The sequence below is a fragment of the Shewanella holmiensis genome (genome assembly GCF_025370255.1).
Taxonomy (GTDB): domain Bacteria; phylum Pseudomonadota; class Gammaproteobacteria; order Enterobacterales; family Shewanellaceae; genus Shewanella; species Shewanella holmiensis.
Genome location: NZ_JAMTCD010000005.1, coordinates 57,672 through 115,342, shown reverse-complemented (window position 1 = coordinate 115,342; position 57,671 = coordinate 57,672). Strand labels below are relative to the sequence as shown.

The window sequence follows — 57,671 nt, the reverse complement described above, 5'->3', positions numbered from 1 at the left end:
CTAAGCTAAGCAGTGCTACATTTTGCGCTTGAAACATTAATGAAGAGGCATTTATTTCATTAGAAAGGTTTTCAATCGGCTCTCTGCTGGCTTTTATTTGTGCTATTCGCGAGTTGGATAATTGCTCATTCGCTTTTTGGCCGGCGTTGAACTTCAGTTTCTGTTGCTTTAACGCCAGTTCGAATTGGCCTTGTTGCTCATAATAATCACTCAGTATTTGATGAAACTCGATGAGGTCAAAATATTGTGCGCTATTTTCGGCTTGTTTAATGATTTCGGTCATTAGACTTAAAGCTTCCGAATCTTTATGTTGAGCAAAATATATTTGCGACAATGTTCGTTTGGCGCGCATTGCTTTTAAATCATCAAACGTGTCGATAAAGTGCCGCAAGCTTTTATTTATCGCCATTTCAGCTGCATCTAAATTACCTAAATGTAATTCTATATAAGCCGTTTGAGCGTTAAAGCTAGCTTGGTTATGTTGATTCTCCGCTTCAGGGCTAATTTGCTTAGATTGGTTTAAGTATTGTTCTGCGGTGGCTAAATCGCCCAATGAGAGTGATATTCTGGCCAGATAAAATGCTGTTACAATAGCTATTGCGCCATTTGTTTGCGGATCGTTTAGGATTTCCTTAGCGTATTCCAGTGCGGTTTCTTCATCACCTGATGAATAAAGTAAGTTGCTCATAATCATTTTTAAATAAGGTGCAGGCACCATATACCAAAAAGGCAGTTGTTGTTTTGCAATTGGGTACAACTCTTTGGCAACTTTTATACTTTCTGATGCTTGGGTAAAGTTGCCATTTATATTTTCTTGCAAAGAGCGAGTGACTATACCTAATAGCAATGCTTGAGGTTGATTATATTGCTTGGCTAGCTTGATGGCTTCTTCGTTGATTAAGGTTGATAAAGCGTATTTGCCTAAAAAATCATAAGCACTGGCCTCACAGACTAAAAAGTATGGTTTAGCCTGATCCATACGCATAATCTTAGTATTATCAGCACCTTGTTTAGCTATTTCAACGGCATGTTCATTTTGACCAGAATCGATAAAATTAAAACAGCTGACTAATTGTAATTTTAAATACAAGGTATCTGAAAATGAATTGTGTTGATGACTGACTTCAAGCTGCTCAATCAAGGTTTTAGCGCGATTGGGATATTGAGGCGATAACCAAGCGATGTAATCAAGTTTTTGGTTAGTCGTTTTGGCTTCAAAATCTTGCTGTGACATCTCAGAGGTTGCAGATATCGCTGGTGCTATGTTTGTTGTCAGTAATATGGCGGTAAAAAATATCGTCATCAAGGGCGACATTAGGCGATAAATACGTGAAGGTACTGACAGCAAAAGCATGGTCACCTAAATAGGTTTGGGAGTAAACGGATCAATAGTGTTGAGTATACCTATTTTGATGCAAATTATGCAGAAAATAATCAATCTACTAGCGTTAGGGTGCCGATTATTGCTATCAAAAACATATTCATTCAATCATTATTCATTAGAATTGGTCATTCATATTATTCAACTTGATAAAAAGGGGGTTGACACTGAAGCGTTGGCGAGGTAATTATTAACCCAAGAGAAATTCAATCACAGAATAGATATTTAAAAATAATGAATAGAATTTATGCACTACTAGGCCTCCTTCTCCTCATTCGCAAATATTGCGCGGAGCCTTTTGTGTTACATGTGAATTAAGAATCTCACCCATCACAAACCCCGCGCATTATGTCGCGGGGTTTTTTGTTTATACACATTTGAAAATTTAGCTATTGCTGGTTTGAATAAAAAAGCAAAGGCAAAAGTGGAGTAAAATCGATGTCAGATAGAGTAATAATTTTTGATACTACGCTACGAGATGGTGAACAGGCATTAGCGGCCAGTTTGACAGTGAAAGAAAAACTTCAAATCGCCTTAGCATTAGAACGTCTTGGTGTTGATGTCATGGAAGTGGGTTTTCCTGTGTCTTCACCGGGTGATTTCAAATCCGTGCAAACTATCGCTCAAACGATAAAAAATAGCCGTGTATGTGCTTTGGCTCGAGCGTTAGAAAAAGACATTGATGCCGCAGCCCAAGCGTTATCGGTAGCAGACCAATTCCGTATTCATACCTTTATTTCTACTTCAACGATTCATGTTGAGAGTAAATTAAAACGCAGCTTTGATGATGTATTAGCGATGGCCGTGCATGCGGTTAAATATGCTCGTCGTTTTACTGATGATGTTGAATTTTCTTGTGAAGATGCTGGACGCACACCAATTGATAACTTATGCCGTATGGTAGAGGCTGCGATTACCGCTGGTGCTCGAACCATCAATATTCCTGATACCGTCGGGTATACCATTCCAAGTGAGTTTGGTGGGATTATTCAAACCTTGTTTAACCGTGTACCAAATATCGATCAAGCGGTGATCTCAGTTCACTGTCATGATGATTTAGGCTTATCTGTTGCTAACTCAATTACCGCCGTTGAAATGGGTGCCCGTCAAGTGGAATGTACCATCAATGGTATTGGCGAGCGTGCCGGTAACTGTTCACTTGAAGAAATCGCGATGATCTTATCAACCCGTAAAGGCTTGTTGGATTTAGATTGTGGTATTAACGCCAAAGAAATTCACCGCACTTCAAGTTTAGTCAGTCAGTTATGTAATATGCCCATTCAAGCTAATAAAGCGATTGTGGGTACCAATGCATTTTCTCATTCATCGGGTATTCACCAAGATGGTATGTTAAAAGCGAAGAATACCTATGAAATTATGACGCCAGAGAGTATTGGCTTGAACCGTAATAATTTAAATATGACCTCGCGTTCAGGTCGTCATGTGATCAAACATCGCATGGAAGAAATGGGTTATTTGGTCACTGATTACGACATGGATAGCTTATACGATCAATTCTTAAAATTAGCTGATAAAAAAGGCCAAGTGTTTGATTATGATTTAGAAGCATTAGTTTTCATGGAGTCACAAGCACAGGACGATGATAACTATGAATTGCAGCACATGATGGTGCATTCAGACTCTACGGAAGGGGTTGCGACCGCCACAGTGCGTATTGTGGTTGATGGCGAACAAAGAACTGAGGCTGCAACGGGTAATGGACCTGTTGACGCGGCATATAATGCCATTGCCCGCGCAACTGGACGTGATATTAACATTACCAGTTATAAATTAGGTGCTAAAGGCGAAGGTCAAAATGCATTAGGCCAAGTGGATATTACCGCTAAATATAATGGCCAGAATTTCCATGGTGTTGGTTTGGCAACCGATGTGGTTGAGTCATCAGCACAAGCCTTAATCCACGTAATGAACTTAACGTATCGTGCAGATAAAGTGGCTGATTTTAAACAACAGATTCATAAAAATAGGGAGTTAGGTGGCGTATGAGTTATCAAATAGCAGTATTGTCGGGTGATGGTATCGGTCCAGAAGTGATGGCTGAAGCACGTAAGGTGCTAGCTGAAGTGGAAACGCGCTTCAAACTGGATATCAACTACACCGAATATGACGTAGGCGGCATTGCAATTGATAATCATGGTTGCCCATTACCAGATGCCACCCTAAAGGGGTGTGAAGCCGCAGATGCGATTTTATTCGGCAGTGTGGGTGGTCCTAAATGGGAGCATTTACCGCCTAACGATCAACCCGAGCGTGGTGCGTTATTACCACTTCGTGGTCACTTTGAACTGTTTTGTAATTTACGACCAGCTAAATTACATGATGGTTTAGAGCATATGTCTCCGTTACGCAGTGATATTTCTGCCCGTGGTTTCGATGTTTTGTGTGTGCGCGAGTTAACCGGTGGCATTTACTTTGGTAAGCCAAAGGGTCGTCAGGGTGAAGGCGATGATGAAGAAGCCTTCGACACCATGCGTTATAGCCGTCGAGAGATAACCCGAATTGCCCGAATTGCTTTTGAAGCTGCGCGCGGTCGTAAAAACAAGGTCACTTCAGTCGATAAAGCTAACGTGTTGGCTTGTTCGGTTTTATGGCGTCAAGTGGTAGAAGAAGTGGCTAAAGACTTCCCTGATGTCACCTTAGAGCACATCTATATCGATAACGCGACCATGCAATTGCTACGTCGCCCAGATGAGTTTGATGTCATGCTTTGTTCAAACTTATTTGGTGATATTTTATCCGATGAAATTGCCATGCTAACAGGCTCAATGGGCTTGTTGTCTTCAGCAAGCATGAATAGCACCGGGTTTGGTCTATTTGAGCCTGCGGGTGGCAGTGCGCCTGATATTGCCGGAAAAGGCATTGCCAACCCTGTTGCACAAATTTTGTCAGCAGCCTTAATGCTACGTCATAGCTTAAAGCAAGAAGAGGCTGCAAGCGCGATAGAACGTGCGGTCACCCAGGCTTTATCAGCGGGCTATTTAACCGGCGAGCTATTAAGTGCAGACAAACGCAGCCAAGCAAAATCGACCAAACAAATGGGTGATTTTATCGCTAATGCCATTAAGGAAGGTGTCTAATGACGCAAACTAGCGCAAAAACATTATACGAAAAAGTATGGGACGCACACATTGTTGCGACTCCAGAGGCAGAAGCTCCCATTATTTATGTGGATCGTCACTTGGTGCATGAAGTGACTTCTCCTCAAGCATTTAGTGGCTTAAAAGTAGCTGGGCGTAAATTACGCGCGCCTGAAAAAACGTTTGCCACCATGGATCACAATACCTCTACTAAGAGTGCCAGCCTCGATGCCCTAAGCCCAATGGCGCGCACTCAGGTTGAAACCTTAGCGCAAAACTGTAAAGAATTTGGTGTGCGTTTATATGACATTCACCATCCAAACCAAGGTATTGTGCATGTTATGGGGCCTGAGTTAGGGATAACCTTACCGGGTACTGTAATCGTTTGCGGAGACTCGCATACTGCCACGCACGGTGCGTTCGGCGCCTTAGCATTTGGGATAGGCACCTCTGAAGTTGAACATGTACTGGCGACACAAACCTTACGTCAATTAAAAGCCAAAACCATGAAAGTGGAAGTACGTGGGCAGGTGACCGATGGCGTTACGGCTAAAGATATCGTGTTGGCGATTATTGGTAAGTTAGGCATGGACGGCGGCACAGGCTATGTCGTTGAGTTTTGTGGCGAAGCCATTGAAGCATTATCAATGGAAGGGCGCATGACACTCTGTAACATGGCTATCGAAATGGGCGCTAAAGCCGGCATGGTTGCACCAGATGAAACCACATTTAGCTATTTGAAAGGGCGTGAATTTGCACCTAAAGGCACGACATGGGATCAAGCTGTGGCTGCGTGGTCTGGATTAAAAACTGATGCAGATGCTAAGTTTGATGCTCAAGTGGTGCTTGAAGCAAAAGACATAGCGCCACAATTAACCTGGGGAACTAACCCTGGTCAAGTCGTCGCTATCGATGGTGTTGTGCCAAACCCAGATGATGAAACTAACAGTACAGAGCGTAACAGCATCATTAAAGCGCTGGAGTACATCGGCTTAACTGCGGGCACCAAAATGACCGATGTTACCATCAATAAGGTGTTTATTGGTTCATGCACCAATTCACGTATTGAAGATTTACGCTCAGCCGCAGCGCATGCTAAAAACCGCAAAGTGGCTGCAGGAGTTACCGCAATTGTGGTACCGGGTTCTGGTCAGGTTAAGTTGCAAGCTGAAGCTGAAGGCTTAGATAAAATCTTCCTTGAGGCTGGTTTTGAATGGCGTTTACCAGGTTGTTCAATGTGTTTAGCTATGAACGATGACCGTTTAGAAGCGGGTGATCGCTGCGCATCAACCAGTAACCGTAACTTTGAGGGTCGACAAGGCCGTGGTAGCCGTACGCATCTAGTGAGCCCTGCAATGGCAGCTGCGGCAGCGATAGCAGGCCACTTTGTTGATATTCGCAAACCATACTAAACCGAAAAAGGAAATAAACATGCAAGCATTTACTGCCCATACCGGTTTAGCCGTGACCATAGATAGTGCCAATATTGATACCGATCAGATCATTCCAAAACAGTTCTTGTCCAAAGTGACACGTGACGGTTTTGGTGTGCATTTGTTTCATGATTGGCGCTATTTAGATGATGCAGGTGATCAACCTAATCCTGAGTTTGTATTAAATCAGCCGCGTTATAAAGGTGCATCTATTTTATTGGCTCAAGAAAACTTTGGTTGCGGATCAAGTCGTGAACATGCTCCGTGGGCATTAGCCGATTTTGGCTTACGGGTCATTATTGCCCCTACCTTCGCAGATATTTTTTATGGTAATGCTATTAATAATGGCCTATTACCAGTGAAGTTAGCTGCTGAGCAAGTGCAACAATTAATGGATGAAGTGGCGGCTAAAGAAGGCGCGGAAATTACCGTTGATTTGCAAGCTTTAAAAGTTACCTCACCTTCAGGCGCGGTGTTCAGTTTTAACCTTGTTGAGTCAGCACGCCATAAGTTACTTAATGGACTTGATGCGATAGGCTTGACCTTGTCGTTTGAGCAAAGCATTACGGATTACGAAGCGAAAATTCCCGCTTGGTACGTTTAAGTTGCCGTTTAGTCGATTAAACTTTAAAAACCTTCTGTACTAGAAGGTTTTTTATTTTTAGTTCCGTTTTAAAGGCTGTAACCTTTGGCTTTGGCTTTGGCTTTGGTGGCGTGGGGATTAGCCGTCAATTCAAATGCTTTTTTATAAAAAATAACTTTAAACCAGCTAGAAGCCCATAGTGTCTCAATTTAATGCATCTTGTTGGATGGGGGAGACATCATCCTCAATCATGCACAACAATTTACAGCGCGTGAGGTGTTTGTCACTTATCCTTAATGGGGTGAGCATGACACATTTGCAGTCTATGAGATTTATCAATAAGGTGCTTGATATAGGTTATTTTCCTGTCATTTAAATGAAACTAATGCCGCTTAATTGTAAGAGAATCATGCTATTTTTTTATGCTTTATAGCGCATGTGAATAATCAGAATTGGAGTAACAATAGGCTAACTGATGGATAAAAAAGATTTAAAATTATTAGATATTTTGCAAAAACAAGGCCGTATTTCCATTGCTGATCTCGCAGACAAAATGAACATGTCTGATACACCCTGTTTACGCAGGGTTAAAAAGCTTGAGCAGGATAAGGTGATAACTGGGTATCAAGCACAGTTAGATCCGCAAAAGCTGGATCTGAATGTGAGTGCTTTTTTGTATATTCGCCTCAACGATTGCTCAAGCAGTTTTACCGACATATTTGAGCAAGAGATGATCAAACTAGAGCATATTATGGAGTGTGTGGTGGTGTCTGGTGAGTATGATTATATGCTAAAAATCGTTGCTACTGACTTACTCAGTTTAGAGCGTTTGGTGAAACAGAATATCAGTAATTTAGATAATGTCGCGCAAGTGAGCTCTACGGTGGTATTAAAACCCGTATTTAGCCGTACGACGTTACCATTAGAATAACCTTCTACAATATTCAAAGATGCGGCTAAAAAATATCAGCAATCATTTTCTGATGGCTGAGCCGTATTGTTTTCACGCACAAAAAAGCCGCCATGTTATTTAAGATATCAGGCGGCTTTTTGTACTGGGTGAGCGTTGACGTTAAGCGCCAGCTTCCATGGATGCAATGAATTTATTCGATTCAGCAATCGACTTATTCATTTCTTTTATTAAGCTGGATATGTCGGTTTGTAAGTTGCTAAATTCCCCTTTAATGGCACCAATAGCCTGCGCATTAAGGTTATGTTTTAGGTACAACATATTGTCTTTCATCGCGGTTAAAATCGGCGGCATTTTGGCTTCAGCGCGACGCATGCTTTTAACTAAAGACTGGTAAGAGCGTTGAGTTTCTTTTAACTTTGTTGTGCTATTACGACGTAAACTGGCTTTGCTAATTTCATCGATTTCAGACTGCCATTCTTCAAATAAGGCTTCAGCCACATCTTCTACTTTGTTAATGCGATTGCTGACATCATCAGCTGCTGATTGCGCTGACTCGTATTCATCTTTAGCTTTGTTGAAGGCCTTCTCTAAATCGCCACCATCAAATGCCAGTAATGCCTGCATTTCTTCTAATGCTGAGCTAAATTGTTGCTGGGCTTCTTCCTGTGACTCTTTAGCGTCTTGAACTCGGTCAACCATGATGTCGCGTTTGTGATAACCCACTTTTTCCATTGCACCATAATAGGCACTTTGGCATCCGCTTAACGATAACGTGCTGATAGCAAGAGTGGCAGCAAGGCCAATTTTAATAAAATTAAATGTATTCATTTTGTGAGTCTCATTTAAGTGTTAAGCGGGAGATTTAAATTTTGCCGCGTCGATAATGCTCCATAGGTGAAAAATAGCACCAATGATGGGAGGGATAATTAACACCCAAAAGAAATAGCACACGCCAACAATACAAAAGAAAGCGATAGCGGCCAAAATACGACCTTGTAATAATTGCCCAAGACCTGGGAAAAATAAGCTAGCGACAGCGGCTAATACGTTGCCAGCCGATCCTTGTTGCGACATAAATTCGTTCCTTTGGTTTATATTTGATTTGTTATAACATTGTACGAAGTTGAAATGTGATTACAATGAATATCTTACCTATCGTTTGTGAATAAGGATTTTTATGGCCAGTCGTAGCATTATGCCATCCCTCAAAGGTTTTTTTGTTGGGACTTGGAAGTTCTTATTACATTTAAAGCAACGGCTTAACGAAGACCAAATCAATATACGTGCTGGGCACTTAACCTATGTCACCTTATTATCATTAGTCCCTATGGTTGCCGTGACCATGTCTATGTTGTCTGCTTTTCCTGTGTTTAAAGGGATTAGAGGGCACATTGAAAGCTTCATTTATGAAAACTTTCTACCCGCAGCTGGGGACACAGTGCAGGTGTATATCAATGAGTTTGTCAGTAATGCTTCAAAGGGTACGTTTGTTGGTATTGTGGCTTTGGTATTTGTGGCGATTATGCTGATTTCCGCTATTGATAAAGCGCTAAATAGTATCTGGCGTGTGACTGAAAAGCGCTCTTATGTGGTGTCGTTTTCGATGTACTGGATGGTGCTAACCTTAGGTCCTGTACTTATAGGCGCAAGTATTTTGGCGTCGTCTTATGTGTTGTCGTTACAACTACTAACAGATACTGAGCTATCAGGCATATTACCCTGGATAATGTCGCGTTTGCCTATGATGTTTTCGGTAGCGTCAATTTTGTTGTTATATATGATTGTACCGAATAAAAAAGTGCGCTTTTGGCATGCGCTATTAGGTGCAATCGTAGCGGCTTTGTTATTTGAAGCGGGTAAAAGAGGTTTTGCTTTTTATGTCACCCAGTTCCCTAGTTATGAAGCGATTTACGGTGCCTTAGCTGTCATTCCCATTTTATTTGTATGGGTATATTTATCTTGGGTGATTGTACTTTTAGGTGCGGTCATCACGGCTTCGTTACCAGAATATTTAGATCAACATGTTGCCGAACTATTGCATAAAATTAGAATGGAAGCTGGACATGATACGCCGCAAAAACCACCTTTAGGAACCATAGTGACACAAGCGGATCATGAAGCCCCACAGCAAGCGCCGACAGCTGAGGCTGTCGTCTCTGCTGAGCCAGTAAAAGATCAAGTTAAGCCTATTGAGTCGCTATCTTGAGTTTAATGTTTATCCGTCATGTTATGGTAGAGGTTGCTAATGGCATTGCGTTGTCAGTGTCGCAATACGGGCGAGTAGGGGCCAAACCTGTGTTGTATTTACATGGCGGGCCAGGTGCAGGTTGCCATGCCAGTGATGTGACATTATTTGAACATCTCGACTTACATATTTTTTTTATTGACCAAAGAGGCTGTGGCCGCTCACTGGGTGCTGATCTTGCCGATAATACCTTGCCAGAATTAGTCGAAGATATTGAACGCGTAAGACAATACTTTGCGATTGAACAATGGGCGATTGTCGGCGGCTCATATGGCGCCACTTTAGGATGGTTATACAGTGGGCTGTACCCTAACAGGGTTAGTGAACAGGTTTATTGGGGAATGTTCTTAGCCAATGAGGCTGCTTGTGATTGGTTGTATGGTCCTAAAGGTGCGGCGGTGTTTTTTCCTGACGATTACCATGACTTTCAACTCGCTGCAAAGACTGGTGCTATTTTATCTGAGCCTATGTCTACTGAAGATATATTACTTGGATACTCGCAGCGCTTTAACGCAGATAACCCACATCGGCAGCTAGCGGCATCATCCTGGAATCAATGGGAACAAAAGCTCGCTTCACCGAATCAAATTACCCTAGTGGATTCGTCTTCAGCATCGGTTACCTTGGCCGTAATTGAGCACCATCATGCCATACATCATTACTTTTCAGCCGCTGATTTATTTCAACAGATTAACGGTAAAATTATTGCTAAAACCCATTTGATTCAAGGTGAGTTAGATTGGGTGTGTCCAGCTCATCTACTGCATGATTTTTTACAGCAATCGCAACATCATCATCTTATGGTTGAGGAAGTTAAATCGGGATATCACAGTTTAAATGATGCTAAGATGTTAATCCGCGTAATGCAAAGTATAGCGAATATAAGTTAAGGAAAAAAATGAGAAAATTATTACTGTTAAGTGGTTTGTTAGTGCTTTCAGCTTGTAGTGCAACCGGAACAGAAACCAAGCCTGCGGTAGATAATGCCGTCCCTAGCACGGTCGATATGTCAGCTATGACCAATGAGCAAGCAGCCGAAACATTATATACTTCATTGATTAAAGCTAACTATTTGGTCACCAAAGTCGGGCCTTCTCGTGTGGCGGTGCAGTTGGGTGACCATCAATTTGTGTTGCAACCTAGCATGAATGCTGACGGAATTGACCGTATTTTAGCCAATCGTTTTTATGCGGTTCATCCTCAGTTACAGGGCAGTAAAGAATTGTTAGTGATGATTGGTCAACTCAATCAAAAGTTAAATTTTGCGAAGTTTTTCATTCGTGAAAATGGCGCCGTTATTCAGGTACAAAGCAGTGCGACTTTCGTGAATGTGATGAGCCTTGAAGAAATTCGTCGTTTCTTAATTTGGACCGATGAAGGCTTACGTCAGGTAGGCACTTCTATGCCTGAGGGTACAGAAAACCTGATTAAAGCGATACCGGTTATGCAACATCCTCAAGGGGTTTAGTGTCAAGATGATCGGCTTAATACAACGTGTTAAACAGGCAAAAGTGACCGTGGCGGATGAAACAACGGGTGAAATCAATCAAGGGCTATTGGTTTTACTCGGTGTAGAACGTGAAGATGACATCGAAAAAATGCAAAAGTTAGCCAATAAAATCATTAAATATCGTGTGTTTAGTGATAATGATGGCAAGATGAACCTCAATGTGTCGCAGGTAGGTGGCAAATTATTGGTGGTATCACAGTTCACTTTAGCCGCCGATACGGGGAGAGGATTGCGCCCAAGCTTTTCAGGTGCAGCCACACCTGAGCAAGCCAATACCTTGTATGAAGCCTTTGTGGCTTATTGTCGTGAACTTGGTGTCGAAACCCAAACCGGACGTTTTGGCGCGGATATGCAAGTGTCATTAATTAATGATGGCCCAGTAACATTTAATCTGCAGGTCTAACCATGAAAATGCATCAAGTGCTAATTGACCAACTTGTTGCGACCTGGCATCAAACCATTCCACTTAGTCAGTTTATGCAAGTTAATGTGGTATCGTTTGCCGTAAAAAACGATACCAATATTAATGCTTCAACCCCATCTTTGGATGCGGTATTCATCCCACATCAATTGATAACGACCGCACCACTATCACCCAATATTAACCTGCATAACACCATGTTTGCTGGGAGTATTTACACCCTAATGACATTAACGGGATGGGGAATGGTGTGGTTACAGCAAAAACTTGCGGCGGTTAACGGTGATATTGTGTTGGCTGATGCGCAAATAAAATATCATGCCCCAGTGCGTACTCAACCGACTGCAAAAGTCATCTGGCCCGATGTGGCATTGACGCCACTATTGCAGGGGCGGCGTGTTAAAGCCGAGTTGACAGTTGAGCTATGGTGCGATGAGCTGCTATGTGCCAGCTTCAAAGGCTTATACGTGTCGTTACCTGTGCAAGTTAAATAATCTCAGCCTGAGGTAAAGTGATTTTATATTCGATTTTATCGAATCTTTGTGTCGATTTATTCCACTATTATTCCATTTATTAGTAGGTAAACTGTGTTCATGCCATTAAATCCGCTATTAAATGTGGTTGGGCAATGCTGATAACGTTTTACCAAGCTAAGGAATAATTATGAAAAAAGTATTAATGTTGAAATCGAGTATTTTAGGCGAACATTCACAATCATCAGCATTGTTAGATGATCTGGCGATGTTATGGAAAGACAAAGGGGCACAGATCACGACGCGTGATTTAGCTGCTGACCCTATTCCCTTACTCGATGGCGAATTAGCCAATGGTTTACGCGGTGGAGATGGGCTAAATGATCGTCAAAAGGCTGCATTATCCCTATCAGATAAACTTGTTGCTGAGCTAAAAGAAAACGACACGATTGTGCTAGCTGCGCCTATGTACAACTTTATGATCCCAACTCAGCTAAAAGCCTGGATTGATTTTATTGCACGTGCAGGGGTAACTTTTACCTATACAGATAAAGGTCCAGAAGGGTTATTAAACGGTAAAAAAGCTGTCATTGTAACTTCTCGTGGCGGAATGCATAAAGATGCGGGTAGCGATCACTTAGTGCCTTATTTAACCACCGTATTGGCTTTTATTGGCATCAAAGATGTTGAAGTGATTTACGCTGAAGGCTTAAATATGGGGCCAGACTATGCAGCAACCGCGATGGCAAATGCTAAACAAGCTTTGGGTCAACTGGCATAGTCACTTGTTCTCATCTTGAGTTTACGTCCAAGTATTAACACTTATCAAAGCGCTTTTTTTAATAAGCTGTCTTGGGTTAGTTTACCTTTGATGGCGTTGGTGCACGAATGGCTTTTTTAACAAAATGACCCGTTTGATTTGGCACAACAATATATGATTTATGAGTAAAAATTTGTTCAATGTTTTATTGGGCGCAGCAGTCACCCCCTTTAATTAATTACTTTAGCTTATTAATGCCTACCTTTGACTATAATCGAAGGTAGGCGTTTTTTTGCGTAATTAATTACCTTAGTTTGCGGTAATTAATCCATATTAAACAGTTTGCTCCATATAACGGTGTTGCACGTACTTACAATAAGTCAGTCACTGGTGTTTATCAGCATAGATTACAATTTAAACAGTAATTATATGAATGTTATTGTTTTCATCTCTTAATTCTAGTCGAAGTTAAATATGTTCGGCAGTAGTAGGTGAGCTAGATGCAAAAAAGGCAAATGTTGTGGGCCGCAGGGTTCATATTAACTGCGGTATTTTTAGTCCCTTTATTGATGGTTATCTCACAACAAATCTCAAAAGGGAGTGGTGAAGCTCAGTACGGCATCAATGGTGAAAAACTCATGCCGCTTTCATTTGAATGGCAAGATGTGACGGCTAACTTACAGACATTTCCAGCTAATAGACCGCAGTTTACTTATTTATTTGCAGGTTTTTTATCCTGTTCAGAAATTTGCCCGATACGAATACAACAACTACATCAACTTGAAAGTACCATCTTAAAAGGTAGTGATTTCAACAACATAGATATCGCGTTTATGTTTATTACTATAGATCCTGAAAATGACACCCTTGCAATTCGCCAACAGGTTATTGATGAGCGCTCGCCAAGATTTAAAAGTGCTATGCTTGAGGAGTCTGAGCTTTTAAGTTTGTCACGGCATTTATCTGAGAATATTCAATCTTATTCACCTTCAAATAATCATGTCGGTAACCTATATTTAATCAATCCAAATGGCTTCGTGGCACGTATATATACAGCTAGACAACTTTCGACAGACAAGATGTTGGCCGAATTAAAACACTACATCGAATCGAGCAAAGGTAATAACAATGACTGATAAACAAGCGACTAATTTACTGTTAAAGAAAGATGCCTATATTTATCGACTCTTATTGCTGCAAGTGCCGTTATTAATTGTCAGCGGGTTCTTTGGGGCGCAGATGCTGACCTTTGCAACCGTATCCGCAGTTGCTCTGGCCTTACTAGTACAAGCTAGTTATAGCGTACTCAAAGGGACGCCCTTATTTGGTATTGTTGCCGCCGTGTTGATGATGACGGTATCGGCAATTTTAGTACAAAGCCAAATGGGCATGATTGAAATGCATTTTCATATCTTTGCGACTATGGGTATTTTTCTGATTTATCAACGTTGGCAACCTTTGTTGGCCTCGTTATTAACCGTTGCGGTACATCATGTATTGTTTACCTATATTCAGCTATCTGGTGGCAGCCTATTCGACACGCCAATTATGATTTTTGCGGGTGAGTGTTCATGGGGCATTATGCTAGTTCATGCCTTATTTGCTGCTGCAGAAACCTTAATTCTTATCCAAATGTCACTCTTTATGCGCGCAGACTCATCGGCAAACCTACGCATAGCCAACGCCATTCAACATATCTCGGCAAACAAAGATTTGTCGATAAGACTGGCTCCAGCTGACTCCCAGGCTGAAGGTGCATTCAATTTAATGTTAGAGGAATTAAGTCAGCTTTTTAGTGATTATCGGGATATTGCCACTAAGATGGGCAGTACCTCAGATCAACTCTTAACGCTAAGCGAGCATACACAAGAAGCGATGACACACCAGCAACATCAAGCGCAGTCGATATCGCAAACTGCCCAGAATGTGATTCAGTATTTTCAGCAGGTTACTGAAAATAGTCAGCAATCTGCGCTGCAAGCGCAATCGGCAGCCTCTTCTAGCATGCAAGATAGGCAAAGTGCTTTGTCGATCATGAAAGATATGCAGCTATTGGAAACCAACACCGCCGAAGTGACAACGTCATTAACTGATTTAACCAAAGATGTGTCTGCAATTACCACACTATTACAGGCTATTCGAAGTATCTCAGAGCAAACCAACTTACTGGCATTGAATGCCGCCATTGAGGCCGCAAGAGCGGGTGAAAGTGGTCGAGGTTTTGCTGTTGTGGCGGATGAAGTTCGTGCATTAGCGCAACGTACCAGCCAGTCAACGGATGAAATAGAAAAAGTACTTAGTCGCTTAAATCACAGTATGTTAAAAACGGTTGAGTCGATGGATGAAGGTAAGCAACGCACCACTAAAAATGTAGAGCACACCAACACCATTGCGTCAGGATTAGAGGAGCGCAATGGTCAAATTGAACTGGTGGCGAGTTTAAGCCGAAACGTTGCTGATGAAACCGAGCAACAAGGTACCCAATTGAACCATATCGGCAGTGAAATGAATGACAACATTAATACTGTCACTCTGTTGTCAGAGCAAATCACTAAACTGGCCATAGGCGTAAATGAAATGAAGCAGATAACCCAAGAGTATCAAACTAAAGCCGCTACTTATCAGGTGTAATATCGATTAAGTAGGCAGGTTAAGTCAGTTAAATGGGGGCAACAGTATTTTACATGGTTAATTACGCTGCTTATTGTCCAAGCTGACGTTGAATAATAACATGCGCCCGCTAAAAATTTAGCGGGCGCATTTTTATGGTATCAGTGGCAATTAATCACAGTTTAATAATACGTTTTGATATATTTGGTGGCGTATTTTCGCAGTTTTTTCTCTGGTGCGGTTTCTGCAATGTTGACGATTACAGGTTTAAACTTTTCATTAGCCGATGATGCTAACGCTTTGGCTATCCATGCATAAGTATCTATCGATAATTTGTCATGTTTGAGTAAATCTAAACTGGTGAGTTGGTTGGCTAATTTTTCTAGTAGAAATTCGTCATAAACACGTTTATCAGCAATGTGTTTGGCTGCCATTCGTTTGAGCTCTAAATCACTGCTTGCTAATGCATTAGCGAGTACGTTTAACTGTTGCGGTTGTTTGGCATCATATTGGCTTTTGTCATTGAGAATTGGGTTCCAAATGGCAAATTTGTCAAGATTGTCCAGTCCTTCTTGGGCGTATTTACGCAGTTTTTTATGGTAATCCCCATTTACAATGGCTTGCAGGCTAGCGCGATATTTTTCATTGCCAGAATAGCCTAATCCTTTGGCTAACCATGAAGAGTATTCTATAGGATGTTTTTGGGTTGCAAGGGGTAAACTGGCGTTGAGTTTGGCTTCAACAATATCAAATAAACTGGGGTCATTGAGACCGGATAGAACCAGAGATTCAACCGCTGACTGTTGTTTAAATTGATTATCACCTTGAAAAATTTGTTGATAATCTTCCAGAGTATAATCGTTGGCAAACGCAAAGGGGGCCAGTAGGCAGCTTGAAATTAACAGGCTTAATGCAATTTTCTTCATTTCATATCCTTATGGGGTGGTTAGCTAGCGAATTAATACCAGCGTTTAAAAATTAATGAGGTATTAATGCCGCCAAATGCGAAGTTATTACTCATTACATAATCTGTTTCCAGCGTTCTGATGTCACCACAAATATAATCTAATGGGGCGCATTCAGGGTCTAATTCGGTGAGATTCAACGTCGGCGCAAACCAATTTTCATTCATCATTTGAATACTGGTCCAAGCCTCTAATGCACCACAGGCTCCGAGTGTATGGCCGGTGTAACTTTTTAGTGATGAAATTGGCATCTTGCTGCCAAAAACGGCATGGGTTGCGGTGGTTTCAGCAATGTCCCCCCTGTCTGTTGCGGTGCCGTGTGCATTCACATAGCCAATGTCATCGGCATGCAGTTGAGCATCTTTTAGGGCTAAGCGAATAGCAATTTCCATTGTTTGTGCATTGGGTTGGGTAACATGTAAACCATCCGAATTTGTGCCAAACCCGACCAACTCGGCATAGATTTTAGCGCCACGTGCTTTGGCGTGCTCTAACTCTTCCAGTATTAAGGTACAGGCACCTTCACCTATGACTAAGCCATCACGATGTTTATCAAATGGGCTTGGTGTTAAGGCGGGCGTGTCATTTTGAGTGCTGGTGGCAAATAAGGTGTCAAATACCACCGCTTCCGTTGGGCAAAGCTCTTCTCCTCCACCGGCTAACATTACCGTTTGATGACCATATTTTATCGCTTCATAGGCATAACCAATACCTTGACTGGCTGAGGTACAAGCACTACTTGTGGTATGAATTCGGCCTTTAAGGCCAAAAAACACCCCGATATTTACCGCTGTGGTATGTGCCATCATGCGGATATAACTTGTAGCTGTAAGGCCTGTCATACTGCCTGTTTTTAGCATATCGCCAAAGCCCATGATGGGATCTGTGCTGCCTGTAGATGAGCCATAAGCAACGCCAGTGTCACCTGAAGTCAAAATAGGATGCTCTAATAGGTTTGCATCCTCTAACGCTAATTCACTGGCGCGAGTGGCCATTAGGGACACGCGACCCATTGAGCGAATTTTTTTACGAGAATAATGACTAGGTACCACAAAGTCTGTAACTGGTGCGGCTAGACGCGTATTCAAGTCTGGGTACCGGTCCCATTCATCCATCCGAACAACGCAGTTTTTTTGTGCCAACAGGCTGGCTTTAATGCTTTGCCAGTTATGGCCTAAGGCTGAAATTCCACCAATCCCTGTTACCACCACTCTGCGGCTCATATCATACCCCCATTAACAGAAATCACCTGACGAGTAATATAAGCGGCGTCGTCTGACAGTAAAAATAGTGCTAGGCCTGCAATTTCAGAGGGCTTACCCATACGTTTCATCGGCACGATTTGATCGACCATTTCTTTGGGGAAGTCATTGACCATGTCAGTTTCAATTAGGCCGGGTGCGATACAATTTACGGTGATTTTTCGCTTTGCTAATTCTAAAGATAAAGCCTTGGTTGCACCAATAACCCCTGCTTTAGAGGCGCTGTAATTCACCTGTCCGCGGTTACCTGCGATACCCGAAACTGATGCTAGAGTAATAATGCGACCGCCTTTGCGGCTTTGTACCATGGGCATTACCGTTGGATGGATCACGTTATAAAACCCATCTAAGTTAGTATGAATGACGCTATCCCATTCCTGTTCAGTCATCGCTGGAAAGGCTGTATCGCGGGTAATTCCGGCATTTAAAATCACGCCATAATAGGCGCCATGTTCAGCTATATCTTGTTCAATAGCTTGCTTAACACCAGCGCGATCGGCAACATCAAATTGCAATAAGCTGACATTAATACCACATGCGACTAATTCTGCCTGGGTGTCAGTAGCGGCTTGAAGATTGCTGTGAAAATGCAAGGCAATATCATAGCCAGCAGCGGCAAGCTTAAGGGCAATGGCTTTACCTATACCACGGCTTGATCCCGTGATTAAAACTCTTTTATTCAATGTGGTTCTCCAAAACGTTAAGCGCTATGACTGTTGGTGACGTACGCTAGGCTATCGACAGGTTGAAAGACATTCACGTTGGCTTGGGCCATTAATGTATCTTGATGAAATATCTGACAATCAAATACTGCTAAGCCAGACTCTTCTTGATATAAACGCGTCACTTGAGTGCGATAGGTTTGGCCTAAGGCAAAAAGGTGTTGATGCATTTGCAGTTTACGGCTGCCCAATAAAAAACCCACTTTAATAGGCTGTCCTTGCAGTATTGCCTCAACCCCAGCGAGAGCTGCAATGCTTTGAGCCATATATTCAATGCCAACGTAATTGGGCACCCCTTGCAGTATTTCGTCAAAGTAAGCACTTTGCGGGCTAATTTGCGTTTGGGTGATCAAACTATCTGGCTGATGACTGACAATGTGGTCAATCAAAATCATAGGGGCGCGGTGCGGGATAAAATCGCTGATAGGACGTGCCAATAAGTCAGGTGTCGCGATTGTCATGAACTCTGGCCCTGTAAAGTTTGTCTAGCAAAAATAACACTGGCATTACTGCCGCCAAATGCAAATGAATTACTCATTACATAATCCAGTCTTTTGGCAGTTTGCCCCTGAGTCACTAAAGGTAGGCTGGGATCATTAGGATCAACTTGTCCATCCCATAATTGTGGTGGCAAGGCTTGATGAATATTGAGTTCACTTAATATTAAATAACAAAATGCCGCTTCAATCGCCCCTGCAGCACCAAGTAGGTGACCAACCAAAGGTTTGGTGGAGCTGCAAGGCGGGATCGTATCCTTAAAGAGTGTCGCTACTGCGCGCGATTCCATCGCATCATTTTTAGGGGTCGCGGTACCGTGCAGATTAATATAATCGATGTCGTTTATGCTGATATTGGCATCTGCAAGCGCTTGCTGCATTGCCGTAATGGCTCCGCTGCCCTGCGGGTGGGGCGCTGAAACATGATGAGCATCGGCGGATTCGCCTACGCCAACAAGCAGGACTTGCGCAGGTGTTTTTTCAAGGGTAAAAAGCACAGCGCCTTCACCGATATTTATGCCATCTCGATTAACACTGAATGGATTACATTGTCCTGCAGAGACAGATTCTAATGCGCTGAACCCGTTTAAAGTGAGTTGGCACAAGCTGTCTGCTCCGCCCACAATAACCATATCGCAAAGGTTGGCTTGTAATAAACGTTTGGCTGCCGCAAAAACTTTCGCGCTGGAAGAGCAGGCGGTTGAAATGGTGTAACAGGGGCCTTCAAGTTCAAATAGTTTTTGTAAATAAAAACTGGTGCTGCCTAATTCCTGTTGCGAATAATGATAATCAGGCGGAAAACAGCCATGTTCAGCACGATACCTTAATGCCGTTTCGCCCTTTGAAATACCTGAAGTACTTGAGCCTAAAATCACCCCTATTCGCTGGGCACCGTAACGCTGCTTTGCACTTTGTACCTGATCCTTAATTTGCATGGCGGCGGTATGAAGTAATCGGTTGTTACGACAGGCAAACTCTTGTAAATGTTCTGGAATACTCAGCAGATCATTGTTGTTTACCACGCCAACTAATGTCGATTTATCAAATAATAAATCGTCACGCCATTGCATTGCGCTGGTATCGCCCTGCAATAATCTGGTTAACACGGACTCTGCGCTATTTCCTAGCGGAGTACACAATCCTATGTGTGTGATGCCTATACCTGTCATGTTGTTATCTTCAGCGTTGTTTATATCTATTGGCGATTTAATTAGGGGCGTTTATTGTAACGCTTGAATCATAATCTGCACATCGGCTTGTATGATGTGAATATCGATGGCCGCTTGCCATGGCACAATTTGGCTATACTCGGCGTTCAACACTACGTCATTATTATCTGCGGTGAGTTGACGGCATAATACCAACTGACAAGGATGCTGCTGCCAGCTACCCGCCGATAAATGTTGATTGATCACATCGGTTGGCCAGTACACTAACTGCAAAATGGCCATTAGGTATTCTGCTTTAAAATCCTTTCCGAGCAAATTGCTTTGCTGACTAATTAAGCGATGACCATCGTAGACAATTGTGAACAGTGGTTGACCCAAAGGAGCTAAACCTACCAGTGTCATGGTGTTTTTATCTATCTGTAATTCAGTTATTAATTGATGTGTTTGACCATCATGGCTAAATTGCACCGTTTGGCTATGTGCGCCCTGTTCAACTTGCTCGTTTATCGGCGCTAAGCAATAGCTCAGCGCTTCAGACAAGGCGACACAGGTTTGTCGCTGAAATTGCTGGCTGCAACCGCTTAGCAACAATGCACATAGCAGTAATCCGCACAATAGTGGTAAGCGGTAATGAGTCTTTATCATCAATTTGTTATTCAATCTTCGGTTGATATCGGGGGTTATAGAACCCTGATCCAATGACATTTAGCTTGGCACATCAGTGATACCAATTATGCAGCGGTTTCGCGACATAAGGCAACGATAGTATTTAAGCGTCGCTCAGATTCAGCCACAAACGGATTGCTAGCGTCCCAAGCATAGCCAGCTAAAATTGAACAGATCATCTGTTTGATTTTGGGGTTGCCATGCTGGTAAAAAATCACGTCTTGGAAGCGGCCGTCATACCAAGCTTGAACATAGGTTCTAAAAGTATTCACCCCTTTCATCAAAGGTTCTGCATAGTCCTGCTGCCAATCTACTGCTTCACCATCTAACTGTTTTAATAAGCTTTCAACGGCCATAGCGGCAGACTGCATTGCAATGGTCACGCCTGAAGAAAATACTGGGTCCAAAAATTCACCGGCATTACCAAGGAGGGCAAATTTGGTAGTAGCAAGTGTGCTGACATTGGCGGAATAGCCTTTTAAAGTGGCGCACTCCTGAACAATGTTAGCATTCGCCAGTAAACGTTTCAGGCCGGGCTCTTCATTCACAATAGCGAATAATTGCTGTTCTAAAGTGCCTTGAAGATGTTGCAGTAAATGCGGTTCACCGACCACACCAATAGAACAACGATTATTGCTGAATGGGATCAACCAGTACCAGATATCTTTATGATGTGGGTGCACACTGATCAGGATTTTGTTTCGGTCGAATGTGGGATCATCAATATTATCTTCAATATGGGTAAAGATGGCGCTGCGTGAAGGTAAATTTGAGGGTTTTTCAAGATTCAGTAAACGCGGTAAAACGCGACCAAAGCCACTGGCATCTAAAATAAATTTGGCATTAACCTGATAGGCGGCGCCATTATCATCGGTAACCTGTAATACGGGATCAGCATGCAAATCGACTTGCGTCACCGTATGACCGTAATGAATATTTACGCCTTGTTTTACGGCTGTATCTGCCAGAATTTTATCAAATTGTCCGCGCTGGACTTGAAATGTCGTGCCAGGACCTGCTGTAAATTTGTCGGTAAAGTTGAAAGTGGTGTATTGATCCTGATAACGAAATGCCGCCCCGTTTTTAAACTGGAATCCAGCATCTTTAACCGCATCTATCATTCCTGCTTGTTCGATAAATTGCATGCAACAAGGCAATAAGCTTTCACCAATCGAAAATCGTGGGAAATACTGCTTTTCTAACACTAACACTTTTTTACCTTGCTGATGTAGCAGGCTGGCCGCAATAGCACCAGAAGGGCCCGCGCCAATAATGGCAACATCAACGTCCAAGTTGTTGATTGAGTTTAACGATTCGCTGTGCATGTTAACGCATTTTCCTTGTTATCAATGTCATAAAGGGGGCAAGTAAAAAGGCATAGCCGATCCCAAGTAATAGGGTTAAGCCAAAAAAATGGATGGCGTTGGTTTGGCTAAAGGCTAATAAACCAAAGGCAAGTAACGTTGAGCAAGCCGACATAAATATCGCCATCATCACACCTTGGCTAGTGTGTTTCGCTTCGGCAAAAAACAAGCTGTAGTCTATGCCAATCCCTAGCACTAATATGAGAGCCAGTGCATGAAATAGGCTAAAAGGGGAGCCCAAAAGCCCTAAACTGCTTAATGTTAAAATGATCGCCAGTGTTGGTACTCCGATAACGGCCAAAGCTAATTTAATCGGGTATTTGATACAAAATATGATACAAGCAATGACCAACACGCCCAATAGCAGCAGCATGGTAAATTGGCGATATTGGCCCATTAAATTGGAAATGTCGCCCACTTTATCTACCAGTTTAACCTTGGCATCGCTAAGCTGGGTGTGATTAATGCGCGTTGTTAATTCATCTAGTTTGTTGATTCCGGTTAATAGCACTATAGCCCCAACGCTTCCTTTGTTAGTTGGCGTCAGCCATAAGTCTTTTAATGCGCTGTCACCAAATGCGAGTAACGCATTTGGGGTTAAATTGGCGGGTTGCGCTTCTAAGTAAGCCGTCAATAGTGACTGATTTAATAAGCCTGTATCATCATTTAATCCTAACTGATCAATAATATGGGGTAAGTTTTGCTGATAAATCAGTCCTTGTAATTGATAGTTTTGTTGTTGCTGTGAAAAGCTTGGTAGTAGAGTCGCTATGCTAAAGAAATGATTTAGCTCACCTTGGTTAACAGCCAAGTCTAAAGTGGGTGTCAGTTGATGCAAAGCTTCTAAAAGAGAGGTTTCATTTTCAGCACTGACTAAAATAAACTGATTATCTGTGCCGCCACTAAGCCAATGTCTGAGTTGGTTTTCTTCATCAGTGATCTGCTGTGGACTTTGTTGTAAATAGCGTATGTCATCGTTATGTTGTAACTGTAAAAGCCCAGCAAAACACACTAATCCTATGATACAAAACACCACTCGATTGATGACAGGTTTAGCGGATATCTTTATCACTAAATGTAAATAATATTGTGCCCAGTTTAAGGCATTTGAAGGCTTTAAGGGCTTGTTTGCCAGCAGTGGAAATGCCAACACTAAGGTAATGTAAGCGCCGAATAACCCTGAGGCACAAAATACCGCCACTTGTTGCATGCCAGGAAACGGCGTAAAGCCAATACCGATAAAGGCCAGCGAGCTAGTGGCTAATGCAAGCGTCATCGCAGGCAGAATATTGTCGATGACCTGTTGGGCATTTTGTTGTGGCTGGCTGAGTTTCTCACAGTAAAAATGAAAACTGTAATCGATGGCAATACCAATAAGGCTGGTGCCGAACACTAGCGTAAGTAGATGTAATTCATTGAATAAACTTAGCGTGGTGACTAACGCAAACACCAATCCACTCGATAAAGTGAGTAAGGCTAAATGCAGTGGCATTAGAGTGCGAAATCCAAGCCAGACCAGGATCACCACGCCAATAAGCGATAAACCGCCAATAAAGGTAATTTCCTGCTTGGCAGATGCGGTAGCCGCTTGAGCGTGGAACAGTGCACCTGCTTTTAAAATTTGCACATCTGCTCCGGCAACGGCAGCAAAGGCATGATTGAGGGCTGCTAACTGTTGCTGCTGTGCATTGGGATTAAATGCACTTTGTGCCCCTTTAGCGATAACAATTGCGGCGGTCTGATTCGCTTGCTGATTAAATAAAATACCCTGTTCCTGACTTAGTGACGATGAGGCTGTTAAGGCCAGCATGTTATCGCTAAACAGCAGTAAAGGGTCCTGACTTATCAACTGGCTATTGGCGAAGCCAAATGCACTGTAAAGTTGTTGCTGCGCTTTAGCAATTAACCCATCGAGTTGCCTAGTGGTAAGTGCATGTTGCTGGTCTGCAGTGAGTAGTTTAAAGCGATGGTCAAAATACCATTTACCTAAAGCATTGATATCGCTATCACTGGCGCTGGTTACCTGGCTAAAGGCTTGTTGAGGGTCGTGTTTAAGCTGGTGAATCAGTGTTTTTGCTGCGTTAATCGCGGTCTGTTTTTGCGAAGACACAATAGCAATATAAACCTGATTCGCTAAACGATTCTCCACTTGTTGAAGTGCGTTATGGGTTAATTCATCCTGTTGTAAATGTGGCAGCATTGCCAATATGTCACTTTGAACTTTTGCACCTGATTGCCATAAATTTACGCCATACACCACTACACTGCTAAATAGCAGGCACCATATAGCAAAACGCCATTTGGCTGTAAAAAGGTGAGTTTTTACTGGTTTGACACTCATTATTGCGTTGTCACAGGGCTGGTTTTTTCTGTGGTTGTAGGCGGTGCGGGGGTGACATTGACCATATCGAACCAGGCGGCATTTTCTACGTTTAATGGCAGATGATTAACCTGGTTGAATTGAATGTCGGTGATATCGAGACGATCAGCTTGCTGAGCCGAAGCTTGATTTAACATCACAATACGATTGATTTGCTGTTGACCTTGAATGATGAGTTTACCTAACGCTTGTTGTAAACGTGGGTCTTTTGCGAGCAAACCTAAGGTCCATAATTCGGTGCTATTGGCATCGGATGCAAGATAAAACATCGAAAAATCATCTTGTAATGCCATTAAATCACCGCTGAGTAAATGTTGCATTAACAGTGGGATTTGCTGCATCAGCGGATTAGCTGATTGTGCATTTTTGGCGGTAGAGTGCGAAATATTACCATTGCCATCTATGGTGGTTAGCTGTTGCTTGTGCATTACCATGGTGGTGACAAAAGGGGCTTGTTGATGCCAAACCATACCTAAATTGGGATTAAATGCAAACGTCCCATGGCTGCTCAATGGTCTTTTTAATACTGCTAAATGACGGGTTTGTTCAAACAAGCCTTGGGTATTTTCGTGTGTTAAAGACACCTGATTAGCCAGTTGCTGTAAATCTTGTTCACTGGCGGGACTATCAAATACACTTGCTAAATCAGCGGGGGGAGTCAAAAGTACATCCTTTGGCTTTTGCTCGGTTTGCGCATAAGTCATGTCAGCAGCCTGTGATGGCGTAAATTGGGTAATCAATAGCAACAAAAACACGGCAATTAGGCCACATTGCATAATAACAATGAGTTTGTTAATCCAGCGTACCACTCGCTTTGGCTTATTCATTAGCGCTTAGCCAGGGCTTGATTTTGTCTTGAAAGACGTCAGGGGTGATGAAGCACAGTTCTTCGGTAGTCATATCAACGGCCGCTTGAATAGTATATCCCTTAGTAATGCGTTGCCCTGTGTGGGTATCAATAATTTGATAATTGATTTTTAAGCGATTTTCCCACTCAATAATAGCGGCTTTAACGGTAATGAGTTGATCAAAACTGCTGCTTTTAACATATTTAACCTGTAGGTCTACTACTGGCCAGGCAAACCCTGACGCTTGCATTTGACGGTAGTTATAATCAAGTTTATCTAATAGCTTACAACGCGCCACTTCAAAGTAGCGCAGGTAATTACCGTGCCAAGTGATGCCCATAGAATCCACATCGTGGAAAGGGATCACCATGTCCATTTCAATACTGAGTATGCCTTTCATTAGCAGACCTCCCATTCACCTTGTTGTATTTTAGCGACGGTTTGACGCAGTACTGCTTCTAATGGGCGATCTTCAACAAGTAACTCAAAGTCTTCACTGACCTGCGCAAGGGTTTTTGCTAGTGAAGGCGTTAGGCTATTAATGTCTAACTCATTCTGACTAATGCGTAATTGGATCCCCTGACTCATGGCCAATAATGCCGCGGCCGCAACCTGTTCCGTAAGCTGCAATATGCGCATACAATCACGGGCTGCAATAGTGCCCATACTCACTTTGTCTTGGTTATGACACTCTGTTGATCGAGAAAACACACTTGCAGGCATGGTGTTTTTTAGGGCTTCAGCGGTCCAGGCCGATACGCCAATTTGTACGGCTTTAAAACCATGATTGATGGCGCGACGTTCGCCGGTAGCCGCCGACAGATTAGCCGGCAAGCCGTTGTTAAATTTGGTGTCCATCACCAATGCCATCTGGCGATCAATTAAATCGGCAATATTGGCAATAGTGTTTTTCATCGAGTCCATCACAAAGGCAATATGACCACCATAAAAATGGCCGCCGTGCAGAATATGTTCGCCTTCGGCATCAACAATTGGGTTATCGTTGGCGCTGTTTAACTCAGTTTCAATAAACTGACGCATAAAAGGTAATGCATCTTGCAGTACCCCAATGATATGCGGTGCGCAGCGAATAGAATAACGGTCTTGCAGGCGGTCTGAGTTTCGTGGATGAGTATGATGGTTTAAATCTTCGCGTATCCAGCTGGCAACCTGACTTTGACCTGGGTGTGGTTTAGCGGCAAACAGAATTTCATCAAAATGGTTTGAGTTACCTTTTAATGTTAATGAAGCCATTGCCGTAATACGGCTAGATAAACGTGATAAATATTGAGCGCGATCATATGCCAAGCAGGCTAAAGCGGTCATCACTGCAGTGCCGTTCATTAAGGCTAAACCTTCTTTGGGGCGAAGTTTTAGCGGGGTTATCCCCAAAGCCTGATAAACCACGCTTGTCGGTTGGCGTTGGCCTTGATACACCACATCTCGCTCACCAATTAATACTGCAGCAAGATAAGATAATGGCGTTAAATCACCGCTAGCACCGACAGAGCCTTCTTCTGGGATGACTGGAGTAATATCATTATTCAGTAACCACTCGATACGTTGCAGTAAAGCATAACTAACACCTGATTTTCCTACAGCCAATGAATTCAAGCGACATGCCATCACAGCACGAGCTTGAACAGGGCTAAATACATCACCTAAGCCACAACCATGAAAACGGGATAAGTGCAGCGGTAATTCGTGCACCAATTCTAAGCTGACATTGACAGTGCAAGAGTCGCCATAACCTGTGGTAACACCGTAAACCACACCTTCTTCATGCAATAGGCTATCAATAAAGTGGGCGCCTTTCTCAATGTAGTGTTGATATTCGGGGTTGTCATTCAATTTGACCTTAGCCCCTTTCGCAATGGCAACCACTTGCTCAATAGTGAGTTGGCCTTGATAAAAATCCACATGACCTAAATGAATAGTGGCTGGCTGCGAAATCGAGTGCGTCATCGAGTTATTGTTCCTGCTTAGATTGGACAGATTGGCGTATGCTGTTGTTATCGTCACGCCAAAAATCATAAAAATTAAACCATTGTAATGGGGCAAGTTGTGCAAAATACGCTAAGCGTTGACTGTACTTCGTCATGGCATCTGTGAGCCTGGCTGCTCGATCTTTTCTGGGGCCTTTTAAGGTGTCGGCTAAGTGCTCAACATGCACTTGATAGCGGCCATGCTGACGAATACAGAACATTGTAAATACAGGGCAATCAAGTAGACTTGCCAAAATAAACGGCCCTTGCGGGAAGGGCGCTGGTTCACCTAAAAAGGGCAAGTTAACCACTCGTCCCTGACTGTTTGAAGACGTTCTGTCGGCGGCAATCACGACCAATTCACCTTGCTCGATTTTTTGCTGTAATAGCATGGCGGTGCTGGGGTCTAGCTCGTTAACCTGGATTAAATTTAACGTGCTTTGTGGGTTAAGCTGCTGCAATACTTTATTAAAGTTTTCAGCATGACTTGTGAGCACCATGACATTTACTTTTACTTTTTGCTGGTGGATGGATATTGCTCGGCATAATTCTAAATTACCTAAATGCGATACCAATAACACGGCACCTTTACCAGTAGCTATTTGATCTGCAAGTAAATGTCTGTCGGCAAAATCAACTTCGCTCAGTGTAATCCGGTCGCACCAAGCATCGATTCTATCTAAGGCGGCGTTACCAAAGGCGATGAAGTGTCGCAAGCTGTCTTGCCAGCTTAACTTGGCTGATAAATCCGTATGTAGTGGGTTAAGTTGCTTAACATGCTGTAAAAATTCCATCGATGCTTTACGTGCACTTCCGCCTGTTAGAAAGAAATAACCAATTACGGGGTACATAATGGCGCGGCATAACCAATGGCCACCAAATCGATAGCTTTGCGCCAGTAATTTTATGCCCCAGTAACTGCCACGTTCTTGCATCGTTGACCAGTGTTGTTGGTTATCGCGCTGCAATAGTCTTTGAGGGAGTCTTTTTAACATGCCAAAAAATAATCGCGTGTGCATCCAACTGATGCGAACGTTGTCTTGTAAGCCTTGAAAGTGACTAATGCCATTTTCAGGGTAAATCACTTTAGTGGGCAGTTGAATAATTGGCGTCTTTTGCCAATGTAACTTCACCATGACCTCGATATCGAAATCCATTCGTTCGCCAAGCGAGCAAGTTTTAAAAAGCTGCTCGGTAGCGGCAAGGGGATAAATACGAAAGCCACACATTGAATCTTGAATGTCAAAACTTAAGGTTTCAATCCACACCCAAAAATGGGTGATGTAGCGCCCGTATAAACGCCCTTTGGGCACAGATTCATCGTATTCTGGCTTACCTGAAATCAATGCTAGTGGATTTGCCTCTGCAGCCTCAATCATTAACGGAATATCCGTGAGGTTATGCTGGCCATCGGCATCCACTTGCAAAGCGTGGCTAAAGCCATCGGCAAAAGCCGCTCTTAGCCCAGTGATCACCGCAGCACCTTTGCCGCGATTAAAAGGGTGATGAATTAAAGTGACCCAAGCAAATTTGTCCGCCATGGCTTGAAGCACATAACGGGTTTCATCTTGACTACCATCGTCAATTAAATAACAGGGTAGGTTAAACTGTGCTAATGCCGCTAGGGTATTTTCAATCTCAAGATGATGATTGTAATTAGGAATAATTAATGCCAGTTTCATTGGTTGTTTCCTGAAACCTTGGGGATGCACACTATGCGCCCTGATGCATAGCGTTTATCGCCGTTGGCATACTGAAACGTGAGTCTGGCTTTATCTTTATTGTGATTAATGGTGAGTTCAACCTGACTGTCTGGCAGCAACAGTTGCTGAAACTTTAATACTTCAAGGCTAGCCACTTTGGGATCGTAGCCAAATGCCTGGCATCCTAACTGCACCGCCCAATCCAATTGTGTGACACCAGGCAATACCGCCTGCTCAGGAAAGTGGCCCTTAAAAAAGTCTAAACTGGCATCCACAAAAATATGCCATGTAATGGTGTCATCTTGTTGATGCGTGCTAATGATTTGCGGTAATACGGATTTAATCATGTTTTTTTAGTAACGAAATCAGATCTGATTGGACTCGTTTCCCTTCCGAATTTTGAGGAATGGCATCCGGATAACGCCAACGTCTTGGAAGTGTGACGCGCTCAAATTGGCTTAATAAATGCTTTTTAATGCGGTTATTTACTGCGAGTTTGCCCTCTGTTGCCAGCAATGCTTTACCTTCGTCAGTTAACGTCACAATCGCACCTAGCATTTGGCGCGGCTTAGTAAGCATAGCGACTGCAGCATCGACCACTAAAGGATGTGAGCGTAGTAACTGTTCCATCTGCACCATGGAAATGCGCTTTTCTTCTACTTTTACAATACGGTCAAGGCGATTGAGCAGGGTAAATTGTTGCGCGTTAATCAGCTCAATGCTGTCATCACACTTATGCCATTGGTTATCTTGTTCCAAATAAGCAGATTGAATGCATAGGGCACCATCATCGGGGGCCTGTTTAATGGTCACAGGGCTGAACACTTGCCAAGGTTCATTGGCCTTGTGTTGACGTCGATAGGCAATTCCGCCGGTTTCTGTACTACCGAAAATTTCGATAGGCACTTGACGATAACATTGCTCGATATCGGTAGCTGCTTGAAAACTAAGTGGGCCACCTGAGCTAAAGATTAAGCTAGGATGGCGGTGCTGTAGCTGATTTTCTAAAGCACCTGGTAACCGAGAAAGCTGTGCAGGACTACTGATTAAACAGAGGTTTGGCATGATAGCTAAGTAGTAACTCAGGGTTTCTGGGTATTCAATTTGTTCACTCAAGAAAGGTCGATTAGCTGCAAGTGGCCATAAAATTTTGAACAACAAACCATAAATGTGTTGATGCGAAACTGTTGATACGACTGAGCAATGGGGTAATTGTTCGGCAAAAGTGCGCTCTAATGTGCTGACTTCTGCATCAAGTTGAGCAATGGTTTTTCGTACCGCTTTGGGTTCGCCGCTACTCCCCGAAGTAAATAGAATTAACTCACCTAAGTGGTCACTTTTAGGCCATTTTGCGGCTGGCGGGGTTATTTCAGTGCTGAGGGGGATAAAGGTTCTGACTTCACAAACTGGCTCGTCAGCAAGCACCGCGTCAAATTGATGGTTGAGTTCAGATATCGTACCTGCCTGAGTGTTTGCGGGCAAAATAATGGTTTTACCGGCTAATAACCCTGCGCAAAGGCCTGCAGCAAATAAATCGCTTTGCTTGGCGGCCAGGAGCCAACGTTGTGCAGGCTGTGCATGTAACTGCTGATAAAGATAAGCCACCTGAGCACAAAAGCGGTTGCTTGGCATAATATCGTGATGATTAAAACTGATTAATTGCTGAGTATTTGGCCCTTGTTTAAGCCAATTAAGTAATAAATTATCCATGTTTTTTCAACCATAAAGTACGATACAGCCATTCTCCACCCAATAAAGCACCTATCAATACATATGCGATAAGGCCGTTATATAGGGTCCATGTTTCTAAGCTTGTTGCGAGCGCAGTATAGAGCGCCATGAGTCCATTTAAGACAAAAAACAGGCACCAAATCTGGGTCACTTTGACCAGATAAGGTGTTGCTTCCTTTGGTAAATCGGGCTCTTTCAATTTAGCTAAACGCTCAATCATGCTTGGGCCATATTTCAATGAGTGGCCAAATAAAGCTAACATACTGAGGTTAATGACCACAGGATAATACAATAACCAATCATGCCGTTTAGCAATAAAGCTGGCTGCCGTTAAGGCTATCCCGACTATCAATGGTGCTAGCATAGGTTTTAATTGCTGCCGACTTAATGACAGTCGCGTGATTAATAAACCACATAACACTAGGGCAATGACGCCGCTGGGCAATAATTGCAGGCCGAAGTAGACGGCAATTGGGTATCCCATTACCGCCAATGCAGACAGCACCTGCAATATACGTTTCATTATTGTTTCATTAATCCATCAATGGCATTAACGACATCATCCACGGTACGCACTGCTTTGAATTCTTCAGGTTGAATTTTTTTACCTGTCATCTGCTGCAGTTTTATCACTAAATCCACGGCATCAATGCTGTCTAAGTCCAAATCTTGGTAAAGTGAAGCCTCTAAAGTAATGTCTTCACGTTCAATTTCAAATTCATCTACTAGAATGCCACACAGCATGTCATAAATTTGTTCACGGCTTTGCATGTTGGCTCCTAAACGCGCTGTGACTCAATGAAACTTGCCAAACTTGCAACACTGTAAAAGTGGGCTTTAGTGGCATCAGAGTTTGCTTCAATTTTAACATCAAATTGTTTTTTAATGGCTAACCCTAATTCTAAAGCGTCAATAGAATCTAAGCCTAAGCCTTCACCAAATAGAGCAGCATTGGTGTCAATATCTTCAATTGAGATATCTTCAAGATCTAAACAATCAATGATGAGTTGTTTGATTTCATTATTTAACGTGGTCATTTTCTATTCTTATGGTTGCTAATATCTAAAACGGGATCGGGTGTACTAATTGTGTTTTGTAAAACTGTTCTAGCTCACGCGTCATCTGTCTGGCCCGCTTTGCATCGCCGCCATCGAGTTGCTGGTAAGCTTGATAGGAAAAAATATCACCGACTTCAACCGACATATTAATCGTTTGTCGGGGAATTTCATACCATGGTTGTTGTTTGGTTAACCCTGCGACATCGGTTCTCAAGATCACGGGCAAAATATCACTGCAGGTGCGCAGGGCTATATTGGCGGCACCACGGGCAAAAGGGTTAATGATGCTTCCTGCGACAGTGCGCGTGCCTTCTGGGAAAATGATCACATTAGTGCCTCGAGATAACACCTCAGCACAATCATCTAGTAACAGCGTTGCACCGCGATTAGGAATATATCCAGCACAGGATAATACCCCGCGAATAAATGGATTGCGCCATAATGTTTGTTTGACCACGCAGCCAACATTGGGCATTAGGCTGATAAGTACCACAACATCCACTAGCGTGGGGTGATTAGCCACAATAATGGTACCAGTTACGTTATTCAGTCGTTTAATCTGTGCTTGGCTGACTTTTATCACCCCTGCAAAAGTTAACATGGCGACAAAACCACGAAACATCCAACTGACAAAACGCTGTACCCGCGCGACTTTAACGGTATAAGTGCCAGGCCAAAAACGCAGTAAAGGTAAAACTGTCAACGAGCTGAGTAATCCACCCAAACCAAACATCAAATAACAACCGACTCCCCCAATCCACCTTGGTATATAAGCGATTCCAGTCAGTTTTGGGGCTGGCGGGGGTAACGTTTGCTTGGTACTAGACATGGGGGGTTAATGTCCAATGCCATTGACACATTTTGCCTTGCAGTGGATTGCTGCTGGCAAGATGGTGAATGAGTTGGCTTAAACTGATAGCAGAGTCTGAAGTCTGCAGATTATTTGTATTTGTCAGTGTTAACCTGGCTATCCTTTCTGGTCTAGGAGTATCCGATGCTAAGGTGAGTAATACGCCGAGGCTAATCGATAATTCGACCTCATTGATAAACTCGTTATACACAGGTGGTACAGGTTCATCAGCAAAAACCAACAGCACAGGTGTAGGGTTTGCTACAAGTTGACCATAGGTTTCAATAAATACCTGTGGCAAGCTTTGCGCTCCTGCCGCAATGGAGGTTGAACTTGCGGTATTGTCACTGACAATGCCATAAATACCACTGCCGGTATTGTGTACAGATTGACTAAAGGCCATAGGGGAAAGTGGTTGTTTGGCAATGACATCTTCAAGCAAGCCGATGGTGCGATTGAGCTCTCCGTGACGAGAGGCAAATACGCTTCGGGTATTGGGCTGAGCCTGACATTCAAACGCAACGTGAAGCATCATTTTAGTTAATCGACTAAAACGACGTCGTTGCATTGCAGGAATCTGCGCTAACGCGGGGGCAACGGAATTCGGCTGATTATTTTGATTAGGTGATTGCCAGTTCAACCAACTCTCTTTTGTTTGAAAGTCGGGTGTCCATGCTCCCCATGATAAAATATCAAATGCTAACTGCATTACATTGCCTCAATTTTGCCTAGTTGTCCTTATCTAAGAGTTAATTCTGAGTGTGTACTAAAACATGCGCAAGGCTCATCATTAACCGCCGCAATTGTACACTAAAGTATGAAGTGTGAAACAGTGTTTAAGGCATAAAAAAGCAGCGTCAATGATGTCATTTTCGCTGCTTGTTAAGGGTCACCTTATGGTAGAAGTGACCGATAAGAATTTAATGGGCTTAGTTTGGCAGTAAAGGTTGCAAACGCTTTACAGCATTTTTAATCTTACGAGTATTTTCAGGTCCCATTCTGATCAAAAGCTTCTGGGCGTTTGGCAAGGCTTCTAAGTTAGCATCAACATATTTGTAGTTCACTGAAATCGAGGTTAACTCAATTGGGTCTTCAACGATAGGTGCATCGACAATCATCTTAAAGGCTTGATGCATACGGGCATCAAAGCTGGTGTCGGTATAGCCTAATTCAGTAAAGGCTTCTTCGAATAAAGGCTTTAGTTCACGGTACGTGGCGGCTAATTCTTGATCGTTTAAGCCACTGACAAAGTCAGCATAAATATCATAACGGTGATAACTATCTGGGTTGAGATAGGTTTTGTTAGTGATTTCACTGGTGGTAAATTTATTGTCAGGACCTATCATAGGGCTAGCTTTACGGATCAGTTCACCTTGAGCGAGGTTATCAATAAAGACCACAAATTGACGCGCCATATCCTTTTTTAAAATCAGTGGTTCAATCTTCATGCCACTGGCAACGGCAAGGGTTTTTTTCGCGACAAAATCATCTGATTCCGCTAATGCGGGTAAAGGCTCTACAATTGCCGCAGGCGTTTCAGGTTCACCTAATGGAACAACATCAGACTCAGTTATGGATTCTTCAATCGCAGGCTCTTCGATAGGGGCTTGCTCAATTGGTTCTATAGGAATAGGCTCAGGTAATACAATCGGTGTTGGGAGGCTTTGCTCTATTTCTATTGCGTCATCACCACTCATATAGAAGTAACCAGCTGCCGCAATAAGTGCAACGACCACTACGCCAATAACTGTGGTGTTGGAGCCCGATTTTGGCTCTGGTGCGGGAGTTGCTCGATCTTCTTTATTAACCTGCATTGTAATTCCTTAGCTGCTAAAGCTGATAATACAGAACATTAAAATCCATAATACTCTGTACATTGTGCAAGATTACGCTTGCTTGTCTATAGGAGGGTTGAAATATAAATAAAAAATCATCTTTTTTACTCAGTATTATGCTTGCACATACTGTTGACGTTCACCCAACCATCGCTGAATGATCGGGCCGACATTGTCAGGAACCTGTTGATGAATATGAACCGCCAATTTTTGAATGCTGGGGATCAAATGTTGATCGCGGACTAAATCCGCAATTTTCAATTCAGCAAGACCGGTTTGTCGAGTACCGAGTACCTCGCCTGGACCTCTAATCTCAAGATCTTTTTGCGCAATAACAAAGCCATCATTACTGTCACGTAATACCCCTAAGCGTTTGGTTGCTGTTTGCGACAACGGAGCTTTGTAGAGTAACACACAATGGCTGGCTACCGCACCGCGGCCAACCCGCCCGCGCAACTGGTGTAACTGTGCTAGCCCTAGGCGTTCAGGGTTTTCGATAATCATTAAGCTGGCATTGGGCACATCCACGCCAACTTCAATCACAGTGGTTGCCACAAGCAGGTGTATTTCGCCAGCTTTGAATTGTGCCATGACGGCTTGTTTCTCTGTGCTTTTCATTCGCCCGTGGACTAAACCGACTTTTAATTCTGGCAGTACTTCAGTGAGTTCAGCTGCTGTGTCTTCAGCTGCTTGGCACTCTAGCACTTCGGACTCTTCAATTAAGGTGCATACCCAATAAGCTTGGCGATTATCTTGGATTGCTGCCATTCTGACGCGTTCAATAACATCGTTACGGCGACTATCGGATACTGCCACCGTGCTCACGGGTGTTCGTCCAGGCGGTAGTTCATCGATAATAGAGGTATCAAGGTCAGCATAGGCTGTCATGGCCAGTGTGCGAGGTATGGGGGTTGCAGTCATGATCAGTTGGTGTGGATGAAAACCTTGATGCACGCCTTTCTCTCGCAACCCTAAGCGTTGATGTACGCCAAATCTGTGTTGCTCATCGATTATGATTAGGGCAAGTTTATGAAATTGTACCGCTTCTTGAAATATCGCATGGGTACCAATGACCATTTGGGCAGCACCAGAGGCGATATCTGCTAAAGATTGGGCTCTGGCTTTACCTTTAAGTTTACCTGCCAGCCAACCTACTTTTAATCCAAGGGGCTCAAACCATTGTGCAAAATTAGCCGCATGTTGCTCTGCTAATAGCTCTGTTGGCGCCATCATGGCAACTTGGTAACCGTTTTCTATCGCTTGCAGCGCCGCCATAGCGGCAACCAGAGTTTTACCTGAGCCAACATCACCTTGAACTAAACGCATCATAGGGTGGGCTTGATGTAGATCTTCGCTGATTTCCGCCACGACACGCTGTTGCGCCCCAGTGGGTTTAAAAGGTAAATTTTTTAAAAATGGATTGAGCAATTGCCCGCTTGCAGATAACGAAACGGCATTATCACGTCGAGACTTTTGTCTTAATTGCAACATGCTTAAATTATGCGCCAGCAATTCTTCTTGCACTAGACGTTGTTGGGCAGGGTGGTCGCCTTGCTCCAGCATATGTGGGTCGACGTTTTTATCTGGTCGATGCAAAATCATTAAGGCTTGCGGTAAGCTTAAGTTATTCGGTTGTAAGTTTGCAGGGATTAGCTCAACTAACCCGCCCTGACTAAGCATTAATAACGCTTGTTCGGTCAGCTTTATCCAACTTGCCTGCTTTAGCCCTTCGGTTGTTGGATAGATGGGCGTTAAAGTTTCGCTTAAGTTGGCATCATTACCCGCTTGAATGATTTTATAGTCAGGGTGAACAATTTCAGCATGGTGGTTACCGCGGCGGATTTCACCATAGGCTCTGATCATCGCGCCCTGTTGCATGGCGCTGCGCTGTGCCATGGAAAAATTAAAAAAGCGTAAGGTCAGCGGGCCTGTTGCATCGCGTACATTACAGATAAGCATTCGGCGGCGGCCCTGAATAATTTGCGTCGATTGCACTTCTGCTTCTATGGTGCCGTAACTGCCAAAAGATAAGTTGGCGATAGGGTAGATTTGGGTTCGGTCTTCGTAGCGTAAAGGTAAGTGAAACAGCACATCTTGCACTGTTTTTATGCCTAATTTGTGTAGCTTCTCAGCCATTTTTTTGGCCACACCTTTTAGTTCAGTAATGGGCACTAAATCTAAACGCAACAAATGCAACTTACTCCAATCCGTTTATTGTGTAACACTGTAAATATATACATGTATTTTGTCTATACTAGCAGAGATTGCCTCTAAGGCAATAATGGGATACAGCGGAATGTTTGTGGTTTTTACAACCAACCTTTTTGTTTGGCGATTCTTGCTGCATCTATTCGATTGCCGGCGTTCAGTTTACTGATGGCTTCGGATAAGTAATTTCGCACAGTGCCCTCGGCAATGAAAAGGATTTTGGCAATATCAATAGTCGACTTTCCTTCGCTGGCAAGTCTGAGTGCATGACGCTCTTTATCATTAAGTGGGTCAACTTCACCTATGGCCGTAAAAGCCAGTTCAGCATCTATGACGCGTTTACCTGCCATGACTTGCTTGATAGCTTTGATTAAATCATCTGAGGGCGCATCTTTAAGTAAAAAGCCATTTACGCCATACTCAAGGGCGCGTTTGATGTAACCTGCTCGGCCAAAGGTGGTCAAGATAATGACTTTTGTGTTTTTACTATTGGATTGCAGCCACTGACTTAAATCCAAGCCAGTTTTATGGGGCATTTCAATATCGGTTAATAGCAGGTCAACATGCTGTGTTTTTAAAGCATTAATGGCCTGCTCACCGTCTTCTACCGCGATAATTTCAAAATGGCCTGCGTAGGCAAGTTCATGTTGGGCAAGTGTTAATAATGCAACTAATGCCCCGCGGATCATGGCTTGGTCTTCGGCCAATAATATCTTCATCATCCATCCTGTTGATTTAGTTGATTTAGTTGATTTAGTTGATTTAGTTGATTTGGTAAATCAATGGTCAGGCTAAACTGAGGTGAACACTGGTATTTTATGCTGCCACTGAGTAATGCGATACGCTCTCGGATCCCTTTTAAGCCATTTCCTTCTGTCACATTAATAACCCGAGTATTTTGAGTAAAGTTGATGCTTATTTGGGTTGGCTCATCACTAAATGTCAATCGCACTCGATCAGCTGCACTGTGTTTTAAGCAGTTATTAAATAACTCAGTCAGGATTAAGGTCAGTTGTGATTCTGCTAATTCTGTTAGCAGGGGTGTTTCCCCTTCGATAATCACTTCCATACCTTTATCGCGTAAAGATTGGCTTAGTGCAGGTAAGCAGGCATTTAGCCCCTTGTGCTTGAAATTTGATACGGTCTGACGAATTTGGCTTAAGCTTTCTCGGGCAATATCTGATAATTGATTAAGTTGAATTTGGGCCTGTTCGGCTTGGTTTGCCACCAGAAGTTTACTGGCCAATTCAGCTTTTAGGGCAATGGAAGATAAATTATGTCCCATTATGTCATGTAAATCACGGGCAATACGTTCTCGTTCAAGTGCCGTAGCTAAGTTGGTTATTTCATCTTGAGATCGTTTTTGCTGACGTATAATGCGCTGACGATTTTGCTCTATGATACCAAATACCCCGACGCCTAAGCTAATACCTATGCCGTAAAAGGCAAAGTAATATCCAACCGTATCGACTACGCTATTCAAAGCGAACAATAAAATACAAATACAGATAAAGCTGATGATAGTGTTTTTTAATGGATAGAAAAAACCAATAAAAAAACACACAAAAGAAAACAGTGAAATGGTACCTGAGGTAAAAGGTGTGCCAATAATGGCACAGGCTAACATTAAACTGATGGGGTAAATGGCGTTATCTGCATTGCTGCTATAGGCCCAAAAGTAACCCCAGATAAACGGGATCAGTAATACTAATGCAATGGTAATTTTCAACCATTGATCCTGCATAAAAAATAACGGGATAAAGTAAAAGCCTAAATTGAGCAAATAAACCCAGGCGGTTTTTTGCTCGTAGCTTTTTTCTCCATCCTGGTGGTTTGAAATAGCATCATGCATTATCGATTTCCTTATTCGACAGAATCTGAAGCAATTTGTCGATTGCAATTAAATTACCTCAAGATGGTGTTAATCACCACCTTGAAGTCATCTATTAACCTGGCAATCAGATGGTGTCTGTCATTGGGCGGTTGATTGTTGATTAAGCAGAAAGTTGGCCCAGCCATATTGCTTGTCAACGGTGAGTGCGGTTTGCCAATCTTGCATTGCGCCAGCTAAGTCTCCTTGCTCCTGTTTAGCGAGTCCACGCCAAGTGTAGGCTTCAGCATGTCCCCAGCAGAATGTGTCACAGGGTAGGTCAAATTGCTCAATAGCTTGAGTTGCCAGTAATGTCGTTTTGTCCAGCCCGCCCCCCATGATACTTGGAGTGTAAAAAGCATTAATGGCTCTCACTAAGCTTACACGAGGGTTTTGTGGCTCAAGTTGGTTTGCTTGCTGCAAAAGGGTGGCTGCTTTCATGCCGTATTCAGTACCTTTACTATTATCAACCGCAATTTGCATGCCGTACACTGCAGCCAGCAGAGCTTGAGTGTCTGCGTTGGCATGACTATTCAGTATTGTTTCAAGGGTGAGTTGAGCACTATTGAGAGATTGTGCCGCTAGCCCAATTTGACCGACAATATTGGCGGTAATGGCTAATCGGTAGTTAGCGTAAGCTTTTTCATAATCGACAGCATTGACACTATATTGTTTAAGCTCGGCGATATTCAGGGTATTTGCAGCAGTATCAATTTGTTCGATACTGGCCATAGTTGAGTAGCTAACAAAAATTAAACTGGAAACTAATAATAATGTTTTCATGGCTATATCCGTATAAGTAAGCCCAAGCAATTTGTTGGGATAGGCTTAGTATGTCGATAGGGCCGAATTGTTGTTAGCGACAAAGGTCATCAATTGAATATGACATTTGTCATCGATGAAGATTAAAAGTAAAAAGCCCCTGATAATCAGGGGCTCGAAGTATTTAGACTGCTGATGATTACACCACTTGAGAAATCAAATAGCTGGTGTATCCAATATAGCCTGCAAGCAAAACTGCACCTTCACGACGCCCGATCCGCAGGCCGCTCCAGGCGAATGGCAGTACTAAGATGGCAAAAATAATCATCGCAATAAAGTCGACTTGATTAAAACCTTCAGCCGATACTGGGTGAATTAACGCCGTTGCGCCCAAAATACCCAGTACGTTAAAGATGTTAGAGCCAACAACGTTACCAATGGCAATATCGCTTTGACCTTTCAATGCCGCCATCACCGAGGTGACCAACTCAGGCATGCTGGTGCCAATAGCCACAATGGTTAAACCAATAATGACTTCACTAATGCCAAACATTTTGGCAAGGTCGACCGCGCCACCAACAAACAATATGCCGCCGCCGACTAACATCGCGATACCCACAGCAATAAGGCCAATTGACAGCAGTGGATTTTGTGGGGTGGTATCAATATCTAACTCTTCAGGCTCATTTTTTGAACTAACATAACTGAAGACCAAATAACCGACCAACAAGCTAAATAAAATGGCGCCGTCCATAAAGCTGACAATACCATCCAGTAGCAAGAACCACACTAATATAGAGGCGCCAATCATTAATGGAATATCACGCTTCACCATTTGTGATTGGATTTTTATTGGTTTGATCAGTGCGGTGATCGCTAAGATTAAACCAATGTTGACAATGTTTGAGCCCACTACGTTGCCAAGTGCTATGCCAGGGTTACCCGCTAAAGCCGATTTTACGCTTACCGCTAATTCTGGTGCGCTGGTACCAAAGGCAACAATGGTTAAACCGATGATCAACGGTGCGATACCTAAGCGTAATGCGACAGCACTCGCACCACGAACTAACGCTTCTGCGCCGAAGGTTAAAATTATAAATCCGCCAATAATGGCCAATGCAATCAACATGATACTCTCATTAAATTAGGTTACCTAAGTGACACTATTTTTTGCACTTAAGGCGACAGTTTTGGTCGGCATATGTTGACAGAATATGTCAAAAAAATACACGCATTCAGCGTGTATTTTTTTATCTATCTCATGAATTTTAATTCATCGAGTTATAGCTCGTCTTCCCAGCGCACTTTTGCTCCACGTACACCTTCTACTTTGGCACTAAACGCTTTTTCTAACACATGACGTTTGATTTTAAGCGTAGGCGTTAGAACATCATTTTCGATGGTCCAGGGTTCTGTTACCACCACAATCGCATCGACATGTTCATGGGATTCTAAGTTAGGGTTGATACTGTCTAAGGTGGCTTTTAATGAGCTGCGCACTTCTTCTCGTGGCTGTCTGTTTGCTCCCTCAGATAATTGCACTAATGCGACAGGGTGTGGTAAACCTGAACCTATCACACAAATTAGCTCAAGGTGTGAATCTTGAGCTAACTTACGCTCAATCGGAACCGGCGCCACATATTTGCCTTTTGAAGTTTTAAAGTTGTCTTTGACTCGACCAGTAATATCTATATAGCCATCACTGTCTATTTCACATAAATCGCCAGTGTAGAAAAAGCCATCTTCATCAAACGCCGCCGCTGTGGCTTCTTCTTGTAGGTAGTAGCCTTTCATCAAGCCAGGGCTTTTAACCATTAATTCACCTTGTTCTGTTCGGCGAACCTGACAACCTTCAATGGCGCGACCTACACTGCCAATTTTATTAGGATTGAATGGGAAGTTGATAATCGAGTAAGCACAATTCTCTGTCATGCCCCATGCTTCACAGATATTCATGCCAATGCTGTGATACCACTTCAATAGTGTGGGTGGAATAGGTGCAGAGCCCGAGCCTAATAAGCGACAATGCTCTAAGCCTAAACCCTTTTGGATCTTGCGCTTAATAATGCTACTGATGATTGGGACTTTTAAGAGGAAATTAAGCTTATTCTCACCAATTTTATTGATAATGTTCAGCTGGAATAAAGTCCATAAACGCGGCACTGAGAAGAAAACCGTTGGGCGGCAGCGTTGCACATCGTTGACAAAGCTATCAAGACTTTCGACAAAGGCGACCGATGAGCCAGAATAAAAAGAGGAACCTTCAATCGCTACTCGCTCAGTAATATGGGCTAGAGGAAGATAGGATATTAATCTATCGGCAGTATTGGTTTGCAAATCACGCACGACAACGCCGCAGGTCCAGCTGTAATTCGCAAACGTATGAATGGCGCCTTTAGGTTTACCGGTTGAACCTGAGGTGTAAATTAACGTCATTGTGGTATCTGGTGTTGGATACTCGACATCCACAAGCGGTTGCCCCAAAGATAACAACTGATCCCATTGATATTGCGCAGGCATGGTGTCGTAAGGCATCGCTAAGCGTAATATATCTCCACCTACGCCAGCTTCTTGATCAGCCCAATAATCTAATTTACCAATAAAAATAGCTTTGGTACCACTGTGTTCTAACACATAACGAATGGTATCGGCATTGGCTGTTGGGTAAATAGGTACACTGATATATCCCCCGTGCATTAATGCCAGATCGGTAATAAACCATTCGGCACAATTTTTAGATAAAACGGCAACTTTGTCACCAGGCACTAAGCCTAAATGTCGCAGGGCTCCGGTAATTTGTTGCATTTTCTGTTGTACTTCACGCCAGGTAAAATCGACATATTTGCCGTTAATCGGTTGGCGTAGATAGATTTCATCACCTTGAGTGTCAACCCAATGCGCAAGCATCTCAACGGGTGTTTTCATTGCATTATTCATAGGGCTATTCTCTGATTTTTTGTTATTAATAAGACTAGTTCAAACATGCGTTTGAACTAGTATGGCGAGTTTTGAGAGCCGGTGCAAATGGTTTGCGTTGCTGCGATATTAAACGTTATCTGTTAATAACAAGCTCTGACCAGCACAAAAGTGGACGATATTTGGTCATTATTGGGGTTATTTATCGATGTTGTTAGTTGGAGGTTGAATAAATTGCGCGAGTTTGTTGTTATGTTGCCTGGTAATTGTTGGAGTTGAAGGTGCCCTGATCCCGTCTCAGTGGCATAGTACTGATTAGGCGTCTGCCACTATCTTTGACGTTATGGAGCTAGTCACAACAAGCTGATTTTTAGTTAAGCTTCATCAGCATTTGGATCGGGTTCGCGCATGCGTTGCCACCAAGTAGCATTAGCCTCTATTTGTCCTTGTGCATCAATGCTAGGGTAAGGAATGTTTTTACGTCGACAAGCTTTGGCATAAATAGGATGGCCTTGTTCAAATAACATTTTTTGACAATAAGCTTCATCTAACTGACGAGTACCATACATGCCTGCTTGCTCACGTTGGCGTTGCGCTTCATACATGATCAATGCTGAAGCCACGGATACATTCAGTGATTGCACCATTCCGAGCATTGGAATGATGATATGTTGATCGGCAATTGCAAGGCCTTCATCACTGACACCGTCACGCTCGTTACCCATGATCACGACCGTGGGTTTGGTGTAATCAATGTCTCTAAAGTCGACGGCTTTATCTGAAAAATTAGTGGCCAGCACTTGCATGCCTTGCAAATTAAACTGTTTAGCAGCTTCGCTCATGCTGCTGTATTGTAGGGTTTTGACCCACTGTTGACTCCCTGATGCCGTATTACCTGAGACTCGCATCTCTGCATCGGGCCAAACCGCATGAATTTGATGGATACCTACGGCATCAGCGGTACGAATAACAGCTGCAATATTTTGCGTTTTATGCACAGTATCTAAGCAAAGCGTTAGATCTGTTTGACGGTTATCTAGCATTTGATTAATGCGGGCGTAGCGTTCTGGACTCATAATAAATGTTCATGTCGATAAAACGAAAAGGGCGCTTAAGCGCCCTCTATTTATGGGATATACACTCACTTGAGTATCAAGCTTATAGCTCCATTATCCCGTCCATTTCAACCAATGATCCCTTTGGCAGCTCTTTAACGCCAATGGCCGCACGTGCTGGATAAGGTTGTTGGAAGTAACGGCTCATAATGTCATTCACTGTCGCAAAGTGCGATAAGTCGGTTAAGAAGATATTTAACTTAACGATGTCACTCATGTTACCGCCAGCGGCCTCACAAACAGCCGTTAAGTTTTCAAATACCTGTACAACTTGAGCAGAAAACTCATCGCTTACCATTGTCATTGTGGCTGGGTCTAATGGAATTTGACCTGAAAGATATACGGTACTGCCAACTTTGACTGCCTGTGAATAAGTACCAATTGCCTGTGGTGCTTTATCGGTCGCGATGATGATTTTTTCTGCCATGATAATATCTCTTGTTGATTGTTATGATTATTAAAGGTTATCGGTTACGCGACGTGCGTAATACTTCTGGAAGTACTCGAATACGGCGCATTACATTGGCTAAATGTACCCGATCTTTTACCGAAATACGTAAATTAATCTGGTAGACACGGCCATCACGCTCTTCGGTGCTTAAGTTATGAATATTTGAACCTGCAGAGGCAATAATCGAGGTGATTTTAGCTAAAGCACCTTGATGGTTAACAATTTCAACTCGCAAGTTGGCATGGTATTCAACGCCTTCGGCGTTATCCCAATGTACAGGGATATATTTATCTGGCTCACCTTGATAACCGCGAATATTGGCGCAATTTTCCATATGAACCACTAAACCTTTACCTGGGCTAACATGGGCAATAACCGCATCTCCAGGGATAGGTCTGCAACAATTGGCATAAGTCACTAACATGCCTTCTGCCCCACGAATTGGCATAGCGTTGCCATCTTTGGAAGCAGACTCCAGTTTTTGCCCCATCAAACGCTGTGCAATGACGATACTCATAGCATTACCCAAACCAATATCTGCCAATAATGAATCTAAATTTTTATGTTTAGTTTCTTTAATGACTTTATCGACCAGATCAACGGGGATATTTTCAATTTTAGTTTCACCCAATGCATGGTTGAGTAGGCGGCGACCTAACGCAATGGCGTTATCGCCTTTTAAGCTTTTCAGTACTTGCCTAATTTTTCCGCGCGCTTTGCCTGTGACAACAAAGTTAAGCCAAGCAGCATTTGGGCGAGCGCCTTTTGCAGTAATAATCTCGACTGTTTGACCTGAAATTAATGGCTGACTTAACGGATAAGCCTGGCGGTTAACGCGAGCACCAACGCAAGTGTTACCCACATCGGTGTGAACTTCGTAGGCGAAGTCCACTGCGGTGGCATTGACAGGTAATTCTAAAATACGCCCTTCAGGGGTAAATACATAAATCTCGTCAGGGAAAAGTTCTGTTTTGACGTTTTCGACGAATTCAAATGAACTTGATGCACTTTGCTGTAGTTCCAGCAAACTTTGCATCCATTTTCGAGCTCTGACTTGAGTGGTGCTCTGCTGAGAGGCATCGGTGTTGTTTTTATACATCCAATGCGCAGCAACCCCTTTATCTGCCATTTGGTCCATTTCTTCGGTGCGAATTTGCACTTCAACAGGCACGGCGTGAGGACCAAACAGTGATGTGTGCAACGATTGATAACCATTGGCTTTAGGGATAGCAATGTAATCTTTAAAACGGCCAGGGTGTGGTTTATATAATCCGTGCATCCACCCTAAAACGCGGTAGCAGGTGTCGATAGTATCCACTATCACCCTAAAGGCGTATATATCCATCACCTCTTCAAATTGCAGTTCTTTGTTCTGCATTTTGCGATAAATTGAGTAGAGGTTTTTTTCTCGGCCTTTTACTTTTGCCGGAATCCCAGCATCTTCTAGGCGAGTTTCAATTGCAGCTTCAATGCTGTTGATTAATTCTTTGCGATTACCACGAGCGGATTTAACCACTTCTTTAATCACCCGATATCGCATCGGGTAATAAGCTTGAAAGCCCAAATCTTCCAATTCAATTTTGATATTATGAATACCTAATCGGTTGGCGATTGGAGCATAGATTTCAAGTGTTTCACGGGCAATACGACGACGCTTGTCAGGACGAAGTGCCCCCAAGGTCCGCATGTTGTGTGTACGGTCAGCTAGTTTGATAAGAATAACGCGAATATCTTGCGTCATGGCCATCATCATTTTGCGAAAGTTTTCAGCTTGCGCTTCTTTCTTATCGCGAAACTTGATTTTATCTAGCTTAGAAACACCCTCGACTAATTCTGCTACATCGGCACCAAATAACTCTGCGAGTTCTTCTTTGGTAACGGGAGTATCTTCAATGGTGTCATGAAGTAAGGCAGCCATTAACGTCTCATAATCAAGACGCATGTCTGCAAGGATGCGGGCAACCGCAACCGGATGGGTGATGTAAGGCTCGCCACTTGTGCGCATTTGCCCTTCATGGGCATCTCGCGCAACCAAATAGGCCTGCTTGAGTAATTCTACTTGCTCCGCGTCTAAATAAGCGGAAGCCGACTCCTTGAGACCTTCAAACAGATACAAGTGGCGCTACTCCTTAAATTACACGACCTTCTGCAATGGCAGCAACAGCAGCTATTTCAGCAGCTTCGCGCTCACGGACAGTTTGACGCTCATCAGCGTCTAAAGTATTAGAGGTGACTAAACCTAATTCGATTTCGCGTAAAGCGATTACCGTAGGCTTATCATTCATCTCTTCAACCATAGGGTCTTTACCCTGCACGGCGATTTGGCGTGCACGACGCGCCGCAACCAAAATCATATCAAAACGGTTGCCGATTTTATTTACAGCGTCTTCTACAGTTACGCGAGCCATGTGTTGAAACTCCAGTGTTATCTATGGGGAAAAAATGACGCAAAATTGTACACTAAGACAATTAATTTGCCAATAGATCGACAAGCATACCATTGTGAGTATGGCTCTGACTAGCACAGGTTAGTCGTTGGCTACGAATGATTGCTTGTAAATCAACTAATGCAGTATCGAAATCGTCATTCACAATGACAAAATCGTATTGAGTATAATGGGACATTTCTGATACTGCCTGAGCCATGCGGCTATCAATCACGTCTTGGCTATCTTGTCCGCGTCCCGTTAAACGGCGAGCTAATTCTGTTTTTGATGGTGGTAAAATAAATACCCCAACCGCTTCAGGCATCAGCTTTTTAACTTGCTCTCCGCCTTGCCAATCTATGTCTAAAAAAACGTCTATACCTTTGGCTAAAGTTTGTTCGATAACAGTACGTGACGTACCATAATAATTACCAAATACTTCAGCCCATTCAAAAAAGGCATTGGCAGCAATTAATGCTTTGAACTCTTCAATACTGACAAAATGGTAATGTTGACCATTCACTTCCCCCGGGCGCGGTTGACGCGTGGTATGAGAGACAGAAACTTGCATATCACTGGGTTTATCTTTTAACAGTGCTGATATCAAAGAAGACTTTCCTGCGCCACTGGGGGCTGACACAATAAAAAGATTGCCACGAATAGTCATAGTGTTGCTGTTCTCGTAATAGGGTTAAGAAAGCTTAATATTATAACTCAACAGAAACGGGCAACATAGCCATAAAATTACAGCTTACAGAGATTGTAATCAACACTCTCTTTTTTGAGTGATTCATATTAAAATACGCGCCGTGGCTCAAACGAGTCGCCTGGCTTACGATTCAAGGATTTTTTAATGCAGTTAAACACGCTTTGGTGCTATCAGGGCCGCGACAATGCCTACCGTTTTATGGCAATCACATTAGCAAGTTTTGGCATTTTGCCATTAGTGAGCCTGATTTTTCCACAAAGTGTGCTGATTCTATTTGTCACTTTGCTCAGCTGCGTTGTGATGGGCTTGTCGACAGCCCGACGCCTAATTGATGCGGCGAAACCAGTTTATTGGGTATTAATGCCATTATTACCTCATGTGTTGTTTGGCTTGAGTTGTTACTGGTTTTGGCCATTAGGCGTGATCACCGGAATTGGTTTGTTAGGCGTTGCTTGTAGTACGTTTATTAGTTTTTTCCCTGCCAAAGATACGCAGGTTAAGTATGTTGAAGGCTATTTTGGTGCCAAAGCGCAGCCCCAAGCGATATTAGGCCGAGCAAGAAAACGTCATGAACCACAAGTGTTTGGCCAAAATGTAAATGACACCGCAAAATCAGCAAGTCAACAGCCCTCAATCGCTGTTGATAGTGTCCCTTCTGAGGTAAATGTATCGGCCTTTAATGACTTAGAAGGCCACAACAAAGGCATAAGAGCAGAATCTTTGATTAGCGAGCCTTTTATCACCGCCAATGATGAAACCAATGAACCTTCATTGGCAAAATCATGGCAAGCATCGCATCGTTTTGATGTTGACCATGATGCATTAGACACTGGCTCTGTAACCGAATTGGTAAAATCTTGGCTTAACCGCGCCAAAGAACATCATGTTCCGCTGCTTTGGGCTGCAAAGATTGCTGGTGTATTATTGATATCAGGGCTGATTGTGTGGGGACTGGTGAGTTTAACCGGTGGTGAAAGTGATACTGACGAGAATGTTACTGCTTCACAACCTCAAGTTGAGCCGCAAGTTGATCGTATTTCAGCCAAGTTACCTGATGGTTTTTGGATTGTGATGCAAAATGACATTTTTATTCTTCGTTGGTTGGGTGATACAGGTGAGGCTCAGAATATATGGCGGCTTGATACCGCTAAGGGCGATAAAGCTTGTAGCGAATTAGTATTCAATGATGGCAGCCAATATCGTCCTATTACTGTTGATTTATTGAACGATGAGGCCACGGAAGCGCGTTTTTCACCTTTAGATAACAAATCTATTATTAATCACATTGCAATGCGTGGTAGTTTTAAACTTTGTGGCTATGACTTCAGCCTAAAAGGCAGTCAAGCGACCTTGATGCAGCATCAAGTATTTGCAGATTATTTACCGACTAATTAAAGAAATATCGTTAATCAGATTTAGCGACAAGATGAAATGGAGTGTGTGAGTGAGTGATTTTATTAGGCAGCAAGTGTTGCCTCACTATGGTATTGGTTTCGATAAGGTCACTATCTCAGCGCTTGGAAATGGACATATAAATCAAACCTATTTAGTGCGTTGGCCTCAAGGTGAGTTTGTATTACAAAAAATAAACACCGATGTATTTACTCAACCGCAGGAATTACTCCAAAACGCACGCTATATCAGTGAACACTTACAGCAACAGCAAGATGCTCATTGTTATAAATTACAGGTTGTTAAGCCTGTACAAACCCAAGATAACCAATATGGCGTAGATTTGAAATCGCTTGGCTTTTGGCGGGCAATCACGTATCTGCCTAACAGTCATACCATTGAAGTGGTCAATAATACTGAGCAAGCAAAAATGGCTGCGAGTGCATTTGGTCACTTTGCCGCAGCATTGAGCTCATTAAGCCCCAATTGCATTAAAGATGTAATCGATGACTTCTTAAATTTGCCCTTTAGATTAAACCAATTGAAACAAGCCGTGACTAACGACAAATGTCAGCGTTTGGCTGGATGTCAGCAATGGGTTGATTTGGTCTTTAGCCAAACCACCTTATTTGAAGAGCTAAAACGTGTTGAATCATTGTTGCCACTCAGGGTTTGTCATAACGATACCAAAATCAACAATATGCTGTTTGATAAGCGCGACATGTCTAGCATGGCGATCATTGATTTGGATACCTGTATGAAAGGGTATTTAATGTATGATTTTGGCGATATGGTGCGCGCTTTTTGTTCGCCAGAAGAAGAAGATTCTACTGCTTTAGATAAGGTCATCGCTAGGCCGGAAATTATCGCCTCGGCAAGTGAAAGTTATATTAATGCCCTTGATGGTATTATCACTCCGATAGAAAAACGCAGTTTATGGTTAGGCATTAAAGTGATGGCATTAATGTTGGGAAGTCGTTTTTTAGCTGATCATATCAATGGTGATGTATATTTTTCTATCCATAAGCCTAATCATAATCTTGATCGTGCAGCGAACCAATTGACGATTTTTACAAGTTTGTTAGCGCAAGAGTCGCAATTAAAGCCTTTATTTGAATAGAGCGGTTTAAAAATCCACATAAAATAGTCGAGGTCGATTAAGTTAATCGACTTAACTTGTTTGAGTACAAATAATGCATATTTCAAAATACCAGTGGATACTATTCGATGCTGATGAAACCTTATTTCATTTTGATGCATTCGCTGGGCTTAAGTTATTATTCTCAAAATATAACGTTGCCTTTAGCCAATCTGATTTTGACCATTATCAAAAAGTGAATAAACCGCTTTGGGTTGAGTATCAAAATGGAACGATTAATGCGCACACATTACAAACTCAAAGGTTTGTCGAGTGGGGAGCCAAGTTGGCGGTAAAGCCAGAACAGCTTAACCATGATTTTTTAATGGCAATGGCGGATATTTGTCAGCCGTTACCTGGAGCAAAGGCTCTTATTGATGCCTTAATTGGTAAAGTTAACCTTGGTATCATCACCAATGGTTTTACACAGTTACAGCAAGCGCGTTTACAAAAAACCGGTATGGATAGTGCATTCTCACATGTGATTATTTCTGAACAAGTGGGTAAAGCAAAACCAGATAAAGCGATATTTGAGCATGCTTTTGAAAAAATGGGGCGGCCGCAAAAACACCAAGTGCTAATGGTTGGGGATACCCTTCAATCAGATATTTTAGGTGGAATAAATGCCGGTGTTGAAACCTGCTGGTTAAATGCCAATGGCCTAGCAAATGATGAAAATATTCAACCCCATTACCAAGTATCTTCGTTAACTGAGTTACATCAGCGCTTGTTTTTATAATATAAGCACACCTAAAAAAGCCGCCTTAAGTTTTCACTTAAGGCGGCTTTTTAGTCAATTGATTCTATTTTTATCAATTCTATTGAAACAAATCTTCTGCAACATTATCAATAAATATCTCGCCAGATTCTTGTGCTTCAGTGGCATATTCTTTAGGTTCAGTACCCTCAACGAAGTACTCGAAAGCCGTGGTATGGTCGGTTTTGCGAGTGAGTTTACCGGTTTCTAAATCAATACGAACAGACACAATACCCTTCGGTGGCTCAGTTGAGTGTTCAGGAGTGCCCTTTAAGGCTTTATTCATAAAGTCATTCCACCCAGGCCCTGCTGTTTTAGCGCCAGCTTCTGCCCCTGATATTTGATCGGGTGCACCATTAGCCATCCAGCTTGCTCGGCCAAGTTGACGACCATGATCATCAAAACCAACCCAGAAGGTAGAGGTTAATGTTGGATTAAAACCACTAAACCAAGTATCGCGCGATTCATTGGTTGTCCCTGTTTTACCTGCAATGTCATGGCGCTTAATCAATTTTGAGGCGCGCCAGGCCGTACCATTCCAGCCCGTACCTTTACTCCAATCACCACCGCCCCAAATTACGCTTTTCAATGATTCAGTAATTAAGAATGCCGTTTGCTCAGTGATGATTTGATTCGCATAACGACCATTTTCACGATTACAGACCAATTCAGTATCGCTATTTTCAGCGGTCAATTCATTGTTCGTAGATGAAATATCTGCAAAGGTATCGTTGTGAGTATTGTCATCGGCTTGCTGGTTAAACGAATCGTCAGCGGCAACAGTGGCAGGCGAACAAGCTAAAGTGGGCGAGGCTTGTTCAATGATATTGTCATAAGCATCCGTGACGTGGTCAATGAAATAAGGCTCAACTAAATAACCGCCGTTAGCAAAAACGTTAAACGCAGTAGCAACTTGCAAAGGTGTGACTGAAGGTGAGCCCAAAGCTAATGATTCGTTACGGGGTAAATCTTTTGCATCAAAGCCGAATTTTACCAGTTCATCGATAGTGTTTTGCAAACCAGCATGACGCATTGCTCGTACAGACATGACGTTGATCGATTGTGCTAAACCCACACGTAAACGAGTGGGGCCGCCGTAGATATCGGGTGAATTTTTAGGTCGCCAAGCAGTACCTTGTCGAGTATCAGGTTTATTAATCGGAGCATTATTGATCAAGGTGGCCAATGTCCAATCTTGTTCTAATGTCGTAGCGTAAATAAACGGTTTGATGTTTGAACCCAATTGACGTTTTGCCTGTGTCACTCGGTTAAATTGGCTTTGGCTGAAACTAAATCCCCCGACCAGAGTACGGATGGCACCATCAAATGGGTCAAGGCTAACGGTGGCACTGGACACTTCAGGGATCTGTGATAATTGCCAGAACTCACCGTTATTTCGGACGTAAACTTGTTGCCCAACTTGTAAAATATCGCTCGCGAGTTTAGGGGGTAAACTTTGGCGTTTATCACTGATAAACTTACGAGCCCACTTTAATCCTGCCCAATCAATGGTGATCTCTTGGCCATTGGCCAGTAAGACGTTAGCTTGTTTTTCAGCGATATCCATTACCGCAGCAGGCAAAATACCTTGCATAGGTTCAGTTTTTTTCAATTGCTCAATAATTTCGTCACGGACTAAAGGCGTTTCCGTCCAAAGTTGAGAAATCGGGCCGCGATAACCATGGCGTTGATCATAAGCAAAAACGTTATCACGTAATGCTTCTTGAGCCATTAATTGTAATTCAGACGAAATGGTTGTGTAGACGTTATATCCATTTGTATAAGCCGCTTCTTCACCATACTTCTGAATCATATAGTCACGCGCCATTTCAGAAATATATGGCGCATATAAATCAATTTCTGCGCCGTGGTATTTTGCCGAAATAGGCGTATCAATCGCTTCTTGATACAGGGCTTGAGTAATGTTGTTTTTTTCCAACATACGACTTAACACCCAATTTCGACGTGCCATAGCTCTTGCTGGATTACGTATAGGGTTGGCAGCAGAAGGTGCTTGAGGTAAGCCCGCAATCATCGCTATTTCAGGTAATGTTAGCTCATGTAAATTTTTGCCATAGTAAACCTGTGCAGCAGCCCCGACACCATAAGCCCGGTTACCTAAAAATGATCGATTTAAATACAGTGTGAGAATTTCTTCTTTGTTTAGGGTTTTTTCAATTTTTAAAGCTAAAAAGATTTCTTTGATTTTTCGAATATAGGTTTTTTCATTCGATAAAAAGAATCCTCGGGCAACCTGCTGGGTAATAGTACTTGCGCCTTGGCTTTTTTTACCCGTCGTAACTAAAATTGTTGCAGCACGAATAATACCGATCGGATCGATACCTTTATGTTCAAAAAAACGCGCATCTTCGGTATCAAGTACCGCGTTAATCAGTTGTTGAGGAACCTCATTGTATTCAACAGGGACGCGACGTTTTTCGCCAAATTGTGAAATAAGTTTGCCATCGCTACTGTATATGCGTAGCGGTGTTTGTAATTGAACCGTCTTTAAGGAGTTAACGTCAGGTAGGTCTGGTAATACATAAAAATAAGCAGCAGCAATTGCGCCTACACCGAGTAAAGCTAAACTAAAGAAGGCAATTAGTAATCTTTTAAACCACTTCACACATGTATTCCAACATCTTAAATAGGACCAGTAGTATATAAGCCATGAGCATTTTGGTGAAGTAAAAACATGTAAACTAAAAATAGTATTTGTAAAATATAGAAACATTTTATACAAATAAGTGTAACGAGATGATTTTGTGCTACTATCTTTTTAAAACAATAATAGAATTTGTGATGACGGAATATGCTTTCTAAATTATGGAAGCGTCAAGCTCCGCAAATGGTGGGTGTCGATATTGGTTCCCATGAAGTCAAAGCCATATTGCTCAGTAAGACTGCTGATGGATATAAAATTCAAAATTACGCGACGGTGCCAATTAAAAAGGGCGCAGTTGCTGATCATGATATTCGAGATTCTGAAGCTGTATTAGAATCTTTGAGACAACTGAAGCGTTCTTTGCCTAAAGGGGTGAAGTTTGCCGCTGTTGCTGTTTCTGGTTCTGCGGTGATGACTAAAGTGATTTACATGGACGCTTCATTAAATGAAGAAGAAATGGAAGCTCAAATCGAAATCGAAGCCGACAACCTTATTCCTTATTCTCTGGATGAAGTCAGTATCGATTTTGAGACCTTAAGCCCAAACATCACTGACCCGTCGAAAGTCGATGTTTTGCTAAGTGCTTGCCGTACTGAGAATATTGATGCTCGTGTTGATGCACTAGATGCAGTTGAGCTTGATGTTAAAGTGGTTGATGTTGAGGGGTATGCGTTAGGGCGCTCTGCTGAGCTTATTTATGCCCAATTACCCGATGGCGCCAAAGATAAAATTATAGCCATGGTAGACATTGGTGCCAATATCACCACGTTTGCAGTTGTTGAAAAAGGTGAAACAACCTTTATTCGAGAGCAGGCATTTGGTGGTGAGTTATTCACACAATCTATTTTATCTTTCTACGGTATGCCATATGCAGAAGCTGAATTAGCTAAAGTAACAAGTAACCTACCTAGAAATTATATGTTTGAAGTGTTGTCTCCATTCCAAACACAACTGTTGCAGCAAATTAAACGTACCTTACAAATCTATTGTACCGCCAGCGGCCGTGAAAAAGTCGATTATGTGGTGTTGTGTGGTGGTACAGGTAAGTTAGAAGGCATGACAACGGTATTAACCAATGAGCTTGGTGTTCATGCAATCGTTGCCGACCCGTTTCAAGGTTGCTTGCATGCCGATGAAGCAATTAAATCCCAATTACAGCCATCAATTAACAAGTTCATGGTAGCAAGTGGCTTGGCGCTGAGGAGTTACGCTCAATGGCGAACATAAACTTACTTCCGTGGCGTGAAGAAGCACGGGAAAAACAAAAACGTGATTTTATTGGTATTCTTGCCCTAGTATTTTTGGTCACGTCTTTACTGGTATATTTGTTTATTAGTTATCTTGAATTAGTGACCGATGATCAGCGTCAACGTAACAGTTATTTACAGTCAGAAATTAGTTTATTAGACACTCAGATCGCCGAAATCAAGAAAATTACCGAGCGTAAAAAAGATATTGAGCGTCGAACTGAAATTATTTTAGGTCTTCAGCAATCACGTAATTTGCCGACACATGTATTAGATGAGTTGGTGAGAATTGTGCCACCAGGGATCTATCTATCTAGTATTGAGAAAAAAGGCAGTATTCTTTGGATTGAAGGACGCAGCGAATCAAATAACAACGTTGCAAATATGATGAGGAAAGTTAAAACCTCAAGTTATTTAACTGATCCAAGTATGCAATCCATTATTTCTCAAAATGAAGATTTACGTCAGCTACAGCGCTTTAAATTAAGAGTATCGATTACTGACGAATTTGGTAATAAAGCCCTTGATATGCAACAAGGAGCGAAAAAATGAATCTTGATTTAGACCAATTTAATGATATTGATTTTGAGAATATTGGCGGCTGGCCTAAATTAGTCAAGCTAGTGTTTGCTGGATTCTTATCTTTATGTGTTATCGGTGCCAGTTATTATTTATTTATTGCTGATACGATTGCCGTTATGGAATCTGAGCAGAAAAAAGAAATTGAATTAAAAGCCGATTTTGAAACTAAATATCAATTAGCTGCTAATCTAAAGTTATACCGTGAACAATTAGTCATTATGGAAGCACAATTTGCTGAATTATTGAAAATGCTTCCATCAGAAAATGAGATGCCTGGTTTATTGGACGATATTACTTTTGTAGCCACAGATTCAGGTTTAAGAATAAACAGTTTAGATTGGGAAGATGAAATTGAGCGTGACTTTTATATTGAATTTCCAATTCGGTTAAATGTTGAGGGTGATTATCATCAAATTGGTAATATGGTGAGTGGAGTCGCAAAACTTCCTCGTATTGTTAGTTTGCATGATTTTAGTATCACACATAAAGAAGACGGTGGTTTGTCGATGGCGATTCTCGCTAAGACATATCGCTTTAAAGAAGGTGCTGAGTTACCTAAAGATGCTAAGGGGAAGAAATAAATGAAATTCTTACCCGCACTGATTGGTGTTAGTGTCAGCTTAATGCTAACTGGCTGTATTGGCGACAGAAGTGATTTAGAGCTGTTTGTGACAACGACTAAAGCACAACATGTTGCGCGCATACCGCCGCTAAAAGAAACACCAAAATTTGAGCACTTTATTTACCAAGCTGAATTGATGCGCAGTCCGTTTATTCCGCCATCAAGAGAATTAACCGAAGAAGTTATCGATACGTCAAAAGACTGTTTGCAGCCTGATTTAAAAAGGCGTAAAAGCCGTTTAGAGACTTATGCGTTAGATAACCTTAGGATGCGTGGAACGTTAAGTGAAGACGATGAAATTTGGGCTTTAATTGAATCAGCAGATACCAATGTTTATCGTATGGGTGTAGGTGAGTATTTAGGGCTTTATCATGGTCGCATTTCAAATGTAACGCCCCAATACATCGAAATTATAGAATTAATCCCTGATGGTTCAGGTTGTTGGGCAGAACGCCCAAGCAACTTAGAATTATCAGGCAAGTAACCGTGCGAAGGATGAGGGAATAATGAAATCTTCTGCCGCGATGAGAAAATCAATGACGAATTCATCAACAGTTAAAACCCTGTTAGGGGTGGTATTATTAATGTGCGCAATTCCAAGCGCAGTTGCTGCTAATCGTCTATTAGATGTGAAATATCACTCTGTTGTCGATCATCAATTAGAATTAGAGCTTGTGTTTGAATCCGCTGTAACGTCTCCTACTGTAGACTTATCAGCCAACCCTGCTGAAATTATTTTAAATTTTGATGAAACAACATCTAACTTACCAAAGGACGAACTGCCAATTGATAGCGTTGGTGTTAAATCCTTAACGACTCAGCAGCAAGCGAACGGATTAACTATCGTCGTCGCTTTAAAAGACGTGAAACCTTATCAAGGTAAAATTGAAGGTAATACCTATCGTTTAACGATAAACGATGCGGTTTCAGGCCCATCAAGTGCCGATAATCCATTTGTAAATACGGTTAATAGCATCGATTTTCGTCGTAATGCGAAAGGTGGTGGTGAGATATTATTTAATTTAAGTAATCGCTCAGTCGCTGCTAATGTTGAACAAGTTGGCGCCAAATTAGAAATCAAACTTTACAATACCAATATTGGCAGTGATTTATTGTATGTCATGGATGTAGAGGACTTCGCGACACCAGTCAGTAGTTTCGAAACATTTAAAGAAGATTTAACCTCACGAATTTTAGTCGATGTGAATGGTAATTACGAATACAATTACAAGCAAGACGGTAATGTATTTAAAGTTAACATTGATAAAATTGAACGATTAGCGGTTGCTAAAGAAGACAAAAAATACAACGGTCGTTCACTATCGTTAAACTTTCAAAGCATTTCAGTTCGAACGGTATTACAGATTATTGCCGATTATAATAACTTTAACTTAGTCACTAGCGACACGGTTGAAGGTGATATTACGCTACGTTTAGATGACGTACCTTGGGACCAAGCTTTAGATTTAATTCTACAAACTAAAGGCCTTGATAAGCGCATTGAAGGTAATATTTTAATGGTTGCCCCTAGTGAAGAGTTGGCAATTCGTGAAAGTAATGATCTTAAAAACAAACAAGAAGTAAAAGAGTTAGCGCCTTTATATTCTGAGTTTTTACAAATTAATTATGCTAAGGCATTAGACATAGCAGAATTGTTGAAAGGAACTGATTCAAGTTTACTATCAAGTCGTGGTAGCGTTGCTGTTGACGCACGTACTAACACATTACTGGTGAAAGACACTGCAGAAATATTAGAAAGCATTCATCGACTCATCGAAGTGTTAGATATTCCAATCAAGCAGGTATTAATCGAATCGCGTATGGTGACCGTAAAAGACGATGTATCTGAAGATTTAGGTATTCGCTGGGGCATTACCGATCAGCAAGGCACTAAAGGTACTTCAGGCTCGCTTGAAGGTGCTGGCAGCATTGCTGGCGGTATTATTCCTGGGTTAGATGATCGCTTAAACGTTAATTTACCCGCAGCGGTTTCTAATCCAACTAGCATTGCTTTCCATGTTGCAAAATTAGCTGATGGTACCGTGCTGGATTTAGAATTAAGTGCACTTGAACAAGAAAACAAAGGCGAAATTATCGCAAGCCCACGTATCACTACGTCAAATCAAAAAGCAGCATACATTGAGCAAGGTGTTGAAATTCCTTATGTGGAATCTGCGTCAAGTGGTGCAACATCAGTGAGCTTTAAAAAAGCGGTTTTATCTCTTCGAGTCACACCGCAAATAACGCCTGACAATCGCGTGATTCTCGATTTAGAAATCACCCAAGATTCTCAAGGTAAAACAGTTCAAACCCCAACTGGTGAAGCTGTATCTATTGATACTCAACGTA

56 protein-coding genes (2 of these 56 cut by a window edge) are annotated in these 57,671 nt (G+C 42.5%); 21 read left to right on the top strand and 35 right to left on the bottom strand.

The annotated features are described in order from the left end of the window. Positions 1-1,354, bottom strand: the 5' portion of a protein-coding gene (locus NE535_RS05750; protein ID WP_261297716.1) for a hypothetical protein. Its footprint begins 464 nt before the window's first position; the window shows 1,354 of its 1,818 coding nt (coding positions 1-1,354); it begins with the start codon at positions 1,352-1,354; its stop codon lies beyond the left edge, outside the window. Between the two features lie 465 nt (positions 1,355-1,819). Between NE535_RS05750 and leuA the strand changes: the two genes are divergently transcribed. The 5 genes from leuA (at position 1,820) to NE535_RS05725 (ending at position 7,426) form a co-directional block, all read left to right on the top strand. Continuing rightward, entirely contained in the window at positions 1,820-3,388 is a 1,569-nt protein-coding gene (gene leuA, locus NE535_RS05745) for a 2-isopropylmalate synthase (RefSeq protein WP_261297715.1), read from the top strand. After that, a complete protein-coding gene (gene leuB / locus NE535_RS05740; protein WP_261297714.1) occupies positions 3,385-4,479 on the top strand; it encodes a 3-isopropylmalate dehydrogenase in 1,095 nt (364 codons plus the stop codon). The genes leuA and leuB overlap by 4 nt, the downstream gene beginning before the upstream one ends. Beyond that, complete coding sequence (leuC, locus tag NE535_RS05735; protein ID WP_261297713.1) at positions 4,479-5,891, top strand: 3-isopropylmalate dehydratase large subunit; 1,413 nt, start codon at positions 4,479-4,481, stop codon at positions 5,889-5,891. Before leuB ends, leuC begins: the two co-directional genes overlap by 1 nt. 19 nt (positions 5,892-5,910) lie before the next feature. Continuing rightward, positions 5,911-6,516 (top strand): 3-isopropylmalate dehydratase small subunit, encoded by a 606-nt coding sequence (gene leuD, locus NE535_RS05730; RefSeq protein ID WP_261297712.1) that lies wholly within the window; start codon positions 5,911-5,913, stop codon positions 6,514-6,516. Positions 6,517-6,970: 454 nt separating this feature from the next. Beyond that, entirely contained in the window at positions 6,971-7,426 is a 456-nt protein-coding gene (locus NE535_RS05725; protein ID WP_261297711.1) for an Lrp/AsnC family transcriptional regulator, read from the top strand. A gap of 141 nt (positions 7,427-7,567) precedes the next feature. On the opposite strand, the gene NE535_RS05720 is transcribed toward NE535_RS05725, so the two are convergent. Together NE535_RS05720 and NE535_RS05715 are read right to left on the bottom strand one after the other, a co-directional pair. Beyond that, on the bottom strand, positions 7,568-8,236 hold the full coding sequence (locus NE535_RS05720) for a DUF2959 domain-containing protein (protein ID WP_261297710.1): 669 nt from the start codon (positions 8,234-8,236) through the stop codon (positions 7,568-7,570). A 21-nt stretch (positions 8,237-8,257) separates the two neighbouring features. Continuing rightward, positions 8,258-8,482 carry a hypothetical protein gene (locus NE535_RS05715; protein ID WP_261297709.1) on the bottom strand — a complete coding sequence of 75 codons (225 nt, stop codon included), beginning with the start codon at positions 8,480-8,482 and terminating at the stop codon, positions 8,258-8,260. A 103-nt stretch (positions 8,483-8,585) separates the two neighbouring features. On the opposite strand from NE535_RS05715, the gene NE535_RS05710 reads away from it, so the two are divergent. From NE535_RS05710 to NE535_RS05675, 8 genes are all read left to right on the top strand, one after another. Further along, positions 8,586-9,614, top strand: a complete 1,029-nt coding sequence (locus tag NE535_RS05710) for a virulence factor BrkB family protein (protein ID WP_261297708.1) — start codon at positions 8,586-8,588, stop codon at positions 9,612-9,614. A gap of 5 nt (positions 9,615-9,619) precedes the next feature. Beyond that, positions 9,620-10,543 (top strand): alpha/beta fold hydrolase, encoded by a 924-nt coding sequence (locus tag NE535_RS05705; protein ID WP_261297707.1) that lies wholly within the window; start codon positions 9,620-9,622, stop codon positions 10,541-10,543. Positions 10,544-10,551: 8 nt separating this feature from the next. Continuing rightward, positions 10,552-11,121, top strand: coding sequence for a hypothetical protein (locus tag NE535_RS05700; RefSeq protein WP_261297706.1), 570 nt, complete (start codon positions 10,552-10,554; stop codon positions 11,119-11,121). Between the two features lie 7 nt (positions 11,122-11,128). Next, positions 11,129-11,566 carry a D-aminoacyl-tRNA deacylase gene (dtd, locus tag NE535_RS05695; RefSeq protein WP_261297705.1) on the top strand — a complete coding sequence of 146 codons (438 nt, stop codon included), beginning with the start codon at positions 11,129-11,131 and terminating at the stop codon, positions 11,564-11,566. 2 nt (positions 11,567-11,568) lie between these two features. Beyond that, entirely contained in the window at positions 11,569-12,078 is a 510-nt protein-coding gene (locus NE535_RS05690; protein WP_261297704.1) for a thioesterase domain-containing protein, read from the top strand. A 169-nt stretch (positions 12,079-12,247) separates the two neighbouring features. Beyond that, the gene (locus tag NE535_RS05685) at positions 12,248-12,838 is read left to right on the top strand and encodes an FMN-dependent NADH-azoreductase (protein WP_261297703.1); all 591 of its coding nucleotides are present in this window, start codon (positions 12,248-12,250) and stop codon (positions 12,836-12,838) included. A gap of 479 nt (positions 12,839-13,317) precedes the next feature. Further along, a complete protein-coding gene (locus tag NE535_RS05680; RefSeq protein WP_261297702.1) occupies positions 13,318-13,953 on the top strand; it encodes an SCO family protein in 636 nt (211 codons plus the stop codon). Beyond that, a complete protein-coding gene (locus NE535_RS05675; protein WP_261297701.1) occupies positions 13,946-15,448 on the top strand; it encodes a methyl-accepting chemotaxis protein in 1,503 nt (500 codons plus the stop codon). The genes NE535_RS05680 and NE535_RS05675 overlap by 8 nt, the downstream gene beginning before the upstream one ends. Before the next feature lie 161 nt (positions 15,449-15,609). On the opposite strand, the gene NE535_RS05670 is transcribed toward NE535_RS05675, so the two are convergent. From NE535_RS05670 to gmk, 31 genes are all read right to left on the bottom strand, one after another. Then, positions 15,610-16,353: a hypothetical protein gene (locus tag NE535_RS05670; RefSeq protein ID WP_261297700.1), complete on the bottom strand. Its 744-nt coding sequence runs from the start codon at positions 16,351-16,353 to the stop codon at positions 15,610-15,612. A gap of 32 nt (positions 16,354-16,385) precedes the next feature. Beyond that, positions 16,386-17,615 (bottom strand): beta-ketoacyl-ACP synthase, encoded by a 1,230-nt coding sequence (locus NE535_RS05665; protein WP_261297699.1) that lies wholly within the window; start codon positions 17,613-17,615, stop codon positions 16,386-16,388. Continuing rightward, positions 17,612-18,337 carry a 3-ketoacyl-ACP reductase FabG2 gene (locus NE535_RS05660; protein ID WP_261297698.1) on the bottom strand — a complete coding sequence of 242 codons (726 nt, stop codon included), beginning with the start codon at positions 18,335-18,337 and terminating at the stop codon, positions 17,612-17,614. The genes NE535_RS05665 and NE535_RS05660 overlap by 4 nt, the downstream gene beginning before the upstream one ends. A 17-nt stretch (positions 18,338-18,354) precedes the next feature. Then, positions 18,355-18,837, bottom strand: a complete 483-nt coding sequence (locus NE535_RS05655) for a hotdog family protein (protein ID WP_261297697.1) — start codon at positions 18,835-18,837, stop codon at positions 18,355-18,357. Continuing rightward, on the bottom strand, positions 18,834-20,042 hold the full coding sequence (locus NE535_RS05650; protein WP_261297696.1) for a beta-ketoacyl-[acyl-carrier-protein] synthase family protein: 1,209 nt from the start codon (positions 20,040-20,042) through the stop codon (positions 18,834-18,836). Before NE535_RS05650 ends, NE535_RS05655 begins: the two co-directional genes overlap by 4 nt. Positions 20,043-20,093: 51 nt before the next feature. Next, on the bottom strand, positions 20,094-20,687 hold the full coding sequence (locus NE535_RS05645) for a DUF3261 domain-containing protein (RefSeq protein WP_261297695.1): 594 nt from the start codon (positions 20,685-20,687) through the stop codon (positions 20,094-20,096). Between the two features lie 86 nt (positions 20,688-20,773). Continuing rightward, positions 20,774-22,033 carry an NAD(P)/FAD-dependent oxidoreductase gene (locus NE535_RS05640; protein WP_261297694.1) on the bottom strand — a complete coding sequence of 420 codons (1,260 nt, stop codon included), beginning with the start codon at positions 22,031-22,033 and terminating at the stop codon, positions 20,774-20,776. A gap of 1 nt (position 22,034) precedes the next feature. Next, entirely contained in the window at positions 22,035-24,413 is a 2,379-nt protein-coding gene (locus tag NE535_RS05635) for an MMPL family transporter (RefSeq protein WP_261297693.1), read from the bottom strand. Further along, positions 24,413-25,279, bottom strand: coding sequence for a LolA family protein (locus NE535_RS05630; protein ID WP_261297692.1), 867 nt, complete (start codon positions 25,277-25,279; stop codon positions 24,413-24,415). Before NE535_RS05630 ends, NE535_RS05635 begins: the two co-directional genes overlap by 1 nt. Then, the gene (locus NE535_RS05625) at positions 25,272-25,700 is read right to left on the bottom strand and encodes an acyl-CoA thioesterase (protein ID WP_261297691.1); all 429 of its coding nucleotides are present in this window, start codon (positions 25,698-25,700) and stop codon (positions 25,272-25,274) included. Before NE535_RS05625 ends, NE535_RS05630 begins: the two co-directional genes overlap by 8 nt. Then, a complete protein-coding gene (locus NE535_RS05620) occupies positions 25,700-27,265 on the bottom strand; it encodes an HAL/PAL/TAL family ammonia-lyase (protein WP_261297690.1) in 1,566 nt (521 codons plus the stop codon). Before NE535_RS05620 ends, NE535_RS05625 begins: the two co-directional genes overlap by 1 nt. 4 nt (positions 27,266-27,269) lie before the next feature. Then, positions 27,270-28,967 (bottom strand): glycosyltransferase family 2 protein, encoded by a 1,698-nt coding sequence (locus NE535_RS05615; protein WP_261297689.1) that lies wholly within the window; start codon positions 28,965-28,967, stop codon positions 27,270-27,272. After that, positions 28,964-29,335 (bottom strand): ApeI family dehydratase, encoded by a 372-nt coding sequence (locus NE535_RS05610; protein WP_261297688.1) that lies wholly within the window; start codon positions 29,333-29,335, stop codon positions 28,964-28,966. Before NE535_RS05610 ends, NE535_RS05615 begins: the two co-directional genes overlap by 4 nt. Continuing rightward, positions 29,328-30,698, bottom strand: a complete 1,371-nt coding sequence (locus tag NE535_RS05605) for an AMP-binding protein (protein ID WP_261297687.1) — start codon at positions 30,696-30,698, stop codon at positions 29,328-29,330. Before NE535_RS05605 ends, NE535_RS05610 begins: the two co-directional genes overlap by 8 nt. Continuing rightward, positions 30,691-31,242 carry a COG4648 family protein gene (locus NE535_RS05600; RefSeq protein WP_261297686.1) on the bottom strand — a complete coding sequence of 184 codons (552 nt, stop codon included), beginning with the start codon at positions 31,240-31,242 and terminating at the stop codon, positions 30,691-30,693. Before NE535_RS05600 ends, NE535_RS05605 begins: the two co-directional genes overlap by 8 nt. Continuing rightward, positions 31,242-31,490 (bottom strand): acyl carrier protein, encoded by a 249-nt coding sequence (locus NE535_RS05595; protein ID WP_261297685.1) that lies wholly within the window; start codon positions 31,488-31,490, stop codon positions 31,242-31,244. Before NE535_RS05595 ends, NE535_RS05600 begins: the two co-directional genes overlap by 1 nt. An 8-nt stretch (positions 31,491-31,498) precedes the next feature. Continuing rightward, on the bottom strand, positions 31,499-31,756 hold the full coding sequence (locus NE535_RS05590) for a phosphopantetheine-binding protein (RefSeq protein WP_261297684.1): 258 nt from the start codon (positions 31,754-31,756) through the stop codon (positions 31,499-31,501). A 25-nt stretch (positions 31,757-31,781) separates the two neighbouring features. After that, complete coding sequence (locus tag NE535_RS05585; protein WP_261297683.1) at positions 31,782-32,606, bottom strand: lysophospholipid acyltransferase family protein; 825 nt, start codon at positions 32,604-32,606, stop codon at positions 31,782-31,784. Continuing rightward, entirely contained in the window at positions 32,599-33,336 is a 738-nt protein-coding gene (locus tag NE535_RS05580) for a beta-ketoacyl synthase chain length factor (protein ID WP_261297682.1), read from the bottom strand. Before NE535_RS05580 ends, NE535_RS05585 begins: the two co-directional genes overlap by 8 nt. Before the next feature lie 220 nt (positions 33,337-33,556). Beyond that, positions 33,557-34,441 carry a DUF3014 domain-containing protein gene (locus tag NE535_RS05575; protein WP_261297681.1) on the bottom strand — a complete coding sequence of 295 codons (885 nt, stop codon included), beginning with the start codon at positions 34,439-34,441 and terminating at the stop codon, positions 33,557-33,559. A gap of 135 nt (positions 34,442-34,576) precedes the next feature. Further along, positions 34,577-36,652 carry an ATP-dependent DNA helicase RecG gene (gene recG / locus NE535_RS05570; RefSeq protein WP_261297680.1) on the bottom strand — a complete coding sequence of 692 codons (2,076 nt, stop codon included), beginning with the start codon at positions 36,650-36,652 and terminating at the stop codon, positions 34,577-34,579. A 119-nt stretch (positions 36,653-36,771) separates the two neighbouring features. Next, positions 36,772-37,389, bottom strand: coding sequence for a response regulator transcription factor (locus tag NE535_RS05565; RefSeq protein WP_261297679.1), 618 nt, complete (start codon positions 37,387-37,389; stop codon positions 36,772-36,774). Beyond that, entirely contained in the window at positions 37,389-38,522 is a 1,134-nt protein-coding gene (locus NE535_RS05560; RefSeq protein ID WP_261297678.1) for a sensor histidine kinase, read from the bottom strand. Before NE535_RS05560 ends, NE535_RS05565 begins: the two co-directional genes overlap by 1 nt. A 120-nt stretch (positions 38,523-38,642) precedes the next feature. Then, positions 38,643-39,323 carry a hypothetical protein gene (locus NE535_RS05555; protein ID WP_261297677.1) on the bottom strand — a complete coding sequence of 227 codons (681 nt, stop codon included), beginning with the start codon at positions 39,321-39,323 and terminating at the stop codon, positions 38,643-38,645. Between the two features lie 178 nt (positions 39,324-39,501). After that, positions 39,502-40,431, bottom strand: a complete 930-nt coding sequence (locus NE535_RS05550) for a calcium/sodium antiporter (RefSeq protein WP_261297676.1) — start codon at positions 40,429-40,431, stop codon at positions 39,502-39,504. Positions 40,432-40,583: 152 nt separating this feature from the next. Next, the gene (locus NE535_RS05545) at positions 40,584-42,239 is read right to left on the bottom strand and encodes an AMP-binding protein (protein ID WP_261297675.1); all 1,656 of its coding nucleotides are present in this window, start codon (positions 42,237-42,239) and stop codon (positions 40,584-40,586) included. A 353-nt stretch (positions 42,240-42,592) separates the two neighbouring features. Next, a complete protein-coding gene (gene trmH, locus NE535_RS05540) occupies positions 42,593-43,294 on the bottom strand; it encodes a tRNA (guanosine(18)-2'-O)-methyltransferase TrmH (protein WP_261297674.1) in 702 nt (233 codons plus the stop codon). 82 nt (positions 43,295-43,376) lie between these two features. Then, on the bottom strand, positions 43,377-43,760 hold the full coding sequence (locus NE535_RS05535) for a RidA family protein (RefSeq protein WP_261297673.1): 384 nt from the start codon (positions 43,758-43,760) through the stop codon (positions 43,377-43,379). A 37-nt stretch (positions 43,761-43,797) separates the two neighbouring features. Further along, positions 43,798-45,900 (bottom strand): bifunctional GTP diphosphokinase/guanosine-3',5'-bis pyrophosphate 3'-pyrophosphohydrolase, encoded by a 2,103-nt coding sequence (gene spoT, locus NE535_RS05530; protein ID WP_261297672.1) that lies wholly within the window; start codon positions 45,898-45,900, stop codon positions 43,798-43,800. Positions 45,901-45,913: 13 nt separating this feature from the next. Then, positions 45,914-46,192 carry a DNA-directed RNA polymerase subunit omega gene (gene rpoZ / locus NE535_RS05525; protein ID WP_188735731.1) on the bottom strand — a complete coding sequence of 93 codons (279 nt, stop codon included), beginning with the start codon at positions 46,190-46,192 and terminating at the stop codon, positions 45,914-45,916. A gap of 61 nt (positions 46,193-46,253) precedes the next feature. Further along, a complete protein-coding gene (gene gmk / locus NE535_RS05520; protein WP_261297671.1) occupies positions 46,254-46,877 on the bottom strand; it encodes a guanylate kinase in 624 nt (207 codons plus the stop codon). A gap of 186 nt (positions 46,878-47,063) precedes the next feature. On the opposite strand from gmk, the gene NE535_RS05515 reads away from it, so the two are divergent. From NE535_RS05515 to yjjG, 3 genes are all read left to right on the top strand, one after another. Beyond that, a complete protein-coding gene (locus NE535_RS05515; RefSeq protein ID WP_261297670.1) occupies positions 47,064-48,314 on the top strand; it encodes a hypothetical protein in 1,251 nt (416 codons plus the stop codon). Positions 48,315-48,363: 49 nt separating this feature from the next. After that, a complete protein-coding gene (locus tag NE535_RS05510) occupies positions 48,364-49,431 on the top strand; it encodes an aminoglycoside phosphotransferase family protein (protein WP_261297669.1) in 1,068 nt (355 codons plus the stop codon). A gap of 73 nt (positions 49,432-49,504) precedes the next feature. After that, a complete protein-coding gene (gene yjjG / locus NE535_RS05505) occupies positions 49,505-50,188 on the top strand; it encodes a pyrimidine 5'-nucleotidase (protein ID WP_261297668.1) in 684 nt (227 codons plus the stop codon). Between the two features lie 79 nt (positions 50,189-50,267). Here the strand turns inward: yjjG and NE535_RS05500 are convergent, their stop codons facing one another. Further along, a complete protein-coding gene (locus tag NE535_RS05500) occupies positions 50,268-52,832 on the bottom strand; it encodes a penicillin-binding protein 1A (protein WP_261297667.1) in 2,565 nt (854 codons plus the stop codon). A 186-nt stretch (positions 52,833-53,018) separates the two neighbouring features. Here NE535_RS05500 and NE535_RS05495 point away from each other — a divergent pair, with 186 nt between their 5' ends. The 5 genes in view from NE535_RS05495 to NE535_RS05475 are tightly spaced (at most 52 nt apart) and all read left to right on the top strand, a layout consistent with a single transcriptional unit that may run on beyond the window. Beyond that, positions 53,019-54,098, top strand: coding sequence for a pilus assembly protein PilM (locus tag NE535_RS05495; protein WP_261297666.1), 1,080 nt, complete (start codon positions 53,019-53,021; stop codon positions 54,096-54,098). Next, positions 54,086-54,670, top strand: coding sequence for a PilN domain-containing protein (locus NE535_RS05490; RefSeq protein WP_261297665.1), 585 nt, complete (start codon positions 54,086-54,088; stop codon positions 54,668-54,670). The genes NE535_RS05495 and NE535_RS05490 overlap by 13 nt, the downstream gene beginning before the upstream one ends. Next, positions 54,667-55,281 (top strand): type IV pilus inner membrane component PilO, encoded by a 615-nt coding sequence (locus NE535_RS05485; RefSeq protein ID WP_261297664.1) that lies wholly within the window; start codon positions 54,667-54,669, stop codon positions 55,279-55,281. The genes NE535_RS05490 and NE535_RS05485 overlap by 4 nt, the downstream gene beginning before the upstream one ends. After that, positions 55,282-55,806: a pilus assembly protein PilP gene (locus NE535_RS05480; protein ID WP_261297663.1), complete on the top strand. Its 525-nt coding sequence runs from the start codon at positions 55,282-55,284 to the stop codon at positions 55,804-55,806. Positions 55,807-55,858: 52 nt separating this feature from the next. After that, positions 55,859-57,671, top strand: the 5' portion of a protein-coding gene (locus tag NE535_RS05475; protein ID WP_371931164.1) for a type IV pilus secretin PilQ. The gene runs 206 nt beyond the window's last position; 1,813 of the gene's 2,019 nt are visible here — the first part of the coding sequence; the start codon lies at positions 55,859-55,861; its stop codon lies off the right edge, out of view.

Bases quoted from the DNA above. Each gene is read 5' to 3' on its own strand.
- NE535_RS05580 (WP_261297682.1), bottom strand. From the start codon at position 33,336: ATGCAGTTAGCATTTGATATTTTATCATGGGGAGCATGGACACCCGAC.
- gmk (WP_261297671.1), bottom strand. From the start codon at position 46,877: ATGACTATTCGTGGCAATCTTTTTATTGTGTCAGCCCCCAGTGGCGCA.
- NE535_RS05690 (WP_261297704.1), top strand. From the start codon at position 11,569: ATGAAAATGCATCAAGTGCTAATTGACCAACTTGTTGCGACCTGGCAT.
- leuB (WP_261297714.1), top strand. From the start codon at position 3,385: ATGAGTTATCAAATAGCAGTATTGTCGGGTGATGGTATCGGTCCAGAA.
- NE535_RS05720 (WP_261297710.1), bottom strand. From the start codon at position 8,236: ATGAATACATTTAATTTTATTAAAATTGGCCTTGCTGCCACTCTTGCT.
- NE535_RS05675 (WP_261297701.1), top strand. From the start codon at position 13,946: ATGACTGATAAACAAGCGACTAATTTACTGTTAAAGAAAGATGCCTAT.
- NE535_RS05560 (WP_261297678.1), bottom strand. From the start codon at position 38,522: ATGCATGATGCTATTTCAAACCACCAGGATGGAGAAAAAAGCTACGAG.
- dtd (WP_261297705.1), top strand. From the start codon at position 11,129: ATGATCGGCTTAATACAACGTGTTAAACAGGCAAAAGTGACCGTGGCG.
- NE535_RS05555 (WP_261297677.1), bottom strand. From the start codon at position 39,323: ATGAAAACATTATTATTAGTTTCCAGTTTAATTTTTGTTAGCTACTCA.
- NE535_RS05670 (WP_261297700.1), bottom strand. From the start codon at position 16,353: ATGAAGAAAATTGCATTAAGCCTGTTAATTTCAAGCTGCCTACTGGCC.
- leuA (WP_261297715.1), top strand. From the start codon at position 1,820: ATGTCAGATAGAGTAATAATTTTTGATACTACGCTACGAGATGGTGAA.
- NE535_RS05605 (WP_261297687.1), bottom strand. From the start codon at position 30,698: ATGGATAATTTATTACTTAATTGGCTTAAACAAGGGCCAAATACTCAG.
- NE535_RS05590 (WP_261297684.1), bottom strand. From the start codon at position 31,756: ATGACCACGTTAAATAATGAAATCAAACAACTCATCATTGATTGTTTA.
- NE535_RS05480 (WP_261297663.1), top strand. From the start codon at position 55,282: ATGAAATTCTTACCCGCACTGATTGGTGTTAGTGTCAGCTTAATGCTA.
- NE535_RS05495 (WP_261297666.1), top strand. From the start codon at position 53,019: ATGCTTTCTAAATTATGGAAGCGTCAAGCTCCGCAAATGGTGGGTGTC.
- leuC (WP_261297713.1), top strand. From the start codon at position 4,479: ATGACGCAAACTAGCGCAAAAACATTATACGAAAAAGTATGGGACGCA.
- NE535_RS05705 (WP_261297707.1), top strand. From the start codon at position 9,620: ATGTTTATCCGTCATGTTATGGTAGAGGTTGCTAATGGCATTGCGTTG.
- NE535_RS05595 (WP_261297685.1), bottom strand. From the start codon at position 31,490: ATGCAAAGCCGTGAACAAATTTATGACATGCTGTGTGGCATTCTAGTA.
- NE535_RS05635 (WP_261297693.1), bottom strand. From the start codon at position 24,413: ATGAGTGTCAAACCAGTAAAAACTCACCTTTTTACAGCCAAATGGCGT.
- NE535_RS05655 (WP_261297697.1), bottom strand. From the start codon at position 18,837: ATGACAATCGCGACACCTGACTTATTGGCACGTCCTATCAGCGATTTT.
- NE535_RS05615 (WP_261297689.1), bottom strand. From the start codon at position 28,967: ATGAAACTGGCATTAATTATTCCTAATTACAATCATCATCTTGAGATT.
- NE535_RS05575 (WP_261297681.1), bottom strand. From the start codon at position 34,441: ATGCAGGTTAATAAAGAAGATCGAGCAACTCCCGCACCAGAGCCAAAA.
- NE535_RS05700 (WP_261297706.1), top strand. From the start codon at position 10,552: ATGAGAAAATTATTACTGTTAAGTGGTTTGTTAGTGCTTTCAGCTTGT.
- NE535_RS05610 (WP_261297688.1), bottom strand. From the start codon at position 29,335: ATGATTAAATCCGTATTACCGCAAATCATTAGCACGCATCAACAAGAT.
- trmH (WP_261297674.1), bottom strand. From the start codon at position 43,294: ATGAGTCCAGAACGCTACGCCCGCATTAATCAAATGCTAGATAACCGT.
- NE535_RS05515 (WP_261297670.1), top strand. From the start codon at position 47,064: ATGCAGTTAAACACGCTTTGGTGCTATCAGGGCCGCGACAATGCCTAC.
- NE535_RS05710 (WP_261297708.1), top strand. From the start codon at position 8,586: ATGGCCAGTCGTAGCATTATGCCATCCCTCAAAGGTTTTTTTGTTGGG.
- NE535_RS05640 (WP_261297694.1), bottom strand. From the start codon at position 22,033: ATGCACAGCGAATCGTTAAACTCAATCAACAACTTGGACGTTGATGTT.
- NE535_RS05630 (WP_261297692.1), bottom strand. From the start codon at position 25,279: ATGAATAAGCCAAAGCGAGTGGTACGCTGGATTAACAAACTCATTGTT.
- NE535_RS05650 (WP_261297696.1), bottom strand. From the start codon at position 20,042: ATGACAGGTATAGGCATCACACACATAGGATTGTGTACTCCGCTAGGA.
- NE535_RS05535 (WP_261297673.1), bottom strand. From the start codon at position 43,760: ATGGCAGAAAAAATCATCATCGCGACCGATAAAGCACCACAGGCAATT.
- NE535_RS05685 (WP_261297703.1), top strand. From the start codon at position 12,248: ATGAAAAAAGTATTAATGTTGAAATCGAGTATTTTAGGCGAACATTCA.
- NE535_RS05680 (WP_261297702.1), top strand. From the start codon at position 13,318: ATGCAAAAAAGGCAAATGTTGTGGGCCGCAGGGTTCATATTAACTGCG.
- leuD (WP_261297712.1), top strand. From the start codon at position 5,911: ATGCAAGCATTTACTGCCCATACCGGTTTAGCCGTGACCATAGATAGT.
- NE535_RS05665 (WP_261297699.1), bottom strand. From the start codon at position 17,615: ATGAGCCGCAGAGTGGTGGTAACAGGGATTGGTGGAATTTCAGCCTTA.
- NE535_RS05715 (WP_261297709.1), bottom strand. From the start codon at position 8,482: ATGTCGCAACAAGGATCGGCTGGCAACGTATTAGCCGCTGTCGCTAGC.
- NE535_RS05485 (WP_261297664.1), top strand. From the start codon at position 54,667: ATGAATCTTGATTTAGACCAATTTAATGATATTGATTTTGAGAATATT.
- NE535_RS05585 (WP_261297683.1), bottom strand. From the start codon at position 32,606: ATGTCTAGTACCAAGCAAACGTTACCCCCGCCAGCCCCAAAACTGACT.
- NE535_RS05645 (WP_261297695.1), bottom strand. From the start codon at position 20,687: ATGATAAAGACTCATTACCGCTTACCACTATTGTGCGGATTACTGCTA.
- NE535_RS05725 (WP_261297711.1), top strand. From the start codon at position 6,971: ATGGATAAAAAAGATTTAAAATTATTAGATATTTTGCAAAAACAAGGC.
- NE535_RS05490 (WP_261297665.1), top strand. From the start codon at position 54,086: ATGGCGAACATAAACTTACTTCCGTGGCGTGAAGAAGCACGGGAAAAA.
- NE535_RS05545 (WP_261297675.1), bottom strand. From the start codon at position 42,239: ATGAATAATGCAATGAAAACACCCGTTGAGATGCTTGCGCATTGGGTT.
- NE535_RS05620 (WP_261297690.1), bottom strand. From the start codon at position 27,265: ATGACGCACTCGATTTCGCAGCCAGCCACTATTCATTTAGGTCATGTG.
- rpoZ (WP_188735731.1), bottom strand. From the start codon at position 46,192: ATGGCTCGCGTAACTGTAGAAGACGCTGTAAATAAAATCGGCAACCGT.
- NE535_RS05625 (WP_261297691.1), bottom strand. From the start codon at position 25,700: ATGAAAGGCATACTCAGTATTGAAATGGACATGGTGATCCCTTTCCAC.
- NE535_RS05600 (WP_261297686.1), bottom strand. From the start codon at position 31,242: ATGAAACGTATATTGCAGGTGCTGTCTGCATTGGCGGTAATGGGATAC.
- NE535_RS05550 (WP_261297676.1), bottom strand. From the start codon at position 40,431: ATGTTGATTGCATTGGCCATTATTGGCGGATTTATAATTTTAACCTTC.
- yjjG (WP_261297668.1), top strand. From the start codon at position 49,505: ATGCATATTTCAAAATACCAGTGGATACTATTCGATGCTGATGAAACC.
- NE535_RS05565 (WP_261297679.1), bottom strand. From the start codon at position 37,389: ATGAAGATATTATTGGCCGAAGACCAAGCCATGATCCGCGGGGCATTA.